The organism is Streptomyces albus subsp. chlorinus (assembly GCF_013302895.1).
Classification (GTDB): Bacteria; Actinomycetota; Actinomycetes; order Streptomycetales; family Streptomycetaceae; genus Streptomyces; species Streptomyces chlorinus.
This window is the reverse complement of record NZ_VJOK01000001.1, coordinates 5188557-5246227: the sequence shown is the minus strand read 5'-3', so window position 1 is coordinate 5246227 and position 57671 is coordinate 5188557. Positions and strand designations below refer to the sequence as shown.

At 72.1% G+C, this 57671-nt stretch carries 44 protein-coding genes, 1 tRNA gene and 2 pseudogenes (1 of these 47 only partly in view); 23 read left to right on the top strand and 24 right to left on the bottom strand.

Annotation, left to right across the window (positions count from 1 at the left end; all coding sequences use genetic code 11):
- The 14 genes from FM076_RS23045 to FM076_RS22980 form a co-directional block, all read right to left on the bottom strand.
- Nucleotides 1–1301 carry the 5' portion of an undecaprenyl/decaprenyl-phosphate alpha-N-acetylglucosaminyl 1-phosphate transferase gene (locus tag FM076_RS23045; RefSeq protein ID WP_173872857.1) on the bottom strand. The gene continues 52 nt to the left of window position 1, outside the view, so only the first 1301 of its 1353 coding nucleotides appear in the window; its start codon is at nt 1299–1301; the stop codon falls past the left edge of the window.
- A 242-nt stretch (nt 1302–1543) separates the two neighbouring features.
- Nucleotides 1544–2236 (bottom strand): protein-tyrosine-phosphatase, encoded by a 693-nt coding sequence (locus FM076_RS23040; protein WP_428814979.1) that lies wholly within the window; start codon nt 2234–2236, stop codon nt 1544–1546.
- A complete protein-coding gene (locus FM076_RS23035) occupies nt 2236–2883 on the bottom strand; it encodes an L-threonylcarbamoyladenylate synthase (RefSeq protein ID WP_173874945.1) in 648 nt (215 codons plus the stop codon). The genes FM076_RS23040 and FM076_RS23035 overlap by 1 nt, the downstream gene beginning before the upstream one ends.
- On the bottom strand, nt 2883–3728 hold the full coding sequence (gene prmC / locus FM076_RS23030; RefSeq protein WP_173872856.1) for a peptide chain release factor N(5)-glutamine methyltransferase: 846 nt from the start codon (nt 3726–3728) through the stop codon (nt 2883–2885). The genes FM076_RS23035 and prmC overlap by 1 nt, the downstream gene beginning before the upstream one ends.
- 69 nt (nt 3729–3797) lie before the next feature.
- A complete protein-coding gene (gene prfA / locus FM076_RS23025; RefSeq protein ID WP_173874944.1) occupies nt 3798–4868 on the bottom strand; it encodes a peptide chain release factor 1 in 1071 nt (356 codons plus the stop codon).
- Nucleotides 4869–5026: 158 nt separating this feature from the next.
- On the bottom strand, nt 5027–5251 hold the full coding sequence (rpmE, locus tag FM076_RS23020) for a 50S ribosomal protein L31 (RefSeq protein WP_173872855.1): 225 nt from the start codon (nt 5249–5251) through the stop codon (nt 5027–5029).
- A 158-nt stretch (nt 5252–5409) separates the two neighbouring features.
- The gene (locus FM076_RS23015) at nt 5410–6588 is read right to left on the bottom strand and encodes an LCP family protein (protein ID WP_173872854.1); all 1179 of its coding nucleotides are present in this window, start codon (nt 6586–6588) and stop codon (nt 5410–5412) included.
- Nucleotides 6589–6932: 344 nt separating this feature from the next.
- Nucleotides 6933–9074 carry a transcription termination factor Rho gene (gene rho / locus FM076_RS23010; protein WP_173872853.1) on the bottom strand — a complete coding sequence of 714 codons (2142 nt, stop codon included), beginning with the start codon at nt 9072–9074 and terminating at the stop codon, nt 6933–6935.
- Between the two features lie 403 nt (nt 9075–9477).
- Complete coding sequence (gene thrB, locus FM076_RS23005; RefSeq protein WP_173872852.1) at nt 9478–10473, bottom strand: homoserine kinase; 996 nt, start codon at nt 10471–10473, stop codon at nt 9478–9480.
- A 987-nt stretch (nt 10474–11460) separates the two neighbouring features.
- On the bottom strand, nt 11461–12567 hold the full coding sequence (thrC, locus tag FM076_RS23000) for a threonine synthase (protein ID WP_243274610.1): 1107 nt from the start codon (nt 12565–12567) through the stop codon (nt 11461–11463).
- A 118-nt stretch (nt 12568–12685) separates the two neighbouring features.
- Nucleotides 12686–13984, bottom strand: coding sequence for a homoserine dehydrogenase (locus FM076_RS22995; protein WP_173874942.1), 1299 nt, complete (start codon nt 13982–13984; stop codon nt 12686–12688).
- Nucleotides 13985–14091: 107 nt separating this feature from the next.
- The gene (lysA, locus tag FM076_RS22990; RefSeq protein WP_173872851.1) at nt 14092–15483 is read right to left on the bottom strand and encodes a diaminopimelate decarboxylase; all 1392 of its coding nucleotides are present in this window, start codon (nt 15481–15483) and stop codon (nt 14092–14094) included.
- 41 nt (nt 15484–15524) lie between these two features.
- The gene (locus FM076_RS22985; RefSeq protein ID WP_345945174.1) at nt 15525–16340 is read right to left on the bottom strand and encodes a DALR anticodon-binding domain-containing protein; all 816 of its coding nucleotides are present in this window, start codon (nt 16338–16340) and stop codon (nt 15525–15527) included.
- 199 nt (nt 16341–16539) lie between these two features.
- Nucleotides 16540–17013 (bottom strand): response regulator, encoded by a 474-nt coding sequence (locus tag FM076_RS22980; RefSeq protein ID WP_173874940.1) that lies wholly within the window; start codon nt 17011–17013, stop codon nt 16540–16542.
- A gap of 151 nt (nt 17014–17164) precedes the next feature.
- Between FM076_RS22980 and FM076_RS22975 the strand changes: the two genes are divergently transcribed.
- Nucleotides 17165–17236: transfer RNA gene (locus tag FM076_RS22975), tRNA-Arg, on the top strand.
- 326 nt (nt 17237–17562) lie between these two features.
- Entirely contained in the window at nt 17563–18036 is a 474-nt protein-coding gene (locus FM076_RS22970; RefSeq protein ID WP_173872850.1) for a DUF3574 domain-containing protein, read from the top strand.
- A gap of 389 nt (nt 18037–18425) precedes the next feature.
- Here FM076_RS22970 and FM076_RS22965 read toward each other — a convergent pair whose 3' ends face one another.
- A complete protein-coding gene (locus FM076_RS22965) occupies nt 18426–19421 on the bottom strand; it encodes a universal stress protein (protein ID WP_173872849.1) in 996 nt (331 codons plus the stop codon).
- 365 nt (nt 19422–19786) lie between these two features.
- On the opposite strand from FM076_RS22965, the gene FM076_RS22960 reads away from it, so the two are divergent.
- From FM076_RS22960 to FM076_RS22940, 5 genes are all read left to right on the top strand, one after another.
- The gene (locus FM076_RS22960; RefSeq protein ID WP_173872848.1) at nt 19787–20188 is read left to right on the top strand and encodes a rodlin; all 402 of its coding nucleotides are present in this window, start codon (nt 19787–19789) and stop codon (nt 20186–20188) included.
- Between the two features lie 329 nt (nt 20189–20517).
- Complete coding sequence (locus tag FM076_RS22955) at nt 20518–20754, top strand: chaplin family protein (RefSeq protein WP_173872847.1); 237 nt, start codon at nt 20518–20520, stop codon at nt 20752–20754.
- 153 nt (nt 20755–20907) lie between these two features.
- Entirely contained in the window at nt 20908–21534 is a 627-nt protein-coding gene (locus tag FM076_RS22950; protein ID WP_173872846.1) for a chaplin, read from the top strand.
- A gap of 277 nt (nt 21535–21811) precedes the next feature.
- On the top strand, nt 21812–22093 hold the full coding sequence (locus FM076_RS22945; RefSeq protein WP_173872845.1) for a hypothetical protein: 282 nt from the start codon (nt 21812–21814) through the stop codon (nt 22091–22093).
- A 138-nt stretch (nt 22094–22231) separates the two neighbouring features.
- Nucleotides 22232–22639, top strand: a complete 408-nt coding sequence (locus FM076_RS22940; RefSeq protein WP_173874939.1) for a rodlin — start codon at nt 22232–22234, stop codon at nt 22637–22639.
- Between the two features lie 126 nt (nt 22640–22765).
- On the opposite strand, the gene FM076_RS22935 is transcribed toward FM076_RS22940, so the two are convergent.
- Nucleotides 22766–23221 (bottom strand): hypothetical protein, encoded by a 456-nt coding sequence (locus FM076_RS22935; RefSeq protein ID WP_173872844.1) that lies wholly within the window; start codon nt 23219–23221, stop codon nt 22766–22768.
- Nucleotides 23222–23495: 274 nt separating this feature from the next.
- Between FM076_RS22935 and FM076_RS22930 the strand changes: the two genes are divergently transcribed.
- Entirely contained in the window at nt 23496–23999 is a 504-nt protein-coding gene (locus FM076_RS22930) for a DUF5949 family protein (RefSeq protein WP_173872843.1), read from the top strand.
- A 22-nt stretch (nt 24000–24021) separates the two neighbouring features.
- Here FM076_RS22930 and FM076_RS22925 read toward each other — a convergent pair whose 3' ends face one another.
- Complete coding sequence (locus FM076_RS22925) at nt 24022–24567, bottom strand: carboxymuconolactone decarboxylase family protein (protein ID WP_173872842.1); 546 nt, start codon at nt 24565–24567, stop codon at nt 24022–24024.
- An 80-nt stretch (nt 24568–24647) separates the two neighbouring features.
- On the opposite strand from FM076_RS22925, the gene FM076_RS22920 reads away from it, so the two are divergent.
- Entirely contained in the window at nt 24648–25199 is a 552-nt protein-coding gene (locus FM076_RS22920; protein ID WP_428814978.1) for a MarR family winged helix-turn-helix transcriptional regulator, read from the top strand.
- 274 nt (nt 25200–25473) lie between these two features.
- Here FM076_RS22920 and dnaK read toward each other — a convergent pair whose 3' ends face one another.
- On the bottom strand, nt 25474–27459 hold the full coding sequence (gene dnaK, locus FM076_RS22915) for a molecular chaperone DnaK (protein ID WP_243274609.1): 1986 nt from the start codon (nt 27457–27459) through the stop codon (nt 25474–25476).
- Nucleotides 27460–27506: 47 nt separating this feature from the next.
- On the bottom strand, nt 27507–28622 hold the full coding sequence (locus FM076_RS22910; protein ID WP_173872841.1) for a ferritin-like domain-containing protein: 1116 nt from the start codon (nt 28620–28622) through the stop codon (nt 27507–27509).
- A 193-nt stretch (nt 28623–28815) separates the two neighbouring features.
- Between FM076_RS22910 and FM076_RS22905 the strand changes: the two genes are divergently transcribed.
- The 6 genes and pseudogenes from FM076_RS22905 (at nt 28816) to FM076_RS22880 (ending at nt 35486) form a co-directional block, all read left to right on the top strand.
- Nucleotides 28816–29763 (top strand): AurF N-oxygenase family protein, encoded by a 948-nt coding sequence (locus FM076_RS22905; RefSeq protein ID WP_173872840.1) that lies wholly within the window; start codon nt 28816–28818, stop codon nt 29761–29763.
- Nucleotides 29764–30104: 341 nt separating this feature from the next.
- Nucleotides 30105–30842, top strand: coding sequence for a TetR/AcrR family transcriptional regulator (locus tag FM076_RS22900; RefSeq protein ID WP_173872839.1), 738 nt, complete (start codon nt 30105–30107; stop codon nt 30840–30842).
- A gap of 286 nt (nt 30843–31128) precedes the next feature.
- Nucleotides 31129–31581, top strand: a pseudogene (gene soxR, locus FM076_RS22895) (redox-sensitive transcriptional activator SoxR); the annotation flags it as partial.
- Between the two features lie 312 nt (nt 31582–31893).
- Entirely contained in the window at nt 31894–32169 is a 276-nt protein-coding gene (locus FM076_RS22890) for a hypothetical protein (RefSeq protein WP_173872838.1), read from the top strand.
- Nucleotides 32170–32568: 399 nt separating this feature from the next.
- Entirely contained in the window at nt 32569–33480 is a 912-nt protein-coding gene (locus FM076_RS22885; RefSeq protein ID WP_173872837.1) for a protein kinase domain-containing protein, read from the top strand.
- A 1058-nt stretch (nt 33481–34538) separates the two neighbouring features.
- Nucleotides 34539–35486: a C40 family peptidase gene (locus tag FM076_RS22880; RefSeq protein ID WP_345945172.1), complete on the top strand. Its 948-nt coding sequence runs from the start codon at nt 34539–34541 to the stop codon at nt 35484–35486.
- A gap of 83 nt (nt 35487–35569) precedes the next feature.
- Here the strand turns inward: FM076_RS22880 and FM076_RS22875 are convergent, their stop codons facing one another.
- Nucleotides 35570–36397, bottom strand: coding sequence for a protein phosphatase 2C domain-containing protein (locus FM076_RS22875; RefSeq protein WP_173872835.1), 828 nt, complete (start codon nt 36395–36397; stop codon nt 35570–35572).
- Between the two features lie 669 nt (nt 36398–37066).
- On the opposite strand from FM076_RS22875, the gene FM076_RS22870 reads away from it, so the two are divergent.
- Both FM076_RS22870 and FM076_RS22860 read left to right on the top strand, forming a co-directional pair.
- Nucleotides 37067–40126, top strand: a complete 3060-nt coding sequence (locus FM076_RS22870) for a nitrate- and nitrite sensing domain-containing protein (RefSeq protein WP_173872834.1) — start codon at nt 37067–37069, stop codon at nt 40124–40126.
- Between the two features lie 620 nt (nt 40127–40746).
- Nucleotides 40747–41073: pseudogene (locus tag FM076_RS22860) on the top strand (roadblock/LC7 domain-containing protein); the annotation flags it as partial.
- A gap of 75 nt (nt 41074–41148) precedes the next feature.
- On the opposite strand, the gene FM076_RS22855 reads toward FM076_RS22860, so the two are convergent.
- A complete protein-coding gene (locus FM076_RS22855) occupies nt 41149–41688 on the bottom strand; it encodes a MarR family winged helix-turn-helix transcriptional regulator (protein ID WP_173872833.1) in 540 nt (179 codons plus the stop codon).
- A 241-nt stretch (nt 41689–41929) separates the two neighbouring features.
- Between FM076_RS22855 and FM076_RS22850 the strand changes: the two genes are divergently transcribed.
- Nucleotides 41930–42856 carry a lysozyme gene (locus FM076_RS22850; RefSeq protein WP_173872832.1) on the top strand — a complete coding sequence of 309 codons (927 nt, stop codon included), beginning with the start codon at nt 41930–41932 and terminating at the stop codon, nt 42854–42856.
- A gap of 302 nt (nt 42857–43158) precedes the next feature.
- Here FM076_RS22850 and lon read toward each other — a convergent pair whose 3' ends face one another.
- Complete coding sequence (gene lon, locus FM076_RS22845; protein WP_173872831.1) at nt 43159–45624, bottom strand: endopeptidase La; 2466 nt, start codon at nt 45622–45624, stop codon at nt 43159–43161.
- A gap of 457 nt (nt 45625–46081) precedes the next feature.
- On the opposite strand from lon, the gene FM076_RS22840 reads away from it, so the two are divergent.
- The 5 genes from FM076_RS22840 to FM076_RS22820 all read left to right on the top strand — a co-directional run bounded on the left by FM076_RS22840 (nt 46082) and on the right by FM076_RS22820 (nt 53587).
- Nucleotides 46082–46618 carry a GNAT family N-acetyltransferase gene (locus FM076_RS22840; RefSeq protein ID WP_173872830.1) on the top strand — a complete coding sequence of 179 codons (537 nt, stop codon included), beginning with the start codon at nt 46082–46084 and terminating at the stop codon, nt 46616–46618.
- A gap of 103 nt (nt 46619–46721) precedes the next feature.
- Complete coding sequence (locus tag FM076_RS22835) at nt 46722–47423, top strand: spermidine synthase (protein WP_173872829.1); 702 nt, start codon at nt 46722–46724, stop codon at nt 47421–47423.
- A gap of 70 nt (nt 47424–47493) precedes the next feature.
- Nucleotides 47494–48288 carry a response regulator transcription factor gene (locus FM076_RS22830; protein ID WP_173872828.1) on the top strand — a complete coding sequence of 265 codons (795 nt, stop codon included), beginning with the start codon at nt 47494–47496 and terminating at the stop codon, nt 48286–48288.
- An 85-nt stretch (nt 48289–48373) separates the two neighbouring features.
- The gene (locus FM076_RS22825; protein WP_173872827.1) at nt 48374–49507 is read left to right on the top strand and encodes an ATP-binding protein; all 1134 of its coding nucleotides are present in this window, start codon (nt 48374–48376) and stop codon (nt 49505–49507) included.
- Nucleotides 49508–49732: 225 nt separating this feature from the next.
- Nucleotides 49733–53587: a multifunctional oxoglutarate decarboxylase/oxoglutarate dehydrogenase thiamine pyrophosphate-binding subunit/dihydrolipoyllysine-residue succinyltransferase subunit gene (locus FM076_RS22820; RefSeq protein ID WP_173872826.1), complete on the top strand. Its 3855-nt coding sequence runs from the start codon at nt 49733–49735 to the stop codon at nt 53585–53587.
- Nucleotides 53588–53675: 88 nt separating this feature from the next.
- Here the strand turns inward: FM076_RS22820 and fxsT are convergent, their stop codons facing one another.
- Together fxsT and FM076_RS22810 are read right to left on the bottom strand one after the other, a co-directional pair.
- On the bottom strand, nt 53676–56696 hold the full coding sequence (gene fxsT, locus FM076_RS22815; protein WP_173872825.1) for an FxSxx-COOH system tetratricopeptide repeat protein: 3021 nt from the start codon (nt 56694–56696) through the stop codon (nt 53676–53678).
- 63 nt (nt 56697–56759) lie between these two features.
- The coding region (locus FM076_RS22810) for an aKG-HExxH-type peptide beta-hydroxylase (RefSeq protein ID WP_173872824.1) at nt 56760–57671 on the bottom strand (912 nt) is incomplete at its 5' end.

The following is a 57671-nucleotide window of genomic DNA, read 5'->3' as shown; positions in this document are numbered from 1 at the left end:
ATCGCCGTCGCGCCCTCCAGTCCGGCCAGCGCCGGCTCGCGCTCCGCCCGCTCGGCGTCCTCCCCCGCGGGCACCGGGTCCTCCCCCGGCCCGGGCGGCGTCGGGTCGACGAAGGCCGCCCCCCGCTCGTGCTGGGCGCGCCGGTAGCGGGGCGGCAGCACCCGCTGGGCCCAGGCGGGCACCCGCGGGGTGTAGCGCGGCAGCAGCAGGACCACCAGCCCCACCGCGCTCAGCAGCACGATCGCCAGCACGATCGCGAGACTGGAGGAGCGCACCGAGAAGGCCACGGCGCCGAAGGCGATCAGGGCGGCCCAGAAGTACATGATCAGCACGGCCCGGCTGTGCGAGTGCCCGATCTCCAGCAGCCGGTGGTGCAGGTGCCCCCGGTCCGCGGCGAACGGCGAGCGCCCGTTCCAGGTGCGCCGCACGATCGCCATCACCAGGTCGGCGACGGGGATGGCGATGATGCTCAGCGGCAGCAGCAGCGGCATGTACAGCGGCACCATCGTGTGCACCGCGGACTTGACCGAACCGGTGTGCTCCACCATCAGGTCCGGGTCCACCTGGCCGGTGATCGAGACCGCGCCGGCGGCCAGCACCAGGCCGATCAGCATCGAGCCCGAGTCGCCCATGAAGATCCGCGCCGGGTGCATGTTGTGCGGCAGGAAGCCCAGGCACATGCCCATGAGCACCGCCGCGAAGAGCGTCGCGGGCGCCGCCGCCTCGATGCCGTAGCCGTACCAGATGCGGTACGCGTACATGAAGAACGCCAGCGAGGCGATGCAGACCATGCCCGCGGCCAGTCCGTCGAGGCCGTCGACGAAGTTCACCGCGTTGATCGTGATCACCACGAGGGCGACCGTCAGCAGGGTGCCCTGCAGGGGTGTCAGCGCGACATTGCCCACGCCCGGGACCGGCAGCCACAGGATGGTGAGCCCCTGGAGGACCATCACACCGGCGGCGATCATCTGGCCGCCGAGCTTCACCAGCGCGTCCACGCCCCATTTGTCGTCCAGGACGCCGATCAGCCAGATCAGTCCGGCCCCGGACAGCAGGGCCCTGGGTTCGTCGGAAAGGGTGAACAGCTCACCGATGTTGGTCAGTTGCGAGGCCACCAGCAGGCCCGCGCACAGGCCGCCGAACATCGCGATACCGCCGAGCCGTGGCGTCGGCTCCCGGTGCACGTCCCGCGCCCGCACCGGGGGCATCGCCCCCGCCGCGATGGCGAACTTCCGCACCGGACCGGTCAGCAGATAGGTGACCGCCGCCGTGACGCACAGCGTCAGCAGATACTCACGCACGGACTCCCCAGAGGTCTCACGGGCTGCTCGGACCCACACCATAGGACAACGTCACCGAGCCGGCCGCCCCACGGGGCACGCTGGGATCAGCGGCGCCCGGCGCCGGACCCGGGGCTCCGGGGGGTGGCCCCCGGAGGACAGCGGCACGCCACCGGCGCCCGGCCAGGGCGCCGTGACCTGCTCGGCACCAGCCTATGACACATGGTGACGGCTTCGAACAGTCCGCGGCGGGCCGCTCGGGCTCAGCGGCCGGCCGGACCGCGCCCGGCCCCCTCCGGGGCGGCGGGGACGCCCGTCAGCGCGGTGAGGACCGGGTCCAGCGCCCGGCTGATCTCCTCGCCGACGGAGCGGAAGTAGGGGATCGGCGCCCCGTACGGGTCGTGGATCTCGTCGGCCTCCGGGCTGGGCGCCAGCAGCCAGCCGCGCAGCGCGGCCGCCGCCTGGACCAGCGCGTGCGCCCGCTCCACCACGCCCTCGGGGCCGCGCGCCTCGGGCAGCGTCGCCGGGTCTATCGCCCGCACCAGCCGGGTGAACTCCTTGAGCGTGAAGGTGCGCAGGCCCGCCGAGTGCCCCATGGAGATCACCTGCGCCCGGTGGTCGCGGGTGGCCGTCAGCACCAGGTCCGCCCGGATCACGTGTTCGTCCAGCAGCTCGCGGCCGGTGAACCCTTCGGCGTCCGCACCGTGTTCGAGGAGCACGGCCACCGCGTTCTCCTCCATCGGCGCGCCCTCGTGCCCCCAGGTGCCCGCGCTCTCGACCACGAGGCCGCCGGTGCGGCTGTCCCCCAGCCGTTCGGCCAGGGCGTGCCGGGTGAGCCGCTCGGTGATCGGCGAGCGGCACACGTTGCCTGTGGAGACGTGGAGGATGCGGAACGCGCGCTCGGCGCCGTTTATGCCGCCGGACTCGGCCGCACCACGCCCGGGAGGGGCGGTCACTACCCGGCCACCTCCAGGTCCGGTACGACCTCGCGCAGCTCGTCGGCGTCGATGGCGCCGGCCCGCAGCAGTACGGGCACCGGCCCGGTGACGTCCACGATGGAGGAGGGGACGCTGTCCTGCGTGGGGCCGCCGTCCAGGTAGACGGAGACCGACTCGCCCAGCATCTCCTGCGCGGCGTCGCAGTCCATCGGCGCCGGGTGCCCGCTCAGGTTCGCCGAGGAGACGGCCATGGGGCCGAACTCGCTCAGCAGCTCGATGGCGACCGGGTGCAGCGGCATCCGCACGGCCACCGTGCCGTGGGTCTCGCCCAGGTCCCAGGTCAGCGACGGCTGGTGCCGCGCCACCAGGGTGAGCGCGCCGGGCCAGAAGGCGTCCACCAGTTCCCAGGCACTCTCGGAGAAGTCCGTGACCAGGCCGTGCAGCGTGTTGGGCGAGCCCACCAGGACCGGGGAGGGCATGCCGCGGCCGCGGCCCTTGGCCTCCAGGAGATCGCCGACGGCGTCGGAGCTGAACGCGTCGGCGCCGACGCCGTAGACGGTGTCCGTCGGCAGCACGACGAGTTCTCCGCGCCTCACGGCCGAGGCGGCCTCGCGCAGCCCGGTCGCGCGGTCGGTCGCGTCGGAGCAGTCGTAACGCCGTGCCATCACGGCACCTCCCTGCGTGCGGTGGCGAAACGGGGACGGTTGTTGAGATCGGGATGGTCCGCGGCGTCGGCCCAGCCCCGGTCCTCGGTGAAGATCCAGGGCACCTGGCCGCCCTGGGTGTCGGCGTGCTCGATCACCACGACCCCGCCGGGGCGCAGCAGCCGGTGCGCGGTGCGCTCCAGGCCGCGGATGACGTCCAGACCGTCCTCGCCGGAGAACAGCGCCATCTGCGGATCGTGGTCGCGCGCCTCGGGCGCCACGTACTCCCACTCGGTGAGCGGGATGTAGGGCGGATTGGAGATCACCAGGTCGACCTGGCCGTCGAGCTCGGGCAGTGCCGTGCGCGCGTCCCCGTGGTGCAGCACCACCCGCGAGCCCTCGACGTTCTTGCGGGCCCACTCCAGCGCGCCCTCGTCCAGTTCGACGGCGTGCACCCGCGAGCGGGGGACCTCCTGGGCGAGGGCGAGCGCGATGGCGCCCGAGCCGGTGCACAGGTCCACGATCAGCGGCTCGGCGACGTCCATGGCACGTACCGCGTCTATCGCCCAGCCGACCACGGACTCCGTCTCCGGCCTGGGCACGAAGACGCCGGCGCCCACGTGCAGCTCCAGATAGCGGAAGAAGGCGCGCCCGGTGATGTGCTGGAGCGGCTCGCGGGCCTCGCGGCGGGCCACGGCCTCCCAGTAGCGCGCGTCGAAGTCGGCGTCGGCGACCCGGTGCAGCTCGCCCCGTTTGACGCCGTGCACCCAGGCGGCCAGCTCCTCGGCGTCGAAACGCGGCGAGGGCACGCCCGCGTCGGCCAGCCGCTGGGTGGCCTGCGCCACCTCGGCGAGCAGCACGTTCACTCCGTTCCCCCTCCCGGGGCCTGCGGGATCTTCAGCGTCACAACAGCACTCACCAGGGCACCGGGCACGTCACTGGGCGGCGGCCAGCTTGGCCGCCGAGTCCGCGTCCGCGCACGCCTGGATGACCGGGTCCAGCTCGCCGTCCAGCACCTGGTCGAGGTTGTAGGCCTTGAAGCCGACGCGGTGGTCCGAGATGCGGTTCTCCGGGAAGTTGTAGGTGCGCACCCGCTCGGAGCGGTCCACGGTCCGCACCTGGCTGCGGCGCGCGTCCGAGGCCTCCTTCTCGGCCTCCTCCTGGGCGGCGGCCAGCAGCCGGGCCCGCAGGATGCGCAGGGCCTGCTCCTTGTTCTGGAGCTGGCTCTTCTCGTTCTGGCAGGAGACGACGATGCCGGTCGGCTCGTGGGTGATGCGCACGGCCGAGTCGGTGGTGTTGACGGACTGCCCGCCGGGTCCTGAGGAGCGGTAGACGTCGATGCGCAGATCGTTCGGGTTGATCTCCACGTCCACCTCCTCGGCCTCGGGCAGGACCAGGACACCGGCGGCGGAGGTGTGGATGCGGCCCTGGGACTCGGTGGCCGGCACCCGCTGGACGCGGTGCACCCCGCCCTCGTACTTCAGCCGCGCCCACACGCCCTGTCCGGGCTCGGCGGCGCCCTTGGACTTCACCGCCACCTGGACGTCCTTGTAGCCGCCCAGATCGGACTCGGTGGCGCCGATCAGTTCGGTCTTCCAGCCGTGGCGCTCGGCGTAGCGCAGATACATCCGCAGCAGGTCGCCAGCGAACAGCGCCGACTCGTCGCCGCCCTCGCCCGCCTTGATCTCCAGGATGACGTCCTTGTCGTCGCTGGGGTCCCGCGGGACGAGCAGCAGCCGCAGCCGCTCGGTCAGCTCCTCGCGGCGGCGCTCCAGCTCCTTGACCTCGGCGGCGAACTCGGGGTCCTCCGCGGCGAGTTCGCGGGCGGTGCCGATGTCGTCCCCGGTCCGCTTCCACTCGCCGTAGGCGTTGATGATCGGGGTCAGCTCGGCGTAGCGCTTGTTCAGCCGACGGGCCCCCGCCTGGTCGGCGTGGATCGCCGGATCGGCGAGCCGCCGCTCCAGGTCGGCGTGCTCGCCGACGAGTTCCTCGACCGCCTCGAACATCGTGGCCATCCCCTACTCAAGACCCTTGACGAAGAAGTGTGACGCCCCGTGCGGGGCCGGGCCCGCCGGGACACCTGGCCCCGGCGGGCGCTGAGCACCAAAAGAGCGCCGGGCCGCGCTGCCCGGCCAGGGCGGCGCGGTCCGGCGCTGCGGTGTCGCTACTTCTTGGCGCTGCCCGCGCTCTTGCCGAAGCGGGCCTCGAAGCGGGCCACGCGGCCACCGGTGTCGAGGATCTTCTGCTTTCCGGTGTAGAACGGGTGGCAGGCCGAGCAGATGTCGGCGCGGATCACGCCTTCCGGCATGGTGCTACGCGTGGTGAACGAGTTGCCACAGGTGCAGCTCACCTGGGTCTCGCGGTACTCGGGGTGGATGTCGCGCTTCAAGGTCACTCCTAGGTTCGGGAGGGCGCCGGGTCGGTGGACGGGTTGTCCCCCGTGAACCGGGGCCGACGGTCCAGTTTGCCACTGCTGGCCGCACCCCCCAAAACCGGGGGCCGTGCCGCCGTATTCCCCCGCCGCTCCCGACCGGGTCCCCCGGGCCCTCAGCGGTCGCCCGGCTCGTTCCCGGCGGCCCGGGCCGTCTTGTGCTGGTTGCGGACCACACCGCCTATGTCCGTCTTGTCGCCCGCCGAGCCCTTGGTGGCCGACCTCGGGACCGGCTTGTCGTGCTTGAGCGCCCACCAGACCTTCTCGGTCTTGGCGTCGATCTGCACCACGCGGTTCGGGTCGGCGGGGTCGTACTCCACCGGCAGCGTCGTCATCTGGATGTCGTCGGACTTGATGCCCTTGAGCGTCTTCGCCAGACCCGTCAGCTCGCCCACCGAGTCCAGCTCGGAGTCGGTGGTGATCGCCGAGGTCGCGGTGTCGGCCAGGTCGTAGAGCTTCTTGGGGCTGCTGAAGAGGCCGATGCTGTTGACCTGGTCGATGAGCGCCTTGACGAACGCCTGCTGGAGCTGGATGCGGCCCAGGTCGCTGCCGTCACCGACGCCGTGCCGGGTGCGCACCAGGCCGAGGGACTGCTCGCCGTCCAGCCGGTGGGTGCCGGCCCCCAGGTCGAGGTGGCTGTCCTTGTCGTGGATCGGCTTGGCGGTGGTCATCTCGACGCCGCCGAGGGTGTTGATCAGCTTCTTGAAGCCCGCGAAGTCGACCTCGAGGTAGTGGTCCATCCGCACGCCGGAGAGGGACTCGACGGTCTTGACGGCGCACGCGGGGCCGCCGACGTCGTAGGCGCTGTTGAACATCGCGCGCTGCGCGGGAACGTTTCTGTGGTGCTCCGAGGCGTCACCCTCGCAGCTCGGCCGCCGCACCAGGGTGTCGCGGGGTATCGAGACGACGCTGGCCTTGTCGTGCTTCTCGTTGATGTGCAGCACCATCGCCGTGTCCGAGCGGGCGCCGCCCTGGTCACGGCCGTACTTCGCGTTGTCCCCCGCGCGGGTGTCCGAGCCGAGCACCAGGATGTCCATGGAACCGTTCGGCACGTCCTGCGGCCGGTCGGTGCCCAGGGCCGCGTTGATGTCGACGCCGGAGACGTTGCCGTCCAGTTTGAAGTACACGAAGCCGAGGCTCGTACCGCCGAGCACGACGGCTCCCGCCACGGCCCAGGCGGCGGCACGCACGGCGCGCTGACGCCCGCTGCGCGGCCTGCGGCGACGTCCGGTGGCACATATGCCCCGGGAGCGGCCTCCCGCCGCCGTGTCGCCCTCGTAGCTGTCGCCCGCCATTGTCACTTCCCTCAGTCCTGCTCGTGGCGTGTGTGTCCTGTGTGGACGCTGGGTCTCGCCGGAAGGGTTGCACAACCGGTCACCACGCGCGCCGGGTGCTCGCGACGGGCCGGCGGCGCACGGACGGGGCCGCATCTCGGTACTGGTCCCGTTTTACCTGCGACGACGTACCCGCGCCTGCCGAGCCGACACCCGAACGCGGCGAGGCGGGCCTGTGGGCAAGCTCTCAGCAGCCAGAACAGACGGCGAGGGCCGCCCCACCGTGTGTGGTGGGACGGCCCTCGCCATGACCCGTCCGGGCGACACCCCGACGACACCTCCGGCCGACCGGGACCCGCCGGCCCTCAATCCTGCCCGTTGGGCGTCGGCGTCGTCTTCTGGATCTGGAGCAGGAACTCCGCGTTGGACTTCGTCTGCTTCATCTTGTCCAGCAGCAGCTCGATGGCCTGCTGCTGGTCCAGGGCGTGCAGCACGCGCCGCAGCTTCCAGACGATCTGGAGCTCCTCGTTCGCCATGAGGATCTCCTCCTTGCGGGTGCCGGACGCGTCCACGTCCACCGCGGGGAAGATCCGCTTCTCGGCGAGCTTCCGGTCGAGCTTCAGCTCCATGTTGCCGGTGCCCTTGAACTCCTCGAAGATGACCTCCTCCATCCGGGAGCCGGTCTCCACCAGCGCCGCGGCGAGGATCGTCAGGGAGCCGCCGTCCTCGATGTTGCGCGCCGCGCCGAAGAACTTCTTCGGCGGGTACAGCGCCGTCGAGTCCACACCACCGGAGAGGATGCGGCCCGAGGCGGGCGCCGCCAGGTTGTAGGCGCGCGCGAGGCGGGTGATGTTGTCCAGCAGGATCACCACGTCGTGGCCCAGCTCCACCAGCCGCTTCGCCCGCTCGATGGCCAGCTCGGCGATGGTGGTGTGGTCCTCGGCCGGGCGGTCGAAGGTCGAGGAGATGACCTCGCCCTTGACCGACCGCTGCATGTCGGTGACCTCTTCCGGACGCTCGTCCACCAGGACGACCATCAGGTGGCACTCGGGGTTGTTCCGGGTGATCGAGTTCGCGATCGACTGCAGCACCGTGGTCTTGCCCGCCTTCGGCGGGGCCACGATCAGACCGCGCTGCCCCTTGCCGACCGGCGAGACCAGGTCGATGATCCGCGAGGTCAGGTGATTGGGCTCCGTCTCCAGACGCAGCCGCTCCTGCGGGTAGAGGGGGGTGAGCTTGTTGAACTCCGAACGGCCCTTGCCGTCCTCGGGCGACATCCCGTTGACGGAGTCGAGGCGGACCAGCGCGTTGAACTTCTCGCGCCGCTCCCCCTCACGCGGCTGGCGCACCGCGCCGGTGACGTGGTCGCCCTTGCGCAGGCCGTTCTTGCGGACCTGCGCGAGCGAGACGTACACGTCGTTGGGACCCGGCAGGTAGCCGGAGGTGCGCACGAACGCGTAGTTGTCGAGGATGTCGAGGATGCCGGCGACCGGGATCAGGACGTCGTCCTCGGAGATCTGCGGCTCGAACTCGTCACGCCCGCCGCGCCGGCCCCTGCGGTCCCGGTAGCGGCCACGGCGACCGCGGCGGCCGCCGCCGCTCTCGTCGTCGAAGGCGTCCTCCCGGTTGTCACGGTCGCGGTTGTCGCGGCCGTCCCGGCGGCCACCGCCGCCGGACTGGTTCTGCTGGCCGCCGCCGTCGCTCTTGCCGCGGTCCCGGTTGCGGTCGCGGTCGCGCTGGCGCTCCCGCTTGGAGGGGCGGTCCTGCTGCTTGCCCTCGCCGCCCTTGCCGTCCCGCTCGGAACGGTCGGCCTTGGCGTCCTTGTCGGGGCGCTCGCCCCTGGCGTCCTTGCCGCTGCCGTCCTTGCCGTCCTTGTCCGCGGGCCTGCCGCCCTCGGCGGAGGACTTCGCGTCCGTACGGCCCTCCGCCGGCTCCGCGGCGTCCTCGGTGGAGGAGGCCCTGGTACGGCGCACCCGGCCGCCCTCCTGGGCCGCCTTGGCGTCGCCCTCGGTCTGTCCGGGGATGTCGATCTGCTGCTGGCCGCCCTGGGCCTCCTGCTGCGCGCCCTCCGGCTCACCGGTACGGGCCCGGGAGGTGGCGCGGCGCTTCGGCTTGGTCTCGGTGGCGCCGCCCTCGGCGGGCTGCGCCTCCTTGGCGGCCGGGGCCTCCCCCGCGTCCTTGGCGTCCTTGCCCGCCTTGCTGTCGGCGGCCTTGGCACCCTTGCCGGAGGTGGCCGCGGCGGACGAACTGCCGCCCGCCTGGTGCTCCTTGATGACCTCGATCAGCTGGCTCTTGCGCATCCGCGCGGTGCCCCTGATGCCGAGGCTGGAGGCGACCTGCTGGAGCTCGGCCAGAACCATGCCCTCGAGCCCCGTGCCGGAGCGCCGACGCCTGGGTGCGGCAGCACCGGAGGCCGCAGGCGCGGCGGATGCGTCCGTAGCGGGCGCCGCGGCACCGTCGGCTGCGGTATCGGCGTTCACGCCCATCAGATCGGTGGTGTCGCTCACGAAGGGTCCTTCCCTGGAGCGGACGTCGGCCAGTCTGGCTCGGCGACCGGTTGTGCTGTCCGGCTGGAGTCCTGCGTTGGGGGACTGAGCCGGGGCGGTGGTCCCGCCTGGATATACGGCGGGGAGATCAGTACGTGGGTTCGGCGTGAAGCCTCGACATGGATGACCTTCACGTCGGCTCCGGAGCGTGTTCGCCCCTGCGCGGCAGTGTTCCGTGCAGTGTGGGAGGCTCCTGGAAGAAGAGGTGGTCCCTGCTGGGCCTGCCAGGGGAACACGCAAGCACCGCACTCCTCGAACCCTCACACTTACCTGCGCGGGGTCCACGAGACTGCGAGTGCAGACTTGAGGTTAACACTACCGGATCCAACAAACATTCCCCCTCTCGAAGATCCGCAACCCGCTGTCACCGGGGCCCGCTGCCCGCGCCTCCCGGTGCGTTCCCGGTCCCGGAACCACTGTGGCCCGCGTCGCTCCCGGAGCCCGTGGCCAGGGGCAGCACACAGGCGCCCGCCAGGTCCAGGGCCAGCCGGTTCGCGGTCCAGCCGTCTCCCGCCAGCCGGGAGACCTTGTCCGCCTCGCCGTCGTTCGCCGCCAGGGCCAGCACCGTCGGACCGGCTCCCGAGATGACCGCGGGGACGGCCTCGGCACGCAGCCGGCCCACCAGATCCGCACTCTCCGTCATCGCCGGGGCCCGGTACTCCTGGTGCAGCCGGTCCTCGGTGGCGGCCAGCAGCAACTCGGGCCGCCGGGTCAGCGCCTCGACGAGCAGCGCGGCGCGCCCCGCGTTGAAGGCCGCGTCCACGTGCGGCACCGTGCGCGGCAGCAGCCCCCGGGCGGTCTGGGTGAGCAGGGGTTTCGCGGGGACGAAGACCACCGGGACGAGGGAGGCGGCGGGCTCCATCCGCACCGCGCGGGCCGCGCCGCCGTCCGTCCAGGCCAGGGTGAAGCCGCCGAGCAGACAGGCGGCCACGTTGTCGGGGTGGCCCTCGATCTCGGTGGCCAGCTCCAGCAGCGCGGTGTCGTCCAGCCTCGCCTCACCGCCCGTGGTCACGGCACGGGCGGCCATGACGCCCGCGCAGATGGCGGCGGAGGAGGAGCCGAGGCCGCGGCCGTGCGGGATGCGGTTGGCGCACACGATCTCCAGACCGCGCGGCTGGCCGCCCAAGGCGTCGAAGGCGGTGCGCAGGGAGCGGACGAGCAGGTGGTTCTCGTCGCGCGGCAGGGACTCGGCGCCCTCGCCGGCGATGTCGATGTGCAGGCCGGAATCGGCGACACGGACGACCACGTCGTCGTAGATCCCCAGGGCGAGGCCCAGGGCGTCGAAGCCGGGGCCGAGGTTGGCGCTGGTGGCGGGGACGCGCACCCGGACGGCGGCGGCGCGGAACGCGGGACCGGCCATCTGACGATGACACTCCTTGGTTCGGTTTGCGGAGCACCCCGTCAAGGCCACGGCTGCGCCGGACCGGCCACACCGCTCGGCACAGGGCCCGAGGCGGGGACGTCAGGAGTCGGGGTGAATCTCAGCCTATCGAAGGTGGGTTCAGTGGCGACATAGGGCGCACGGGAGGCGCACGATGCGTGTCGTGAGCCTCCCCGTGCTTCTGTCCGGTGTGCCCGTCTGGAGCACACCTACGGGCCCGCACCCTGGGCTCTTCCGGTCGGCGGAAGAGCCCAGGGCCGGCCCCGGCGCGGCCGAGCCTCCCGGCAGGACCTGCCGGCCCCGTGGGCCATGGGCCCATGGCCCACGCCCCACGGGGCCCTGCGGGCGACCGTGCCCGGCCCGTCCCGGACGCGGGGCGAGCCGACCGCCTGGCGGCCCCTCGGGTCCCGCCCGTGCGGAACCTCGCGTCCTGTCCGGGCGGCGCCCAGGTTCCGGCGGACAGGGCCAGGAGCCGCGCAAGCGAGGCCCGGGAGCCGCCCAGCCGGCATGCCGAGGATTCCTCCGGCGCGGCCCGGGCCCCGGGGCGGGACCCGTGAGTCCTAGGGCACGGCCCGAGAGCCCCTCGGACGAGCCCCGGAAGCCCCAGGCCGCCTCAGGGACCGGACCGCGCGGAGACACCCGAGAGCCCCGCGCACAGGGGCGGAGGCCGAACGACACCCGAAATCCCAGGCCGAGCCCGAGCCCTTTCGAACGGACCCCGGAAGCCCCAGGCCGGCCCCGAGGACCACGCGGACGACACCCGAGAGCCCCCACACGCGGCGCGAGGGCCGGGCGGGCGGGGTCCGGAAGCCCCACCGCCGGGCGCGGGAGTTCCTCGGGCGAGGGCCGGGAGTCCTCACAATGGTGTGCGGGGCCGCTCGGGCGGGGTTCGAGGTCCTCTCGGGCCGGACGCGGGAGCCTTCGCGAGGTTCCAGGGCCGGCCCGGGAGAGGTGGCGGAAGGGGTGTCAGGCGAGGCCGAGGCGCTCGGCTGCGGCGTCCGCGTCCACGGGCACGACGAGGGGCTGCGGCGCGCCCGCCACGGCCCAGTCGGGGTCCTTGAGGCCGTTGCCGGTGACGGTGCACACGATGCGCTGCCCCGCTTCCACCTTGCCCTCCTCGGCGGCCTGGATCAGCCCGGCGACCGACGCCGCCGACGCGGGTTCGACGAAGACGCCCTCCTGCGCGGCCAACAGCCGGTAGGCCCGGAGGATCTGACGGTCGGTCACCATGTCGATGAACCCGCCCGACTCGTCGCGGGCCTGTTCGGCCAGCGTCCAGGAGGCCGGGTTGCCGATGCGGATGGCGGTGGCGATGGTGCTGGGCTCCTTGACGGCCTCACCGCGCACGAGGGGAGCGGCGCCCGACGCCTGGTAGCCCCACATGCGCGGGGTACGGGTGGCGGGGCCGTCCTCGTGGTACTCGCGGTAGCCCTTCCAATACGCGGTGATGTTGCCCGCGTTGCCGACCGGGAGGACGTGGATGTCGGGGGCGTCCCCGAGCATGTCCACGATCTCGAAGGCCGCCGTCTTCTGGCCCTCGATCCGCACCGGGTTGACCGAATTGACCAGCGAGACCGGGTACTTGTCCGACAGCCCGCGGGCCAGCTCCAGGCAGTCGTCGAAGTTGCCGTCCACCTGGAGGATCTTGGCGCCGTGCACCAGCGCCTGCCCCATCTTGCCCAGGGCGATCTTGCCCTGCGGCACCAGCACGGCGCACACCATGCCGGCCCGCACGGCGTAGGCGGCGGCCGAGGCCGAGGTGTTGCCGGTGGAGGCGCAGATGACGGCCTGGGCGCCCTCCTCCTTGGCGCGGGTGATGGCCATCGTCATCCCGCGGTCCTTGAAGGAGCCGGTGGGGTTGGCGCCCTCCACCTTGAGGTGGACGTCGCAGCCGGTCAGCTCGGAGAGCACTCGCGCGGGGACCAGCGGGGTGCCGCCCTCACGGAGTGTGACGGCGGTGGTGTCGGCGGCGACCGGGAGGCGGTCGCGGTACTCCTCGATGATGCCGCGCCACTGCGGGCGTCCCGCGGCACGCGCTGCGGGCGCGGACGCCCCCTGGGGCATCTGAGACATCTCAGGCTCCATGACGGTCACTGTTCCTCGGCTCCCTTACTGACCATTGTCCGGCGCTGCCCGCCGCGCCGGGCTTGCCGTGCCGCACCCCGCCGCCTCACGGCGGCGGTGCGCACGCTCACTCACCCTCGACCCGCATGATGCTGGCGACGCCGCGCACGGTGTCGAGGCCGCGCAGCGCCTCGACCGTCGCGCTGAGGGCGGCGTCCGGGGCACGGTGGGTGACGACGACGAGCCAGGCTCCGTCGTGCGGGCCTTCCTTGCCCTTCTGCCGCACGGTGTCGATGGAGACGCCGTGCTGGGCGAAGACGGTTGCCACCTGGGCCAGGACACCGGGCTTGTCGGCGACGTCCAGGCTGATGTGGTACCGGGTGACCACCTCGCCCATGGGGGAAACCGGCAGCTGCGCGTACGCCGACTCGCCAGGGCCGCGGCCGCCGGACAGCTTGTTGCGGCAGGCGGCCACCAGGTCGCCGAGGACGGCGGAGGCGGTGGGCGCGCCACCCGCGCCGGGACCGTAGAACATCAGCTGCCCGGCCGCCTCCGACTCGACGAAGACCGCGTTGTACGCCTCGCGCACCGAGGCGAGCGGGTGGCTGAGCGGGATCATGGCCGGGTGCACCCGGGCGGTGACCGAGCGGCCGTCGGCGGCGCGCTCGCAGATGGCCAGGAGCTTGACGGTGCAGCCCATGCGTTTCGCGGAGGCGATGTCGGCGGCCGTCACGTCGGTCAGGCCCTCGCGGTGCACGTCGTCGAGGCGTACGCGGGTGTGGAAGGCGATGCCCGCCAGGATGGCCGCCTTCGCGGCGGCGTCGAAGCCCTCGACATCGGCGGTCGGGTCGGCTTCCGCGTAGCCGAGCGCGGTGGCCTCGTCCAGCGCCTCGCTGTAGCCGGCGCCCGTGGACTCCATGCGGTCGAGGATGAAGTTGGTGGTGCCGTTGACGATGCCCAGGACGCGGTTGACGGTGTCGCCCGCCAGGGACTCGCGCAGGGGCCGCACCAGGGGGATCGCGGCGGCGACGGCGGCCTCGTAGTACAGGTCGACGCCGTGCTTCTCGGCGGCCTCGTGGAGGGTGCCGCCGTCCTCGGCGAGCAGCGCCTTGTTGGCGGTCACGACGCTGGCACCGTGTTCGAACGCCGAGGTGATCAGGGAGCGGGCGGGCTCGATGCCGCCGATGACCTCCACGGCCACGTCGATGTCGTCGCGGGCGGCGAGCGCGGCGGCGTCGGTGGTCACCAGGTGCGGGTCGACGCCCGCGCGGACGCGGTCGGGACGCCGGACGGCGACCCCCGCCAGTTCGACGGGGGCGCCGATGCGCTGGGCGAGGTCCTCGGCGTGCGTCGTCATGATGCGTGCCACCTCTGAGCCGACGACCCCACAGCCCAGCAGCGCCACTTTCAGCGGACGCGTACGCATCATTCGACCTCTTTTTCCGTCTGTCCCGTTACAGGTACTGGTGGTCAAGTCTCACTTACCGGAACGGAGATTCCACGCCAGGTCCAGTATGTGGGACGTATATCTCGCTAACCGACATCGAGACGCAGAAGATCTTCCTCCGTCTCGCGCCGCACGATGGTCCGCGCCTGCCCGTCCCGTACGGCGACGACCGGCGGGCGCAGCGCATGGTTGTAGTTGCTCGCCATCGACCGGCAGTAGGCACCGGTCGCCGGCACGGCCAGCAGATCGCCGGGCGCCAGGTCGGAGGGCAGGAACGCGTCCCGTACGACGATGTCACCGCTCTCGCAGTGCTTGCCCACCACCCGGCTGAGCATCGGCTCCGCCTCGGAGGAGCGGGAGACGAGCGCGACGCTGTACTCGGCGTCGTAGAGGGCGGTGCGGATGTTGTCGGACATCCCGCCGTCCACGCTCACGTACGTGCGCAGCCCCTCCAGCTCCTTGAGGGTGCCGACCTCGTAGAGCGTGAAGGCCGTCGGCCCGACGATGGCGCGGCCCGGCTCCACCGAAAGCCGCGGCACGGCCAGCCCCGCCGCCTCGCACTCGCGGGTGACGATGTCCCCCAGCGACTTGGCGATCTCGTGCGGCTCCCGCGGGTCGTCCTCGGGGGTGTACGCGATGCCCAGGCCGCCCCCCAGGTCGATCTCCGGCAGCTCGATGCCGTGCTCGTCGCGGATCTGCGTCAGCAGGCCGACCACACGGCGTGCCGAGACCTCGAAGCCGGCCATGTCGAAGATCTGCGAGCCGATGTGCGAGTGGATGCCCGTCAGCTCCAGGCTGTCCAGCATCAGCACCCGGCGCACGGCCTCGGCCGCCTGCCCTCCCGCGAGAGCGAGGCCGAACTTCTGGTCCTCGTGCGCCGTCGCGATGAACTCGTGCGTGTGCGCCTCGACACCGACCGTGACCCGGATCTGCACGGGCTGCCGCCGCCCGAGCCGCTGGGCGATGTGCGCGACGCGGGCGATCTCCTGGAACGAGTCGAGGACGATGCGCCCCACGCCCGCCTCGACGGCCCGGGTGATCTCGTCGGCGGACTTGTTGTTGCCGTGCAGCGCGATGCGCTCGGCGGGCATCCCGGCGGCCAGCGCGGTCGCCAGTTCGCCGCCGGAGCACACGTCGAGGTTCAGCCCCTCCTCGCACAGCCAGCGCACCACGGCGCGCGAGAGGAAGGCCTTCCCCGCGTAGAAGACGTCGGCGTCCGGCCCGAACGCGTCCCGCCAGGCGCGGCAGCGGGCGCGGAAGTCGGCCTCGTCCATCACGTACGCGGGCGTGCCGAACTCCGCGGCGATCTCGCGGACGTCGAGCCCGCCGACAGCGACGGAGCCCTCGGCGGTGCGCTCGACGGTGTGCGCCCACACGCGCGGGTCGAGCGAGTTCAGATCGGTCGGCGGCGGCGTGTAGTGGCCCTCCGGGAGGACGTCACCGTGGCGGGGGCCTGCGGGGTGTGCGGAACGGCTCATGATCGTGGAGTCCCTGTGTCCCAGTCCTGAGAAGTGCGGTCTTAAAGATGTGCGGGTGCGGTCACGCCGAGCTGGGACAGGCCGCCTGCCAGCACCGCCTGGGTGGCCTCGGCGAGGGCCAGCCGGCCGCGGTGGGCGGCCCCGGGTTTCTCCTCACCGCGCGGCAGCGGCTCACAGGACTCGCGGAACGCGGCGAAGGCGCCCGCGACCGCGTCGAGGTGCCGCGCCAGCGGGCCGGGCGACGTGATCCGCGCCCGGTCGGCCAGCAGGGCCAGCAGCCGGGCGCCGGCGGGCGCGAGCGGTTCGGCGCACTCGGCGGCGGGCCCGATCCCGAGCCGCCGCCCGTTGCGCAGCAGGGCGCACGCGCGCGCGTGCGCGTACTGCACCCGGAAGAGAGAGCCGGCGCGTTCGCTGCGGACGGCGAGGTCCCGGGGGCTCTCGCCGGTGAGCGCGGCCCACCGCGGGATGTCACGGGCGGGCACGTCGCCGGGTTCGGGTCCCGGCTCGGCTGCCGGGTCCGGCATACCGGCCGGCCGGTCCGCTGTGAGAGACCTCACCAGTCCGGCCCGCGCCCGGGGCGTCAGCGTCACATTGATGAAGCCGCCGCCGACCACCCTGGCGTCCGCGATCCCGTCCGCCTCGGCCAGGAGCCGCGCGCACAGCGAGGCCGCGACCTCGCCCGGGGCACGCCCGCTCGCCGCCGCGACACGGAAGGCGATCCCGGTCGCGTAGTCCCCCTCCCCCCGCCGGGGCGGGGACTCGACGACGACACGCGTGGCGGACAGGTCGCCGGAGGAGTCGGGGAGCCCACGGCACAGCAGGTGCCGGATGGTGCGCGAGAGCTGGGCGGGGGTCACAGAGCAAGCGTATGGGAGGCGGGGTGGGGAAGCGCGAGCCGGTTTCGCGACCTGGACGCCTCGCCGGCCGCGCGCGGACCGCACCCGCTCACGCAGCGCGCCGGACGCGACACCCACAGCACACGCGGGCCGCCCCGAGCCATGGCGCGCGCCGCCTCGCGGCTCCACCACTGCCGCCCTACAGCCCCACCACTGCCGCCTACGGCTCCACCACTTCGGACACGGCGGCCCCGAAGGACCCGGGCGCGGCACCGAGGTCCTGCCCCGGCACACCGCCCTCCGCCTCCGGTCCGGCACCAGGTCTGCCGTGCGTCAGCCTGCGCACCATCCGCACCAGATCGACGGGCTCGAAGGGCTTGGCGAGAAAGGCGTCCACCCCTCTCTCGGCCCCCACCACACCGTCGCCCTCCAACTCGGTGCACGCGCTGACGAGCGCGAGCGGCAGGTGCCGCGTACGCGGGTCGGCCCGCAACCGCTCCGCCGTACGCACACCGTCCAGACGTGGCATCACCGCGTCGAGCGTCACGACGTCGGGCCGGACACGATGCACCACATCCAGGCACTCGGCACCGTCGACGGCGGTCACCACCTCGAAGCCCTCCAGCTCGAGGTTGACCCTGATCAACTGCCGGATGACGCTGCTGTCGTCGACAACAAGCACCCGGCCGGACATACCTGGCACACCCAGAAGCCTAGGCGGGCCCCTCCACCCGCGTCCGGCTTTTGTCCATTTCCCTCCCACCCCGCCCCTGCCCCCACCGAACCCGTTCCACCCCACCCCTGATGACCTGGTAGTGTTCTACCTGTCGCCGCCCAGACGGCACGCCCCCGTAGCTCAGGGGATAGAGCAACGGCCTCCGGAGCCGTGTGCGCAGGTTCGAATCCTGCCGGGGGTACTTCCACTGAAGTACTGAAACGCCCTGTGACCAGGTTGGATGCTGGTTGCGGGGCGTTTGTCATTGTGCGGCGGGATGCGATCGGGTGCGGACGCAGGCCGATGTCGGTGAGCACGTGATGAGCGACATGATGATCCCGGGCCGCGCCGTCCGCAGGCTGGAACCCTCTCGGCCCCGCACCACCGAAGGCGAACGCGGCAGTCCCCGGGCCGGGCCGTTTCCCGGAAGCGGCTGACAAACCGGCAGGGTCCGCAGAAGGGTCGTACCCGACAGGACTCCACCGCCCCTCTCCCGAGTGGACACAGCTCGAAGGGACCGTTGCCATCGTGCTCTCCAGGAAGACGCGCTCACGCATCGTCGCCTCATCGGCCGCTCTCGCAATCGTCACGGGAACCCCGCAGGCATACGCGGCACTGGACCGGCAGCCGGCGCCAGGCCACCAGGCCGAGTCCGCGACCGTTGCCCGAGGCAAGCCGTACATCAACACGCGCCTCTACTTCGGCACCGGCCGGCCGGACGGCAAGCCACCGGTCTCCAACAGGCAGTTCCTCGCGTTCGTGGACAAACACGTGACCCCGAAGTTCCCTTCAGGGCTGACCATCCAGCGGGGCCGCGGACAATGGCGCGACCAGAACGGACACATCGGCCGTGAGGGCTCGTACGAACTCAGCGTCCTCTACCCCGCTTCGGAGGCCCGCGACCACGACGCCGATCTCGAGAAGATCCGCAGCGCCTACAAGCGCCTCTACGACCAGGAGTCCGTTCTCCGCACGGACGACCACGAGCGGGCCGACTTCTGACTGTGCGAACCCACGGAGTCCCGCATTACTCCGGGGCTCCGTTAGACCAGCGCGGTCATGGATCACTCGTCCTCCCCGCGTCCCCCCCTCTCTCCCCGTCCTCTCACACTCTGGTGATGACCGGTCCGGCCCCTCGTGGGCTTGGCGCAGGCGCGGTGGAGGAGCTGTTCAGGCAGCGGGCTCTTCTCTCGGGCATGCGGGGAAGCACGAAAACGCCCTGTGACCGACATCCACATCGGTCACAGGGCGTTGGTGTGCGCCGAGGGCGGCGGGAGAATCAACGGGCGGGCCGGGACGGCGTGTTGACCGGCCGGAGGGCGTCCCGCCTCTCGCGTGGCTCACGGCCGCCGGTGCCGTGTCGGGCCATACGGCCGCCGCCCGGGCGGCGCTCAGTCGTCCGGAGCGCCGTCGGCCCGGTGACCATGCCACGGGCGGCGCGGCACCCCGTGCCCATGGCCGGGCCCATGCCCATGGCCGGGCCGCCCATGCCCGTGGTCGCGTCCGTGGTCGCGGTGCGTCCGTACGACCGCCACCGGGCAGTGCGCGTGATGCAGCACGGCCTGGCTGACGGAACCGAGCAGCAGCCCGGCGAAGCCGCCCCGGCCGCGTGCGCCGACGACGAGCAGCTGGGACTCCTCGCTGGCCGCGATGAGGGCCTGCCGGGTGTACTCCTGGACGAGGCGCGGGGTCACCGTGACGTCCGGGTACCTTTCGCGCCACCCGGCGATGGCCGTCGCCAGTTCGCGCTCGGCCTCCGTCCGGAACAGGTCGACGTCGTAGTAGGTGGGCAGCTGGACGCCGGAGCCGGCGCTGACGGGGCCCGTCCAGTTGTTCCAGTTGTGCATCGCCACCAGTTCGGTGCCGCGCAACGACGCCTCCGCGAAGGCCCAGCCGACGGCCGCGTCACCCACCTCGGAACCGTCCACGCCCAGCAGCACCGGCCCGGCCGGGTTGCTCCTGCCGCGGGTGACGAGGACGGGGCAGTCGGCGTGCGCGGCGAGGTACACGGCCACGGAGCCGACGAGCAGCCCGGTGAACCCGCCGAGACCGCGGGTGCCCACGACGACGAGGGCGGCGCCGGCGGACTCGGCGGTGAGCACGGACAGCGGGTCCCCGCTGATCACCGCGGAGGTGACCTCGAGGCCCGGCTCCGAGGTCCTGGCGCGGGCAACGGCCTCCTCCACGGTCTTCTCCGCGAGCTTGCGCACACCGCCCTCGGGCGGGCCCATCACGGACGGACCGAGGGGCACCTTCGCCGTCGGCCACACCAGGGCGTGGACGATCCGCAGCACGCCCGCGCGGAGCCTGGCCTCGCGTGCGGCCACGTCCACGGCGGCCAGGCTCGACGCGGAACCGTCCACGCCCACCACAACGGTCACGGTCACGCGGGTGCTCCCTTCCGGGACCGCGAACGCGGCGGCGGGGCCTTGGCGCGTCCCACTTCCAGGGATACCGTCCGGCGCCCCGGACGGCAGGAGAGGGTGGCCCGATCGGGCGGGCCGCTGGGGCAGGCCGGTCGGGCGGGCCCGGTCGCCGGGGCCGACACGCCGGGCGCGGAGAGGAACACACGAGCGGCTTCCCGCCGCCCGGCCCACCACCTGGGCCATGCGGACGCGGCCCGGTCCCCCGGAATGATGAACCGACCTTCGACTCCGTCCCTCGTCGTCCGGGTGAAACTGCGCAACCAACCCCATGCGGCCCAGTTGTCCAGTGCGCTCCGCGTCCGAGTTCCACATCAGGAGGACAACCCATGATCAAGAACGCGTTGGCCACGGCCGCCGCTGCCACCGCGGTCGTCGGCGTGGCCGCCCCGCAGGCCGCGGCCATCGGCGACGACCACGGCGCCACCACCGTGAACGGCAACGGCGCGGACCAGATGTACGGCAACTCCGCCACCTACGGGAACTGGAGCCCCCAGTTCGCGCTGATCCAGGGCTCGTTGAACAAGCCGTGCATCGCGCTGCCGGGCAAGCTCAACCTGGGCTCGCTGGTCGGTCTGGTGCCCATCACCGTGCAGGACATCAACATCCTGTCCAGCCCGCAGACACAGACCTGTGTCGAGAACTCCTCCCAGATCAAGGGCGACGAGCCGCTCTCGCACCTCCTCGACGACATCCCCATCCTCTCCGGCAACGGCACCGGCAACCGCTGAGGCGGCGCAGGCCGCGGCCGGATCGGAACGCGGGCAACGGGCCCGGGGCGCACGCGTCCCGGGTCTTCCGTTTTTCTCCGCGGCCACGCACACCGCATTCCACCCGCGCGCTTCCACCGCGGTGACACCCCACACACCTCATCGAGTGACGTGACCCCGGTTTTCATTAGGCCACTTGAGGGATGAAGCAGGGAATTCGGCATAACTCGTGTCGTACGGAACGCGACATCGTTACGAATGGCGACAGCGGAGTTGCGGGCGATCAGCCAGCACTCGTGGACATACGAAATCCGTGGTCCAGGGAAACCCGCTTGAGAAAGGACTCCCACGTGAAGTACACGAAGGTCGCGACTGTCGCCGCAGGCACGCTGATGGCCCTGGGCACCGCCGCCGCTCCGGCTCTCGCCGACTCTGGTGCCCAGGGTGGCGCCGCGAACTCCCCCGGTGTCATCTCGGGCAATGTCGTCCAGGTCCCGATCCACGTGCCGATCAACGTCTGCGGCAACACGATCGACATCATCGGTCTGCTCAACCCGGCGTTCGGCAACACCTGCGTCAACGACTGACGCCCCCGCCCTCTGTGCGGGAATCAGCTCGGACCGGCTCCGGTGCGTGCGCCGTGGCGCCCACGCACCGGAGCCGTCCGGTTTCCTGAGACGCGGAAGCGGAATCGCGAGGATTCCGTGCCTTCCGCACCAGACTGAGAGCAGGAAGAGACCATGCGAAAGGTCTTGAGCAAGAGCCTCCTGACCGCGGTGGCCACAACGGGAGCGCTCGCCGGCGCGGCCGGCTACGCCCAGGCCGACGCGGGAGCCGGTGGCAGCGCCGCCGGATCACCCGGCGTCGGGTCGGGCAACGTGGTCCAGGCTCCGGTGCACGTACCGGCCAACGTCTGCGGCAACACGATCGACGTCATCGCGCTGCTCAACCCGGCGTTCGGCAACACCTGCGTCAACGACGCGCCCTCGCCCAAGCAGCCTCACCACCCGCAGAAGCCGAAGGAGGAGCCGAAGAAGCCTCCGCAGCGGACCGAGCAGCGGACCGAGGAGAAGTCGGCGGCGAGCGCCCCGGAGCGTCCGGACGAGCCTGCTGAGAAGAAGCTCGCCGACCCGAAGGAGAAGCCCGCCGAGACCCGCGTCCATGAGGGCGGGAAGGCGATGACTCCCGTCGACCCGGCCGGTGAGGCGGCTCCGCCTGCTCCGCGGGCGGCCGAGCACGGGTCCGCGGCCGCCGATGTGCTCGCACAGACCGGCGGAAGCGGTGCCTGGGGCACGGCGGCGCTCGGCGTGGGCACGCTGCTGGGCGGCGTGGTGCTCTATCGCCGCGCGACCCGGCGTCACGTCTGACCGTGCCCCTGTGACCGCGTTCGTGTGATCGCGGTCTCTCCGACCACGTCCCACCGGTCACGTTCCCGGGGCATCCGGTTCGTCCACGGGAACACCCGCGCATCGCGGCGCCGCCTAGCCCGCTGTTCCGCGATGCGCGATCCACGCCGTCGCGACGCGCGGTCCGCACCGTGGCGCGCGAAGGCGATCCGGCACGGCTGCCGCTGTGCCGCGGCGTCGTCACCCCGACGGGTGAGAAGTGGGACAGTCCCTCAGTTCCCGGGAGAAGACACACCCTATGAAGTACACGAGGACCGCCGCCGTCGTCGCGGGGTCGGTGATGGCTCTGGGAGCCGCGCAACCCGCCTTCGCGAACGAGACTCCGACCGGCCCGCGGCTGAGCCTGAACGGCGGTCTCGACTACGCCCTCGGAAGCGGTGAACTCCTCTCCTCCTCTCCCCCGCTGGGTGTGGAGGGTCCGGCGTTCGACGCCTTGGTGGAGGCCGTGAAGGAGCCCGGCAAGGACGGGCAGCTGATCGGCGGTCAGAACCTGCTGGGCGGACTTCCGCTGGTCGGGTGACACCCCGCGCCGTAACGGATTTCCGGGTCACGGCGTACTCACCATTCAGGTGAAAAGGAAAAACTCATGAGGCGGAAGACAGTTAGACCCGGCGTCCCAGACTTCCGCACCATTCCAGGAAGAACGGTAGAACCCATGATGAAGAAGGCCCTGTCCACCGCCACGGTGGCCCTTTCCCTCGTCGGCATCTCCGCCATGGCCGCCCCGCAGGCGCTGGCCACCGGCAACGACACCGGCGCCACCACGGTGAACGGCAACGGCGCCGACCGCGCCGAGAACAACGCCGCCACCTACGGCAACATGAGCCCGCAGAACATGCTCATCCAGGGCACCCTGAACGACCTGTGCGCGCTCAACTTCGACAAGCTCAACGTGGGCTCCGTGGTCGGCCTCATCCCGATCACGGTCCAGGACATCAACATCCTCTCCACCTGGCAGAAGCAGAACTGCGTGGAGAACTCGTCCCAGACGAAGGGCGACGAGCCGCTGTCGCACGTCGTGGACGACATCCCGCTGCTGTCCGCCAACGGCACCAACAACCGCTGAGCCAAGGGACCACAGGGTCCTGGCGGTACCGTACGAAGAAGCCACCGGCACCCAGCCGGTGGCTTCTTCGCGTGCTCCCCCTCTGTCGCCTTCCCCCCCCTTCGGCCGCCTCTCCGTCCCGGCGCTTCAGTGCGGCAGTACGCCGGTCGCCCGGGTGAGGACCGGGCCCACGACGGGAAGCTCGCCGAGGGAGGCCCCACTGGCGAGCGGGCCGGTGAGCGCAGCGGTGCTGATCGGGCGGAAGTCGGCGATCTGGGTGCCGACGGAGTTGTCCAGCGGGTCCGACCCGGTGTTGGCGAGCGGGTCGAGCTGGATGTCGCTGACCGTCTTCAGCGTGTGGCCGAGTGCCACGCCGGCACCCCTGGCCGTTTCCTGGACGGGCTTCTCCAGGCCGCGCGTCAGCGCCGTGGCGGCCACGTCCTGGCCGGGCTTCCCCTCACCGCCCTGTTCGGCCGCTCCCGCCGCCGGTACGGCCGTTCCGAGGGCCGCACCGAGAGCCGCGGCCAGGACCCCGGCCCGGGCCAGGACGCGCGGGGCACACGAAGCGGGCGCTTTGTGACGGGCGGTTCCGGACTTGCGCATGTTCACCACCGTGTAGAGGTCGCCCAGAAAGAGGGCGACATGTTGTTACCGTGCAACTCCACAGAGTAGTCGTGCGACGGGGTGGCACTCCAGCGTCGCCGGGGAGCCGACGGGGCACGTTGCCGCGGGCGGCTCCCGGGTGACCTCCGTCAGCGGGGTGGCGACGCACACCAGAACGACCCGCCCCCCGGTGGCGTGTTCACGCGCCGAAGGTGGTCATTCAGGGTGATTCCGATGCCTGGTGGCCCCCTCCGCACCACTAAGGTGCCCCTCCATGACCTCCCTCCAGTCCGCCCAAGGCGGCATGCAGCAGCACCAGTTCGGCACTCTCAACGTGGTCGGCTGGGCCGGTGACTACGGAGACGGGAGGGACATGGCCTTCCTGCTCCTCTTCTCACTCGGCGACGGCCCGGCCACCCCGGAGGAGACGACCGCGGCGATGCGGCAGTTCGCCACGGACCTCGGCCTGAGCGTCGGGGGCGACATCGTGGACGCGACCGCGCCCGGGCGGCGGCAGTTCCCGGTGACCGCGCTCGTCGAGGGCGGCCAAGTGGCGCTGTCGCTGCCGGGGATGCGCGTCCAGTACGCGACACCCCCCGAGTGGGTCACCGCGGCGCACGACCGCGGGCACCTCTACTTCCTGCTCGCGACCCGGCCCTGGTCGCAGGGGAACCCCGGCGGGAAGATCGAGCCGGAGGCACTCCGGGCGTTCGTGAGCGACGAGACGCTGGCGACCTCGGCGCACTGCCTGCTGCCCGTGATGCGGGTCGCGCGCTGATCCCGACAGCGGTCGGAGGGCGTCACGCGTACGGTTCCAGCTCGGGGTCGACGGGTGCGCCGGTGAGCCGGTTGGCCAGCGTGGAGAGGGTGTAGGCGCCGACGCCGAGGACGACTTCGAGGGCCTGCCGCGGCGTGTGGCCGTGGGCCAGGAAGGTGTCGAGCACCCGCTGGTCCACGCCGCCCGCACGAGCGAGAACCTCGACGGTAAAGACACGTACGGCCTCCAGCCGGGCGTCGGGAAGCCGGCCGCCCTCGCGCAGTGCCTGGATCAGTTCCTCGTCCGCCTGGAGAGCGCGCAGCTTGCGGGTGTGCATGGCGACGCAGACATGGCACTCGTTGCGCGTCGCGACGGTGAGGATGACGGTCTCCCGCGCGAGCGGTTCGAGGGTGGTGGCCTCGAAGGCGGCACTGATGCGGGCGAACGCCTCCAGGGTGTGCGGCGAAGCGGCCAGCCGGGCCATCGCGGACGGGAGGAAGCCGAGCTTCTGTTCGGTCGCCTCCATCAGGCGGCGGGAGTTCGCGGGGGCGGTATGGACGGTGAGTTCCCGGAAGGCCGTCTCAGACATGGTCGTTCCCTCTCCACAGGTGCGTCGTTCGCGTCGTCACGGATGCCGCCTTCGCGGGTCCGTCTTCTAAAATCGTCAATGTGGTTGTCGAAAAAAAGGTAAACCAGGTTGTCGATTCTGTCGAGGATGATCCGGGTGACGAGCGGAACCGGGACGATTCCCAAGCGCGCCCCGGGCGGTGGGGGTTCGAGCTTCCGCTGCTGCTGTTCGCCGGCTTCCGCTCGCTCATCGACCAGCTGCACGAGGAGCTGGCAGACCACGGGCACCCCGAACTGCGCCCGGCACACGGATTCGCGATGCAGGCCATCGGGCCGGACGGGGTGACCGCGAGCGAACTGGGGCGTCGGCTGGGCGTCTCCAAGCAGGCGGCCGGCAAGACCGTCGACCGGCTCGCCGCCCTGGGCTACGCACAGCGGGTGGCCGACCCCGGTGACGCCCGGCGCAAGCGCGTCCGGCTCACCCCGCGCGGGCAGGACGCGCTGGTGCTGTCAGGAGCCGTCTTCGAGGAGCTGCGCGGACGCTGGGCCGATCAGGTGGGCGAGCGGCGGCTGGCGGAGCTGGAGGACGCGCTGGAGACCGTGGCGGGCCCGGCGGCGTTCCGGCTGGACGCGGCCGGCTGGTTCGGGGACTGAGCGGCCGGCGGTCACGACCGCCGGGCTCGCCGGCGCCGCCGCCCGTACCGCATGGTTCCCCGCCGGGGGCGGCACTTCCGCCGTCACCCGGACCCGCGGTCCTTCACACGGGGCGGTGCCGACCGGGCCGCCGTCGCTCTGTCCGGGCCGTCTTCGCCGGTGCCGTGCGCGGGCTGCCGGCGCCCGGACTGGTGCCGTTGGGATCGGTACTGTCCGGACCGGTGCCGTTGGGGCCGGTGCCGTTGGGGCCGGTCGCGTCCGGGGCCTGCGGGGATCACGTTCCGTCGGGCCTGCCCGGTCCCTGGTCGCCGCCCGGTCCCTCGTTCCCGCGTGACTGCCCCCGGCCCCCGGGCGGCTGCCCGCTCCCGTCCGTCTCGTCGTCGACGATCTCCGCGTCGACCACGTCGTCCTCCCCCGGGGCGCCGCTCTGCCGCCGGCCCTCGTCGGCCGGCCGAGGTCCCTCGGCACCCTCCTGGCGCTCCTTGGCCCTGGCGTACATCGCGGTGCCGATCTGCTGGGCGGCGGCCGTCGTACGGTCGGCGGCCTGGCGCAGAGCGGTGGTGTGCTCGGCGGCCCGTGCCGGGTCGTCCGGGGTCTCGGCCAGCTTCGCCTTGAGGTCGGCGAGCGCGGCCTCGGTCTCGGTGCGGGTCTCGGCGGGGATCGCACCGCTGTCGGTGTCGGCCAGCAGACGTTCGGTCTGGTAGACGAGCTGTTCCGCGTGGTTGCGGGTCTCGGCGGCCTCACGGCGCCGCGTGTCCTCCTCGGCGTACTGCTCGGCCTCGCGCACCATCCGGTCGATGTCCTCCTTGGGGAGGCTGGAGCCGCCGGTGACCTGCATCTTCTGTTCCTTGCCCGTCCCCAGGTCCTTCGCAAAGACGTGCATGATGCCGTTGGCGTCGATGTCGAAGGTGACCTCGATCTGCGGCACCCCGCGCGGGGCCGGCGGCAGACCGGTCAGCTCGAACATGCCCAGCTTCTTGTTGTACGCCGCGATCTCCCGCTCGCCCTGGAAGACCTGGATCTGCACCGAGGGCTGGTTGTCCTCCGCCGTGGTGAAGGTCTCCGAGCGCTTGGTCGGGATCGTGGTGTTGCGCTCGATCAGCTTGGTCATGATGCCGCCCTTGGTCTCGATACCGAGCGACAGCGGCGTCACGTCCAGCAGCAGGACGTCCTTGACCTCACCCTTGAGCACACCCGCCTGCAGGCTGGCACCGATCGCCACGACCTCGTCCGGGTTCACACCCTTGTGCGGGTCGCGTCCGGTCAGCTCGCGGACCAGTTCGGTGACGGCCGGCATGCGGGTGGAGCCGCCCACCATGATCACGTGATGGAGGTCGGAGAGGCGGACGCCCGCGTCCTCGACCGCCTGGTGGAAGGGTCCCTTGCAGCGCTCCAGAAGGTCCTGCGTGAGCTGCTGGAACTGCGCCCGGGTCAGCTTCTCCTCCAGGTGCAGCGGGCCCTCGGCGGACGCCGTGATGTAGGGCAGGTTGATCGTCGTCTCGGTCGACGAGGACAGCTCGATCTTCGCCTTCTCCGCCGCCTCGCGCAGCCGCTGCACGGCCATCTTGTCCTTGGACAGATCGACGCCGTGCCCGTCCCGGAACAGTTTCACCAGGTGGTCGACCACGCGCTGGTCCCAGTCGTCACCGCCCAGACCGGTGTCGCCCGCGGTGGCCTTGACCTCCAGGACGCCCTCACCGATCTCCAGCAGCGAGACGTCGAAGGTACCGCCGCCCAGGTCGAAGACCAGGACGATCTGGTCCTCCTCCTTGTCGAGGCCGTAGGCCAGGGCGGCGGCGGTCGGCTCGTTGATGATCCGCAGGACCTTCAGGCCCGCGATCTCGCCGGCCTCCTTGGTGGCCTGGCGCTCCGCGTCGTTGAAGTACGCCGGAACGGTGATCACCGCGTCGGTGACGTCCTGCCCCAGATAGGTCTCCGCGTCCCGCTTCAGCTTCTGCAGGACACGCGCCGAGATCTCCTGGGGTGTGAAGGACTTGCCGTCGATGGTGCCGGAGGACGGGAAGCGCCAGGTGGCCTCCCCCATGTGGCGCTTGACGGAGCGGACGGTGCGCTCGACGTTGGTGACCGCCTGCCGCTTGGCGACCTCACCCGTGAGCACCTCACCGCCCTTGGCGAACGCCACCACCGACGGTGTCGTCCTGGCTCCCTCGGCGTTGGGGACGACCGCGGGGTCGCCGCCTTCCAGGACGCTGACGACCGAGTTGGTCGTCCCCAGGTCGATCCCGACAGCGCGTGCCATGGCCGTCCTCCTCAGGAGTGCCTTGAGTGCCTTGTGGGCTGCACCGGCTACTGAAGAGTCTTGCCCTCCTCGATGGCTTCGGCCACCTCTGCGGTCCGTTCGGCCTCCTCCGCAGCGAAGCGCTCGGCGTCCAGCTTCTCGGCCACCTCCTCGTCCTGTGCCATCAGGAGGTCGAGGTTCTGGTCGCCCATCTCGAAGACGCCCATGTCCACATAGGCGCGCTGGAGACGCTCCCCCCACAGGCCGATGTCGCGCACACAGGGGACGATGCGGCTGAAGAGGAGCTTGCGGAACAGCTGGAGGTATTCGGACTGCTCGCTGAAGGCGTCGGCCTCGGCGCGCGGGATGCCGAAGTTCTCCAGCACCTCGGCACCCTTGAGACGGTCGCGCATCAGATGGCAGCCCTCAATGACGAACTCCTCACGCTCGCGCAACTCGGCGTCCGACAGATGCTTGTAGTAGTCGCGCAGTGCCATCCGGCCGAAGGCGACATGGCGGGCCTCGTCCTGCATGACGTAGGCGAGGATCTGTTTGGGCAGCGGCTTGTCGGTGGTGTCGCGGATCATCCCGAAGGCGGCCAGTGCCAGCCCCTCGATCAGCACCTGCATGCCCAGGTACGGCATGTCCCAACGGGAGTCGCGCAAGGTGTCGCCCAGGAGCGACTGGAGGTTGTCGTTGATCGGGTAGAGCATGCCGACCTTCTCGTGGAGAAAGCGGCCGTAGATCTCGGCGTGCCGGGCCTCGTCCATGGTCTGGGTGGCCGAGTAGAACTTCGCGTCCATGTCGGGCACGGACTCCACTATGCGAGCGGCGCAGACCATGGCGCCCTGTTCGCCGTGGAGGAACTGGCTGAACTGCCAGGAGGCGTAGTGCCGGCGCAGTTCGCCGCGCTCCGCCTCGCTCATCTTGCCCCAGTAGGGCGTGCCGTAGAGCGTCAGGGCCTCGTCGGGGGTGCCCAGCGGGTCGTACGGATCGACTTCCAGGTCCCAGTCGATACGGCGCTGTCCGTCCCACTGTTTGTCCTTGCCCTTCTGGTAGAGGGCGAGGAGACGGTCACGGCCGTCGTCGTACTCCCAGGAGAAGCGGGCGCTGCCAAAGGCGGGCACCTGCCAGTGGGGGGCGTCGGTTGCGCGCGCGTAGAGAGCGTGTGTGGACACGGACATCTCCTTCGGTCACGGACCGCCCTGCGTGGACGGGCACTTGGCAGGCTCACACGCGTGTTACCGGTCGGTCAACGAGTTGTGCGCGAGGGATTGACGTCCTTACTGACAAGCAGTCTCATAAGAAGGACAGCGGATGTGACCGCCGGTAACCCCCTCGTGGACCGGCACCCCCGAACGAAGAGGTGCCCCAGCAATGACAACAGCGCCTGACATCGCCGACAGGGAACGCGAGGTGCTCAGGGACGCCCTCGGTCTGCTCAAGGACCGTGAGCAGGTCGCGGAGCGCCTCCTGGAGTCCTCCCGGAAGCACTCCTTCGACCCGGACACCGAACTCGACTGGGACGCACCGCTCGCGGACGACAAGTGGTTCTGGCCGCCGGAGCTGGTGTCGCTCTACGACACGCCCCTGTGGCGCCGCATGTCCGAGGAGCAGCGCAGGGAACTGGCCCGGCACGAGGCGGCCTCACTCGCCTCGCTGGGCATCTGGTTCGAGGTCATCCTGATGCAGCTGCTGGTGCGGCACATCTACGACAAGCCGCTCACCAGCAACCATGTGCGGTACGCGCTGACCGAGATCGCGGACGAGTGCCGCCACTCCATGATGTTCGCCCGCATGATCAAGCGGGGCGGCGCACCCGCCTACCCCGTCTCGCGGCTGCACCACAACCTGGCGCGCATCCTCAAGACCGTCTCCACCACGCCCGGTTCGTTCACCTGCACACTGCTGGGTGAGGAGATCCTCGACTGGATGCAGCGGCTGACCTTCCCGGACGAGCGCATCCAGCCACTGGTGCGCGGCGTGACGCGGATCCACGTCATCGAGGAGGCGCGCCATGTGCGCTACGCGCGCGAGGAGCTGCGCCGCCAGATGGTCAGCTGCCCCCGCTGGGAGGCCGAGCTGACCCGGCTCAGCTCCGGCGAGGCGGCCCGCGTCTTCTCCATCTCCTTCGTCAACCCGCAGGTGTACGAGAACGTCGGCCTGGACAAGCGGGAGGCTGTCGCCCAGGTGAAGGCCAGCGGACACCGCCGCGACATCATGCAGACCGGCGCAAAGCGGCTGACCGACTTCCTCGACGAGATCGGCGTACTGCGCGGCGTCGGCCGCAGGCTGTGGGTGAGTTCGGGCCTGCTGGCCAAGTGAGGATCCGATCGCGTGAGGGAGGACCCGGTCGCGTGAGGGAGGACCCGGTCGCGGTGAGGCCGGGTACCCGTGCGAGTCCCGTACGGAACGAGGCGGGTTCCGTACGGAACGAGGCGGGGCGTCTCTCGCGGGGCCTCGCATCTGCGCGACCGGTACACCGAGGCTGCGTCCCGTCCGGCCATCGAAGGGTGTGTCCTGTCCGACGCGGGGAGGGCTGCGTGGGGTGCGCGGGGTGCGAGGTGTCCGGCGGGGCGGCCGTGAACCCCCTGTGAAGCCCTCGTGAGGAAGTACGGAGGAGCCAGGGAACACCTCTGCGCACCGCAGCGGTTACGCTGCCCTGCATGAGCAGCAGCGGCACCGCACCGGCGTATCGCAGGCTGAGCGTGGACGAGCGGCGCAGCCAACTGCTCAGCCACGCACTCGACCTGTTCGCGCACCGCCTGCCGGAGGACGTCTCTCTGGACGATGTTGCGGCCTCCGCGGGCGTCTCGCGTCCCCTCGTCTACCGGTACTTCCCCGGCGGCAAGCAGCAGCTCTACGAGGCGGCACTGCGCAGCGCCGCCGACCGGCTCGAACAGTGCTTCGCCGAGCCGCACACCGGTCCGCTCACCACACGGCTGGCCCGGGCGCTCGACCGCTACCTGGCGTTCGTCGACGAGCACGACGCCGGCTTCATGGCGCTCCTCCAGGGCGGCAGCGTGGTGGAGACCTCCCGCACCAGTGCCATCGTCGACGAGGTGCGCAGGGATGCGGCCGGCCAGATCCTGGCCCACCTGGAAGCCGCGGCAGGCCCCGGATCGGCACGGCTGCGGATGGCCGTACGCACCTGGATCGCGGCCGTCGAGGCGGCCTCCCTCATCTGGCTGGACGAGGGCAAACAGCCACCCATTTCCGAGCTGCGGGACTGGCTGGTGCACCATTTCGTCGCCGTGCTGGTGGCCACCGCCGCCTCGGACCCCGTGACCGCCGAAGCCGCCAGAAGGGCCCTCGCCATGGAGGAGCCCGAGGGCCCCGTGGCGGAGCTGGTGCGCCGGGTGCTGCCGGTGGTGGCCGACTCGGAACACCTGCTGGGACAGTGACGAGGCGGGGGCGGCCGGCCGAGAGCCGCCCGGCCGGGGTCGCTGCGCCCGGGCGTGTGTGGTCGTCCGGGGTCGGGTGCGATCGCCCGGGGGTGGTCGTCTGGGGCGCGTGGTCGCCCGGGTCCGTGGTCGCCGGGGTGTGGACGCGGGGGTTGTGGACGCCGGGGAGGTGTCGTCCGGGAGGAGCGCAGACGCGAGAGGCCGACCTCCCGGAGGAGCGCAGGTCTGAGAGGCCGGCCCAAGACGCAGACTTAAAGAACACTTGAAGCCGGGCTAGGCTGTGGCCATGGCGACTCATCTGTCCTGGAAGGCCAAGGAAGCCACCGTCGGAGAACTGGCGGAGCGCGCCGGTGTGGCGACATCCGCACTGCGCTTCTACGAGCGCGAAGGGCTGATCCGCAGCCGGCGTACCTCGGGCAACCAGCGCCGCTACAGCCGCGACACGCTGCGCCGGGTCGCCTTCATCCGTGCCTCCCAGCGGCTCGGCATCCCCCTCGCCTCCATCCGCGCGGCGCTCTCCGTGCTGCCGGAGGAGCGTACGCCCACCCGCGACGACTGGGCGGCCGTCTCCGAGTGCTGGCGTGAGGACCTCAACCAACGGATCGCCCTGCTGGAGCAGCTCCGCGACCACCTCACCGACTGCATCGGCTGCGGCTGCCTGTCACTGACGGCCTGCGCCCTGGTCAACCCGAAGGACCGGCTCGGACAGGAGGGCCCGGGTGCCCGCCAGCTCGCCCAGCCGTGCGATCCCGACCCGGCACGCGTGGACGGCGGCGTGGGCGGGGGCACCGCCTCAGACGGGGGCACCGCCTCAGACGGGAGCGCCGCCTCGGATGGGGCCACCTCCAACAGGGGCCGCTCCGTGTACGCGGGCGGCTCCGTACGGGGGGACCGCTCCGTGCGGGAGCGCGGTTCCACACAGGGGAACGGCTCCGCGCGAGGGGACGGCTCCGTGCAGAGGGACGGCTCCGTACAGGGAGACGGCTTCTCCACGTCCTGTGCGTCCGAGTGTGCACCCGAGCGTGAATCCGCCGCCGAGGCGGTCTGAGGCGTGCGCAGCGAGGAGACGACTTTCCGCGGCGGCCCGTTGGACGGCCGCACCCTGTCCGTACCGCTCGGGCCGACGGGCAGACCACCGCGCACCTACGAGATACCGGTTCCGGCTCCGGACGGCGGCCCGGCGACGGTGCACGTCTACCGGCTGGAGCCTGCCGCGTTGAACCGGCTGGGGCTGCCGCGTGGCTGGGCGTACGTATACGAACCGGACGGCCGCCCCGAGAAGGGGCCACTGGCGCGACTGCCGTGGCGGGGGACGCGACGCCGCTGACAGCGCGTCGTGGCGCACCGCAGACAGCTGGCCGTGGCGCCGCGCGGGCGGCAGAGCCGCAGCACCGCGGACAGCAGAACCGTGGTGTCGCGGACAGCGCGAGCGCGGCGCCGGTGACAGCGGGGCGCACGCCACTGACAGTGGTCCAGTCCACTTTGCGCAGGCCCGACGTCCGGGGCTTCCGAGCGGAGGGGTCTGCTCGCACCGTGCGGCAACAGGGCCGGTGGGACCGCCTGCCGTGGCGACAGCCGGTGAGCGGTGGGGACGGGACGGTTCCGGTGCCCACGGGGAGCGGGCGCCGCCGGGGCGCGCTCGAGGCGTGCGCTGGACGTCTTCGCGCCATCCGTTCTGGCGCTCCTCGACCTGGACAGGCCATTGGCGAGGCTGTTTTCTGCTTCCGTGCTCGGAGGAATCGCGCGGCTGCCCGAGACCGGCCCACAGCGGCTCGGTCCCTTCCGGCTGTACGGCGTCCTCGGACGGGGCGGGACCGGCACGGTCTACCTCGGCAGGGGTGCCCCACGCCGGGGCGTGCGCAAGCGGACAGCGGCTGTGCGCGCCGTCCGGCCCGAACTGCTGCGTGACCGTCAGATGCGGGCGCGGCTGCGCCAGGAGACGAGTCGTATCGCGGAGACGGTCGAGAGCCCCTTCGTCGCCGACGCACTCGCCTGCGAGCTGGACAGCGATCACCCCTGGATCGCACAGGCCTTCGCGCCGGGCCTGCCCCTGGCGGCGCTGGTGGCGTCGTACGGGCCCCTGCCGGAGATGTCGGTCCGGGCACTCGGGGGAGCCCTGGCCCGTGCTCTGACAGCCCTGCACACGGCGGGCACGGCACACCGGGACCTGCGGGCAGAGAACGTGCTGCTGACCGCCGAGCGGCCGCAAGTGGTGGAACACGGCATCGCGCTGGGTCAGCCGTCCGCGCTCCCGGGCCGCGCGGGTGCCGACCTCGGGGAGACGGTCGGTCACGGACTGCCCGCTCGCCGCGCGGACGACGTCTTCTCCCTGGGAGCGGTACTGGTGCTGGCGGCGACCGCACAGCAGCCCTTCGCCGCCGGCGCCCTGCCCGCCACCCGCGGCGAGATCCCCGACCTGACCGGGGTTCCCGACGCGCTGCGCGCCCCGTTGCTGGCCTGCCTCCACAAGACACCCGAGGCACGCCCCGACCCGGAGTCCCTCGCCCGCACCCTGGACCCGTCGGGCTCGGCCGACCGCCCGGCCCGCGAGTGGCTCCCGGAACCGTACGTCCACGAGATTCGCCACCGCACCGACGAGGCCCGCTCGCTGACGGGGCGGAGGCTGTGGGGCCGCTGAGCGGGGGCGGGAGCGGGATGGATCACGAACGGGGTGAATCGCGGGGTGGGGTGGGGCGCGGGGCGTACGGGACGGGGTGGGGCGCGAGACGGGGTGGAGCTAGCGGGTGGGGAGGCGCGGGACGGGAGGGGGCGCTGGCCGGGGTGTGGAGCCTAGCGCGAGGGGGCCGGAGCGGGGAGTCGGTGGTGTGGAGCCGGTGGCCCGGAAAGCCGGGGGGTGAAAGGGCGGGGGCTCGCGGGCAGGCCGGGGACGGCGAGCCGGGGCGAGAAGCGGGGAACGTCGGTCCGAAGGCGCTCGGTGAGGAGCGGAGCAGCCTTGACGAGGCGCGCTCCCGGACAAGGACGGGGATCACCGGCGAGGGCAGCACCGGCGGCGGACGCTGAAGCGCCCGAGGCCGGGCGAGCGAGGAGGCTTCGGCGGAGTCTTCACACGTACGGGTGATGAGGGGCCGAACCCGGGGTGCTGGACCTCGGAGCTGAGAAGCGCTATGGGAGCACGTATTCGGGTCCCGGAACGGTGTGCTCCGGGCTTCTTACCATCTTGGAGCTGCCGCGATGGCGCCGGGGCGGGAGTCGGTGCCGGCTCCGTCCCCCGCGGGTCTCCTCCGATGCGGGGCGGCCACGACCGCCGGATGCGGCGGGGGCGGGATCTCGATCGGGTGAGAGACGTGCGCCCGCCCGCTCAGCTCGCCCTGAGCCGGGGCCTTGCCGCGTGCCACGATCGCGGCAGAGCGGCCGGATACGGGGAGACGCCGCTCGGAAGCGAGGTGTGCGGTGTGTCGCGTGTTGGGTGTGTCGCGGGTGTCGAGGATGTGGAGGGCCCGGGCGCTGGGCAGGGGCAAGGCCGGGAGCCGGCGCGGGGTCGTGGTGGTGAGCGCCGTCGTGCTGCCGGTGGTGGCCACGATGGGTCTTGCCGCGCCACCGGTGCTCGGGGCGCCGTCGGCCTCCTCACCACGAGCCGGGGCTCTGGTGCCCGGCGCTCCGGATCCGGGGCCGGGGCCGCTGCCAGGACTGGCGCCGAGGCCGATGCCGGGGCCACCGGACGCGGGACGCAAATCGGTGAGCGAGCTGCTGGGCGAGCTGAGCCGGCTCTACCAGCGCACCGAGGAGGCGTCGGAGGCGTTCAACGGCACGGAGGAGAAGCTGAAGAGGCAGCGCGCTGCCGCACGCCGGGCGCACAAGCGTCTCACCCGGGCCAGGGCCTCGCTGGCCACCGAGCGGGCGCGGGCCGGCGAGCTGGCACGGCAGCAGTACCGCCGGGACAGCGCCGGGCTGCCGCCCGCGGTGCAGTTGCTGCTCACGCCCGAACCCGGCCGTCTGCTGGAGCACGGGCACTTCCTGCAACGCGCGGCGGGGGATCAGGCCGAGACAGTACGTCGGCTGACAGGCGGGGAGCGGCGGCATGCCGCCGCCGCCAAGAAGGCGCGGGCGGCGGTCACCCGTCAGGAACGGCTCACCGCACGCAAGAAGAAGCAGCGGGACAAGGTGCGGGGGCGACTGAGGAAGGTGGAGGAACTGCTCTCCTCCTTGACCGGTGACCAACTGGCACGCCTGCACGAGCTGGAGCGGGACCGCACCGACGCGGCGCAGCAGCGGCTGGTGGCCGGCGGTGCGCTCGATCCGAGCGGCGCCGTGAGCCGGCCGTCCGCACGGGGGCGGAAGGCCCTCGACTGGGCCCTCGGCCAGGTCGGGAAGCCGTATGTGTGGGGAGCGGAGGGCCCCGAGGGTTTCGACTGTTCCGGACTCACCTCGCAGGCATGGCGTCACGCGGGCCGGACGATCCCGCGCACCAGTCAGGAGCAGTGGCGGCGACTGCCCCGGGTGCCTCTGGACGAGTTGCGCCCCGGCGACCTGGTCATCTACTTCCCCGGCGCCACCCACGTGGGGCTCTACGCGGGATCCGGGCGCGTGGTGCAGGCCCCTCGGCCTGGCGCGACGGTGAAGCTCACCCCGCTGGCCACGGACCCGCCCCTGGGAGCGGTACGCCCGGACAAGCCCAGGGATTGAGGCAAGGCGGGAAGGGGGGGCAGATGCGGGAACAAGGAACCGTACGCATGGCCGAGCCGCCGGGGTGCGGCGAGGGAAGCGCCTCAGTCCAGTTCGGCCAGGAGCACCGTCGCGTCGTCGTGCTGCTTTCCCCGCGCGGGGGCCGACTCCGCCTCGGCGGTGCGGACCCGCGCGATGAGGGCACGAGGGCCCTCCTTGCGGACGAGCGCGAAGAGGCCGGCCCAGTCACCGAGACGGAAGGTCTCGGTCCAGCGAGTCGCGCCGTCCGTGAGAGCGAGGAGGGACCGTACCTCGGCACGGGAGTGAGTACCTGTCACCGCCCTGACCGCGACATCCGGGTCGGCCGCCGCTGTGTAGAAGCCGCTGCCGTCGGCGGCGTTGCGCAGCCCTTCGACGGCGCGCACGTAGGCCGCCCGGTCGCTCTGCGCACCGGTGCGCCGCACTCGGTCGCGCAGCTCCCGGACGGCGGGCGGCAGTTCGGCGAGGCGGCGGTCGAGCACGGGACGCACCGTGCCGTCGGCGGTCTCGATGAGGAGCGCGGAGTCGGAGAGGACCAGGTGCTCCACCCGCTCCTCGTCCCACCGGGCCATGACCACGGTTGCCTGAGGTGTACGGGGGTGAAAAAGATCACACGTTTCGCGGTGCGTGTCCGCCGTCCGGGCCACGGCGGCGGCCAGACACGCGGCCAGTGTCATGTCCCGACGGGATCCCGCCAGTTCGAGCAGCGCACCACCGAGGCGGGAGACGAACCACGGCACCCCGTGGTGACAGCCGACCTCACCGGCGGGTGGGGTGACGCCGTCCAGCACCACGAGCGCACCCCCGGCCCCCGCGGCGGGAAGGGCGGCGGACGCGTAGTCCTCGTTGGGACGTTGGGGATCGCCGGGCTCGGTGACCATGTCGATGCGCATGGCAGAAGTCTGCAGGAGGGGCCGCATCGGGACGGTGCGGGGCGGACGCGGGGGCCCGCCAGGTCGGTACCGCGCGGTCCGCGACGCCGCGGGCGGGCGGCGCGTATCGGCGGGTGGCTCCTGGGGTGCGCGGCGCTGTCGAGAAGGGGAACGGGCTGGCGCCGGCCTCCGCGAAAGAGGGAGTCCGGCATCCTGCCAGGAGGCCGGACGGATTTCCAACCAGAGTCCGCACGGCGGACGCTGCCCGGCTCGGGCCGAGTTGTTCCGCCGCGAAGGAGTGATGTTCACTCCTTCAGGTGGCCCAGCTGGGGAATCTCGCCCGCCTCAAGAGCGCACTGCCATGGTCGGTCGTCGAGTCGGAGCGCCTCCTGGGTGCGCCGTCCAGCAGGAAGCCGGAATCCGGCTGAGGAAGGACGGTCGCGGGGGGTGCCGGAGCGGGTCGGGGCCACCCCTCTTGCCACACACGTTGGACTGGTGCCGCCCGGGCCCTCCGGGAGAGGCGGGACGAGATTGCGAGTGCGGGTGCGGAAGAAGCAACGTCGGACAGCGGACGTTCCCCAAACCACGGCGACCGGTGACGGTGCCGCTGCCCCCGCGGCGGCGCAGCCGGCCACGCCCGCCCCGCGGCGGAGGGCACGCGTACGCAACCGGCTGCTCGTGTCGGTGACGGTGAGCGCACTCGCCGTTGCCGGAGCCGGGGCGCCCACTCTCGTGGCGGGGTCGAGCGACACCGCCGCGGCCCAGGAACTCGTCGACCTCGCCCGGCTCGACCAGCAGGCCATCGCCCTCTCGCACTCCCTCGCCGACGAGCGTGACGGCATGGTGGAGTACATCGCGGCGGGCCGGGGCGGCACAGGTGTCGGCAAGGCCCTGCGGTCCCGGGTGGACCGGCAGGCGCGCGAGCTGCGGACGGCCGCGGCCTCCGCGCCCACGGGTCCCACGGCGCTCTCCGACCCCGCTGCCCTCGTCAAGGCCCTCAAGAAGCTGCCTTCCGTCCGCAAGCGGGCCATGACCGGCAGGGGCGGGCCGATGGAGTCGTACGAGGACTACTCCCACGTCATCCGGACGCTCCGTCAGCTCACCAACGACGTGGCCGCGGGGCTGCCGGCCCGGGCCAAGGACCGCACGGCGTCCGCGCTGCCCGATCTGGCCCGTGCCATCGACCAGGCGTCGGCCACCCGCGGTCTGCTGGAGGCGGCACTCGCGGGCCAGGGCACCCAGCGGTCACTGGTGAAGGAGGCGGGGCAGGCCCGTGTCAGGGAAGCCGCGGCCCTCGCCGACTTCGAGGAGAACGCCGACGCGAAGGCGCGCGACAGGTACAGCACGACCGTGAACGGCACGGATGTGTCGGTCGCGGAGCGCTATCTCGACCACCTGACCACGCGGCAGTACCTCCCCCCCGGTGGGCGTGCCCTCGACAAGGAGCGGTTCGACGCCTCGGTCTCGGCGCGGATCGCCCACATGCGCGGCGTGCAGTCGTCGTTCGCGGCCGCCGAGATCAAGCGACTGGAGGGGCTGCGGGACGACGATGTGACGGCGTTGCAGGTGCGGGCCGGTCTGGTGGGTTTCTGCCTGCTGCTGGCCGTCGCCCTCAGCGTGGCCACCGCCCGCTCCCTCACCCGCCCCCTGGCGGTGCTCCGGCACGGTTCGAAGCGGCTGGCCAACGACCCGGCCGGCGAGGAGCCGATCACCTTCCACGGGCGTAACGACGAGTTCGCCGATGTCGTGCGCTCCCTCAACACGCTGCGCGCCACCGCTGCCGAGCTGCGGCGCCGGTCGTCCTGCGCGGAGCGCGAGCAGGACCAGTTGGCGGTCGAGAAGGCGCAGCTGACCGAGCAGCACCAGCTGCTGGCCGAGGACTTCGCCAAGCTGCGGGCCGAGCTGGCCCAGGCCCGCGACCAGCTGGCCGGTGCGGCACCCGGTGCCCTCGCGGCGGAGGTGGCGGGCGGTTCGGGGAGTGACGCCGCTCCGGCGGAGGCCGGGTACGGCGCGTTCGCGGATCTGGCGACGCGCTCGCTTCACCTGGTCGACCGGCAGCTCGGCATCATCGAGGGCCTGGAGGAGAAGGAGGCCGACCCCGCCCGTCTCGACACCCTTTTCAAACTGGACCACCTCGCGACGCGCGTGCGGCGGCACAGCGAGAACCTGCTGCTCCTGGCTGGTGCGGAACGTTTCGAACGGGACGGTCTCCCCGAGGAGGTCCCGGCCCCGCTGCTGGACGTCATGCGGGCCGCTGTCAGCGAGATAGCGCAGTACGAGCGGGTCGAGCTGGTTCCCCTGCCGCAGGAGGTGCGGGTCAGCGGTTCAGCGGCCGACGACCTGAGCCACCTGGTCGCCGAACTCCTCGACAACGCCGCCGCCTTCTCACCCGCGGAGAGCAGGGTGCGCCTCATCGCCCGCACCCTGGAGGACGGCGCGGTCACGGTGTCCGTGGAGGACGAGGGTACGGGCATGAGCGGGGAGGCCCGCGCGGAGCTGAACGCGCGGCTGGCCGAGCCGGAGACGGCGGACGCGTCCGGTCCCTGGGGGCTGGGGCTGTACGTGGTCTCCCGGCTGTCGGCACGGCACGGGGTGCGGGTGCGGTTGCGCAGCCGCGAAGAGGGCGGCATCGCGGCGGATGTGACGGTGCCGCACACCCTGCTGCTGCCCGCCGCTCCCGACGCCTTCGACGGTGCCGCAAGTACGGGAGGTCCCGGCCCCCTCGCCGGCGCCGGAACTCAGGGCGGGGCCGACGACGGCGAGCACAGGATCGGTGACACGTACGGCGGCGCCTACGGTGCCGCCGTCGCACCGGGCCCGGCCCAGGACCAAGGGCACGCCCTGGACCAGGACGGGCGGGGCAGCCCGGCTCTCCCCGGGGTGCGCACGTTCGACCGGGGGAACGAGCACGCCCGGGCCGCTGACCAGGCACCCGGCCTGCCCGGCCGGAACGACCCGAGTACCGGGCCCTTCGGCCCCGCTCAGTCCGCCGGGTCCGTGCAGCCCACTCAGCCCACTCAGCCCACTCAGCTCGCGCAGACCGAGTCGCCGCAGCCGCTGTTCCCTGAAGGCCAGTCGTCCGAGGGGCAGTCGTCCGAGGGTCAGTCTCCTGTTGGCCAGTCGTCCGAGGGCGTGTCCGGTGAGGGCCGGTCGCCTCGGTCTCATCTCCCTCAGGGGCGGTCGTCTGCGACGCGGTCGGCGGAGTCCGCCCCGTCGGCGGCACCTGCCGCACCGGCCCCGTACGCCTCGGGCACACCAGGCACACCAGGCATATCGGGCAGCACCACGGATGCGTCTGGTGCGTCGGCGGGTGCCCGGGGAGGCGGCGCGGCTGATGACGCGGCCGGTGCGTCATCCTCGTCCGGCCGGGCCGGGGGCTCCCCCGAGGCGGGTGGGTCCTCCGTAACAGGTGGACCCGTCACGCACACCGGGCTGCCCAAGCGGGTTCGCGGGGCGGCCTCCCCCGAGGCGGGGGCGCCCGGCGAGACTTCCGCGCCGCGCCCGCGCAAGGGCGGTGCCGACCCGGAGGAGCTGCGGCGCCGGCTCGACGGGTTCCAGCAGGGTGCCCGGCGGGGCCTGCGGGACGCGGCGGCCCAGACGGCGGCCGGAAGCACCGGGTGCGGCACCGGTGCTCAGGACGGTACGGAGGGCGGAGCCGAGAGCCCCGGCACCTCCGAGGGTGATGAGGAGTCGGCTCCGGCCAACAGGACCCAGGCCAATGGTGGTACCTCCGAGGAGGCCCGCAAGTGAACGTGCCCATCACGGGTGCCTCCGGCAGTGCGGAGGCCCGTAATCTGCGCTGGCTGCTGGACAGTCTGATCGCGGAGGTGCCGGGGATCCGTTCGGTGGCCGTGGTCTCGTCCGACGGTCTGCTGCTGCTCGCCTCGGACCCCGCGCTGGGTCCCGAGCACGGGCAGCACCTCGGAGGGGCCGCAGGCGCCACCGCCGGAGACGGGACCGGGCACAGCGCCCCCGGAGCCGTCACCAGCGGCAGCACTGGACACAGCATCGCAAACACCGCCCGGCCCACCGGTGCTCAGCCGACAGGTGCTCAGCCGACGGGTCCTCAGCCGTCCGGTCCTCAACCGACCGGTTCCCACCCCTCCGAGGTCCAGCCCGCCGGCGCCCCGTCCACCGCGCCCCCGCCCGTCACCACCGGGTCCACCGCTGCCCAGCCCCTCATCACGCAGCCCACCGCACCGCACACCGCCGGCCCGCACACCGTTGCCGGACCTCACGGCGAGGAGCCTCACGGCGATGGGGGCCACGGCGATGGGGGGCACGGGAACGGGCCTCACGGCGGCGGGCCCGCCTCGCCGGGCTCGCCCCTCCCGCCGCTGAGGAAGCGGAGACGGGGCAGTGCCGGTTCCCGTGGTCCGCGGGGCACCAGTGGCGATCTGGCCACGCTCGTCTCCGGGGTGGCCTCGCTGACGACCGCCGCCGCGCGGCTGACCGACGGAGGCGCGGTGAGGCAGACCATGGTGGCCATGGACGAGGGCGCACTGCTCGTGATGGCCATCGGCGAGGGGTCGCTGCTGGGTGTGTACGCGGCGGCGGACTGCGACATGGGCGCCGTCGGCTACCAGATGGGGCTCTTCGTGGGACGCGCCGGGCATGTGCTCACTCCCGAACTGCGCAGTGAGCTGCGGAAGGAGTGGCGCGAGTCGATGGGCGCCGCCCAAGGAGCGCCCCAGTAGCCAGGAGCGCCCCGGTGGCCGGAGGGCCCCGCTGTCCGGGGCGCCCGGTAGCCGGGGGCGCCCCGGGGCGCGCCCTCACTCCTCCTGGTCGGCCAGGGAGTTGAGGCGGTGGAGGAGGCGTGCCAGCTCGGCGATCTCCGTGCGGTCCCAAGCGGCCAGTTTCCGGGCGTAGGAGAGGCGGCGGGCGTCCCGTACGCGGGTGAACCGCGCGCGGCCCTCTTCCGTGAGCCGCACGAGGGAGGCGCGGCGGTCGCCCGGGTCGGGACGGCGTTCGACGAGGCCGAGTGCCTCCAGGGCGTGCAGCTGGCGGCTTATGGTGGCCTTGCCGACCCCGAAGTATGCGGCGAGTTCCGTGGCCCGCTGCTCGCCCGCGTCCTCCAGCCGTACGAGGAGGCCGTAGGCGGCGGGTTCCAGGTCCGGGTGCACCTGCCGGGCCATCTCTCCCGAGGAGGCGCGGGCGCGGCGCAGGAAGACCGCCAACTCCCGCTCCACGTCCAGGCATTCGGGGCCGAACGGGTCGACGGGGCTCCCGTCGGCGGGGCTCCCAGGGGCTTCGGGGTGCCCGGCAGGCTTCCGCACGCCAGTGGCGTCTTGGGTGTCTCCGGCGTTTTCCATGAAGAAACTTATCTCCAGCGAGCGCGATAGTCCCAGCTCCGCCAGTATTTCTCAGGAGTAGACCAACGGCAGAGGGCGGGGCGTCTTCCGCCTGACCGGTCTACGCGCGTACTTTTCAAATATGACATGCCCACACCAGTGGCATGCCCCCCCTTGCGCGCGTCGCACCACAAAACCCCCCACATCGGTAAATACTACGTACGTACCAGACACCCCCACCACAGAGGCTCCGGAGGCAGCGATGCCCAGCTTCAGATCCGGTACGACCCGTCGCAGACGCGGACTCGCGGCTGCCCTCGGGATGTTCGTCTCCCTTCTCGCGCTCGTCCTCGCCCTTCCGGGCGCGGCGTCGGCGGTCCCTGACGACGAGGGAGCGAGCAAGAAGGCGGCCACGGCCGCGAAGGACACCGCGGGCCTGCGCGGCAACCCCCAGGCGCCCGCCAAGCGCGGCGAGGCATGGATGGGCTCGGGCGTCCAGCAGCACGAGCACGACGGGACCGACGGGACCCCGCCCGACCGGAACCGCGCGGGCCTGGCCGCGACGGTCCACGGCGTGGACGTCAGCAGCCACCAGGGCAACGTGGCCTGGTCGACCCTGTGGAACAGCGGGGTCCGTTTCGCCTATGTGAAGGCGACCGAGTCCACCAACTACAAGAACCCGTACTTCACACAGCAGTACAACGGTTCGTACAACGTGGGCATGATCCGGGGCGCGTACCACTTCGCGACGCCCAACACCTCCAGCGGCGCCACGCAGGCCAACTACTTCGCCGGCAACGGCGGCGGCTGGAGCAAGGACGGAAAGACGCTGCCGGGCGTGCTCGACATCGAGTACAACCCCTACGGCGCGACCTGCTACGGGCTCAGCCAGAGCGCGATGGTCAACTGGATCCGGGACTTCGTCAGCACGTACAAGGCCAGGACCGGGCGCGACGCCGTCATCTACACCACCACCAACTGGTGGACCCAGTGCACCGGCAACAGCAGCGCCTTCGGCAACAGCAACCCGCTGTGGATCGCCCGGTACGCCTCCTCGCCGGGCACCCTCCCGGCCGGCTGGGGCTTCTACACCTTCTGGCAGTACACCTCCAGCGGCCCGACCGTGGGCGACCACAACTACTTCAACGGCTCGATGGACCGCTTGAAGGTTCTGGCCAACGGCGGCTGAGGCAGCCACACCCCCGGCCGGGGGCGTGGAGGTCGCCCCCCACACGGCACAGCAACGGCTCGATGGACCGCTTGAAGGTCCTGGCCAACGGCGGCTGAGGCAGTCCCAGGCCATGGCCAACGGCGGCTGAGGCGCCGACACCGCGGCGGTCACGTCCGCGGGCCCGCCCGCCGACCTCCTGTCCGCGCGGGTGCCCGTCCCAGGGGGCGAGGCCGCCGGACGCGTCGTGCTCATGCTCACTCGCGCTCATGCGAGAGTGGCCCCCGCCCGGGCGGGGGCCACTCCCTTGCCGGCCGCGTCCGTCACGCCGCGACCGGCGCCTCACGGGCCGGCGTCTGCGCGGGTGTCAGGGCCAGCTCCAGCACCTGGCGGACGTCCGAGACCGGGTGCACGTCGAGGCGGTCGAGCACCTCCTCGGGCACGTCGTCCAGGTCGGGTTCGTTCCGCTTGGGGATGATCACCGTGGTGACCCCTGCGCGGTGCGCCGCCAGGAGCTTCTGCTTGACGCCGCCGATGGGCAGCACCCGCCCCGTCAGGGAGACCTCGCCGGTCATCGCCACCTCGGGCCGCACCTGGCGTCCGCTCAGCAGCGAGGCCAGGGCGGTGGTCATGGTGATGCCGGCGCTGGGCCCGTCCTTGGGCACGGCACCCGCGGGGACGTGCAGGTGGATGCCGCGCTCCTTCAGGTCGCCGACCGGAAGTTCCAGCTCCGCGCCGCGCGAGCGCAGGTAGGACAGGGCGATGTGCGCGGACTCCTTCATCACGTCGCCCAGCTGGCCGGTCAGGGTGAGCCCGGAGGCGCCCGTCTCGGGGTCGGCCAGGGACGCCTCGACGAAGAGCACGTCGCCGCCCGCGCCGGTGACGGCCAGCCCGGTGGCGACGCCCGGCACGGCGGTGCGGCGCTCGGCCGGGTCCTGGGCGGCCTCCGGGGTGTGCCGGGGGCGGCCGATCAGGTCGCGCAACTGGTCCACCCCTACGGTGGCGGGCAGTTCCGTCTCGCCCAGCTGCTGCTTGGCCGCGATCTTGCGCAGCACCCGCTGGACGGAGCGCTCCAGGGAGCGCACGCCGGCCTCGCGCGTGTACTCGGCGGCGAGCTTGCGCAGTGCCGCCTCGTCGAAGACGACCTCTCCGCTCTCCAGCCCGGCGCGCTCCAGCTGCCGGGGCAGCAGGTGGTCGCGGGCGATGGTGACCTTCTCGTCCTCGGTGTAGCCGTCGAGTTCGACGACCTCCATCCGGTCCAGCAGCGGCTGCGGGACGGCCTCCAGGACGTTGGCGGTGGCCAGGAAGACGACGTCGGAGAGGTCCAGCTCGACCTCCAGGTAGTGGTCCCGGAAGGTGTGGTTCTGCGCCGGGTCCAGGACCTCCAGCAGGGCGGCGGCCGGGTCGCCGCGGAAGTCGGAGCCGACCTTGTCGATCTCGTCCAGGAGCACGACCGGGTTCATCGAGCCGGCTTCCTTGACGGCCCGGACGATGCGGCCGGGCTGGGCGCCGACGTAGGTGCGGCGGTGGCCGCGGATCTCGGCCTCGTCCCGTACGCCGCCGAGCGCGACGCGGACGAACTTCCGCCCCATCGCGCGGGCCACGGACTCGCCCAGCGAGGTCTTGCCGACGCCGGGCGGGCCGGTCAGCGCCAGCACCGCTCCCCCGCGCCGTCCGCCGACGACCCCGAGACCGCGCTCGGCGCGCCGCTTGCGCACGGCCAGGTACTCGGTGATGCGCTCCTTGACGTCCTCCAGGCCGGCGTGGTCGGCGTCCAGCACGGCCCGCGCGCCGGTGATGTCGTACGCGTCCTCCGTACGGGTGTTCCACGGCATCTCCAGCACCGTGTCCAGCCAGGTGCGGATCCAGCTGCCCTCGGGCGACTGGTCGCTGGAGCGCTCCAGCTTGTCGACCTCCTTGAGGGCGGCCTTCTTGACGTCGTCGGGCAGGTCGGCGGCCTCCACGCGGGCCCGGTAGTCCTCGCTCTCGTCCTCCGGGTCGCCGTTGAGTTCGGCCAGCTCCTTGCGGACGGCCTCCAGCTGGCGGCGCAGCAGGAACTCCCGCTGCTGCTTGTCCACGCCTTCCTGGACGTCCTTGGCGATGGCCTCGGCCACGTCCTGCTCGGCCAGGTGGTCGCGGAGCGCGTTGATGGCCAGCTTGAGGCGCTCCACGGGGTCGACGGTCCTGAGCAGCTGGAGCTTCTGCTCGGTGGACAGGAAGGGGGAGTAGCCGGCGTTGTCGGCCAGCTGGCTCACGTCGTCGATCTGCTGGACGCGGTCGACGACCTGCCAGGCGCCGCGCTTGCGCAGCCAGTCGGTGATGAGGGCCTTGTACTCCCTCATCTGCTCGGTGACCTGGCCGGGCAAGGGGTCGGGCACGCTCTCGTCGACCGGGGAGCCCTCCACCCACAGGGCGGCGCCCGGGCCGGTGGTGCCCGTGCCGACGCGGACCCGGCGCAGGCCGCGGATCAGCGCGCCGGGGTCGCCGTCGGCGAGCCGTCCGATCTGCTCCACCCGGCCCTCGACGCCGATCTCGGCGTAGGTGCCCTCCACGCGCGGGACCAGCAGCACCCGCGGCTTCTCCGGCGTCTTGTCCGGTGCCGCGGACCCCTGCGCGGAGCCGTCCGGCGCGTTGGAGGCCGCCGACTTCGCAGCGTCCACCGCCGCTCTCACATCGCTGTCCGAGAGGTCCAGCGGCACCACCATTCCCGGCAGGACGACGCCGTCCTCGGCGTCGATCGGCAGCACGGGCAGGGCGAGCGGGGCGGACCCGGTGGACTCAGCAGCCATGATCTCTCCCTAGGCAGGCAAGTTGAGTAGTACCCACTCAATGCTTTTGATGCTCTGTATGTTCCCCTGGCTCCGGGAGAGTTGTTCGCTGTGAGCGATCACAGGCCGCGCGGACGGGATGACCGGGCGAGGAGCCCCGCGAAGCACACAGCCGCCGGCGCCGCCGGACTGTTCCCGCCGACCGGCGCCGAGCACTCGCCGGGTGCGCAGGCGCCCTCCCGTCGCACACGGACAGTGACCATCGTGGGCCTGTCACGCGACGGCCGCTGCTACGATCACACCGCGCGGGACCGCGCCCGCGGTGCGACCAGGGAGGTTGATGAATATGGCCCGGCAGGCCCGACGTCAGCATGCCCGCATCCGAATCGCCCGAGCGCGGTAGAGCGCGCCCCCACGCAGCGCACGAAGCGGTCGGGGCGATCCGGTCCTCCACCACGGAATCGCCCTGGAGCACTCTGTGTCATCGTTCACCCCCAGCGGAACCGACCTGGTCACCGCCCGCCTCGTCCTGCGGTCCTGGACGCCCTCCGAACTGGCCGCCGTCGCCACCGCGGGCGACGCGGGCCAAGGCCCCTTCCGGCCCGCGCACTGGGCCGAGGACTTCCCGGCGGAGGGCGACATCGTCATCGCGCGCTTCCTGGCCGAGCACGCCGAGGGCGGGCGGAACGCGTTCGGCCACCGGCTCGTCATCGAGCGGGAGAGCGGACTGCTGGTCGGCTCGGCCGGGCTCTTCCGGTCCCCGGCCGAGGGCACCGCCGAGATCGGCTACGGGATCGTGCCCTCCCGGCGCGGCCGCGGCTACGCGTCCGAGGCGGCCCGCGCGCTCCTGGAGCACGCGCTTGCCTGGCCCCACGTGCACACCGTCAGCGCCGAGGTGGAGGTCGCCAACCCCGCCTCGGTCCGCGTCCTGGAGAAGGCGGGGCTGCGGCGCCGGAGCGTCAGCGAGGACGGCACCCGCGCCCACTACCGCACCAGCGGCCCGGAAGGCCGGTAGGACTCGCCGGGCAGCCCCACCAGGCTCCCCGCCGGACCCGCGGCCCCCTGGGCGGGGAGGAATTCCTCCCCGCCCAGGGGGCCGGCCGTCCTACCCTGCGTCCATGCCGAATCCCGTCACGTCAGCCGCCGACGGCACACCGGTCACGCTCGAGCGCCGTACGGGCCCCTACGGCGAGGTCGTGCTGCGGCGGCGCGGTCCGCACTTCGAGATCATCGCCAACGGCTGCTTCCTGATGGACACCTCCGACGGCCGCTCCGAGCGGCTGCTGGTCCGGGCGGCGCTGGCCGAACTGGGCACACGGGAGCGGCCTCGGCTGCTGGTCGGCGGCCTCGGGGCCGGCTTCTCGCTGGCCGAGGCCGCCGCCGAGCGGCGCTGGGGGCGTATCACCGTGGTCGAGCGCGAGCCGGCGATCCTCGACTGGCACCGGGAGGGACCGCTGTCCGCCATCACGCGGACGGCGCTGGCCGACGCGCGCACCGAGCTGGTGCGCGCCGACCTGGTGGAGTACGTACGCGAGGCGGCGGGCGCCGGGCCGCGCTTCGACGCGCTGTGCCTGGACATCGACAACGGCCCCGGCTGGACCGTCACCGACGGCAACTCCTCGCTCTACTCCCCCGCCGGTCTGGCCGCGTGCCGCGCGGCCCTGGCACCGGGCGGCGTGCTCGCCGTCTGGTCGGCGCAGCCGTCGCCCGCATTCGAACGATCACTGTGGAATGCGGGGTTCTGCCGCGTTCGGACGGATGAGATCCCGGTCGCCCGAGGCGTCCCCGACGTGGTCCACTTCGCAGCCCGACCGGCGTAGCCGAGGCGTCCGAGCGGCCCTTACGCTGCTGTCCCAAGAAAGCCGGAAGAGCCATCAGGGGCGGGGTCGCATGGACCAGAAGAACACCACTCAGACAGCTGGCGGAGCCGTCGCCGCGACCACCCCTGGCGCCCAGCGGCGCATCCTCGTCGTCGAGGACGACCCCACCATCGTCGACGCGATAGCGCGGCGGCTGCGCGCCGAGGGCTTCCAGGTGCAGACGGCGGGCGACGGCCCGGCGGCCGTGGACACCGCGGAGGCGTGGCAGCCCGACCTGCTGGTGCTCGATGTGATGCTGCCCGGGTTCGACGGGCTGGAGGTGTGCCGCCGGGTGCAGGCGCAGCGCCCGGTGCCGGTGCTCATGCTCACCGCGCGCGACGACGAGACGGACATGCTGGTCGGCCTCGGTGTGGGCGCCGACGACTACATGACCAAGCCGTTCTCCATGCGGGAGGTCGCCGCCCGGGTGCACGTGCTGCTGCGCCGGGTGGAGCGGGCCACGCAGGCCGCCAACACGCCGCGCAGCGGCATACTCAGGCTCGGCGAGCTGGAGATCGACCACGCGCAGCGGCGCGTCCGCGTCGGCGGCGAGGACGTGCACCTGACCCCCACCGAGTTCGACCTGCTGGTCTGCCTGGCGCACTCCCCCCGCGCGGTGCTCTCCCGTGAGCAGCTGCTGGCCGAGGTGTGGGACTGGGCCGACGCCTCGGGGACCCGCACCGTGGACAGCCACATCAAGGCCCTGCGCCGCAAGATCGGCGCCGAGCGCATCCGCACGGTGCACGGTGTCGGGTACGCGCTGGAGACCCCCGGCCCGGACGGCGCGCCCGCGCCGGTGACGGGCGCCGCCACGGAGAGTTCCTGACGGCCCGGGGGGACGGAGCGAGGTGTCCACCGCGGTGACCGACCCGTCCGGCTCTCCCGGCCGGTCCACTCCCCTGATCCGGTCCATGAACCGCTGGAAGCGGTCGGCGGTGCGGCTCGCCGCCCACTGGTGGGAACGCCTGTGGGAGGGGCTGCGCCCGCTCGACCCCTACCGGTCGGTCAAGGCGGCGCTGGGCGCGCTGGTGATCGTCTCGGTGGTGATCACCACCCTGCTGGCCCTGTTCGCCATGCAGTCCGCGACCGAGCTGCGGGTGATCACGATCATCTCGATCGTCGCCTCGCTGCTGATCACCCAGTTCGTGGCGCAGTCGCTGACGGCGCCGCTGGACGAGATGACGGACGCGGCCAAGGCGATGGCGGGGGGTGACTACTCCCGCCGGGTGCGTGGCGGGCGGCGGGACGAGTTCGGGGAGCTGGCGGAGAACTTCAACCGGATGGCCGCCGACCTCCAGGCCGTCGACGAGCACCGCAAGGAGCTGGTCGCCAACGTCTCGCACGAGCTGCGCACGCCGATCGCCGCGCTGCGGGCGGTGCTGGAGAACGTCGTGGACGGGGTCTCGGACGCCGACCCGGAGACCATGCGCACCGCGCTCCAGCAGACCGAGCGGCTCGGCCGCCTGGTGGACCACCTGCTGGACCTCTCCCGGCTGGACAACGGGGTGGTGCCGCTGCACTCGCGGCGCTTCGAGGTCTGGCCGTACCTGGCGGGGGTCCTCAAGGAGGCCAACATGAGCAAGGGCTCGGGACACGCCCGCAAGGACGTCCACCTGCACCTGGATGTCTCACCGCCCGAGCTGATGGCCTACGCGGACCCCGAACGGCTGCACCAGGTGGTCGCCAATCTGATCGACAACGCCGTCAAGCACAGCCCGCAGCACGGCCGGGTCACGGTCAGGGCCCGGCCGGGCGAGGCGGGCGGCGGCGGGGGTGAGGGCAGCTTGGAGGTGGAGGTGCTGGACGAGGGGCCGGGCATCCCGGTCTCGGAGCGGCAGCGGGTCTTCGACCGGTTCAACGGCACCCACAGCCACGAGACGGCCAAGGGCGGCCAGAGCGTCAGTCCGGGCGGCGGCACGGGGCTGGGGCTGGCCATCGCCCGCTGGGCGGTGGAGCTGCACGGCGGGACGATCCGGGTGGCCGAATCCCCGCGGGGTTGCCGGATACAGCTCACTCTTCCGGGGGCAAGGGGACCGCAGGGTTGACGTACCCTCGCGGGTGGGGACGCGTGGACGCGGAACAAGGGGTGTCCGGTTCCACTCCGGGGACGAAACCGTGAGTGATTCCCGCCAAATCTTGCCCCGAAACCGCCCCCGCGATGTGACGTACGTGACCAAGGGGCGGCCCGGACTCCACCTCGCGGCCGGAGAGGCGTAGCCTTTATTTCCGCTGTCCACCACCTAAGGAAGCGGAAGAGGGCGGTTGCCGCCGTGTCGTCACAGTCCCCCAACAGCTCATCGAGCACCTCTACGGAACGGAAGGACGGACAGGGCAAGGACCCTGCTCCGGCGTTCGGGCCGAACGAGTGGCTCGTCGACGAGATCTACCAGCAGTACCTCCAGGACCCGAACTCGGTAGACCGAGCCTGGTGGGACTTCTTCGCTGACTATCAGCCGGAGTCCGCCGACGGGGCCTCGGCGCCGGACGGCGCGGGAACCCCCCGGGACACCTCCCCGGCGCCCGCGAAGACGGCGCCGCAGGCAGCGAGCGCGCCCGCGCAGCCCGCGCAGGCCAGTGCCCCGGCTCCGGCCGCCGCGCCGGCCCGGCCGCAGGCCGAGCCCGCCCAGCCGCCGAAGGCCCAGCCGAAGCCGGCCGAGCCGAAGCCGGCCGCCAAGCAGCCCGCCCAGGCGGGCGGCGCGAAGGCCGCGGGCAAGGCGGACGAGGGCGCGCAGGCCGCCGAGGGCCCGGAGTACGTGGCGCTGCGCGGTCCGTCCGCGGCCGTCGCCAAGAACATGAACGCCTCGCTGGAGCTGCCCACGGCCACGTCCGTGCGCGCGGTCCCGGTGAAGCTGCTGTTCGACAACCGCATCGTCATCAACAACCACCTCAAGCGCGCCCGGGGCGGGAAGGTCTCCTTCACCCACCTCATCGGCTACGCGATGGTGCAGGCGCTCAAGGCGATGCCGTCGATGAACTACTCCTACACGGAGAAGGACGGCAAGCCCACCCTGGTCAAGCCGGACCACGTCAACCTGGGCCTGGCCATCGACCTGGTGAAGCCGAACGGCGAGCGCCAGCTGGTCGTCGCCGGCATCAAGAAGGCCGAGACGCTGACCTTCTTCGAGTTCTGGCAGGCGTACGAGGACATCGTGCGCCGCGCGAGGAACAACAAGCTGACGATGGAGGACTTCACCGGCGTCACCTGCTCGCTGACCAACCCCGGCGGCATCGGCACCGTCCACTCGGTGCCGCGTCTGATGCCCGGCCAGGGTCTGATCATGGGCGTCGGCGCGATGGAGTACCCGGCGGAGTTCCAGGGCACCTCGCAGGACACCCTCAACCGGCTCGGCGTCTCCAAGGTGATGACGCTGACCAGCACCTACGACCACCGCGTCATCCAGGGCGCGGCCTCGGGCGAGTTCCTGCGCAAGGTCTCGCAGCTGCTGCTGGGCGAGGACAACTTCTACGACGAGATCTTCCGCGCCCTGCGCATCCCGTACGAGCCCGTGCGCTGGATGCAGGACATCGACGCCTCGCACGACGACGACGTCACCAAGGCTGCCCGGGTCTTCGACCTGATCCACTCCTACCGGGTGCGCGGCCACATCATGGCCGACACCGACCCGCTGGAGTACAAGCAGCGCAAGCACCCCGACCTGGACATCACCGAGCACGGCCTCACCCTGTGGGACCTGGAGCGGGAGTTCGCGGTCGGCGGCTTCGCCGGCAAGTCCATGATGAAGCTGCGCGACATCCTGGGCGTGCTGCGTGACTCGTACTGCCGCACCACCGGCATCGAGTACATGCACATCCAGGACCCCAAGCAGCGCAAGTGGATCCAGGACCGGGTCGAGCGCCAGCACTCCAAGCCGGAGCGCGACGAGCAGCTGCGCATCCTGCGCCGGCTCAACGCGGCCGAGGCGTTCGAGACGTTCCTGCAGACCAAGTACGTGGGGCAGAAGCGCTTCTCGCTGGAGGGCGGCGAGTCCGTCATCCCGCTGCTGGACGCGGTCATCGACGCCGCCGCCGAGTCGCGGCTGGACGAGGCCGTCATCGGCATGGCCCACCGCGGCCGGCTCAACGTGCTGGCGAACATCGTGGGCAAGCCGTACGCGCAGATCTTCCGGGAGTTCGAGGGCAACCTCGACCCGAAGTCGATGCACGGCTCCGGCGACGTGAAGTACCACCTGGGTGCCGAGGGCGTCTTCACCGGCCTGGACGGCGAGCAGATCAAGGTCTCGCTCACCGCCAACCCCTCCCACCTGGAGGCCGTCGACCCGGTCGTGGAGGGCGTGGCACGCGCCAAGCAGGACATCATCGGCAAGGGCGGCACGGACTTCACCGTCCTGCCGATCGCGCTGCACGGCGACGCGGCCTTCGCGGGCCAGGGCGTGGTGGCCGAGACGCTGAACATGTCCCAGCTGCGCGGCTACCGCACCGGCGGGACGATCCACATCGTCATCAACAACCAGGTCGGCTACACCGCGCCGCCCGAGTCGGCACGCTCGTCGATGTACTCCACGGACGTGGCCCGGATGATCGAGGCCCCGATCCTGCACGTCAACGGCGACGACCCGGAGGCCGTGGTGCGCGCGGGCCGGCTGGCCTTCGAGTACCGGCAGGCGTTCAACAAGGACGTCGTCATCGACCTGATCTGCTACCGCCGGCGCGGGCACAACGAGACGGACAACCCCTCGTTCACCCAGCCGCTGATGTACCACCTGATCGACAAGAAGCGCTCGGTGCGCAAGCTGTACACCGAGTCGCTGATCGGGCGCGGCGACATCACCCTGGAGGAGGCGGAGCAGGCGCTCCAGGACTTCCAGGGCCAGCTGGAGAAGGTCTTCACCGAGGTCCGCGACGCGACGGCGCAGCCCGCCGCCGCCGAGGTCCCGGTGCCGCAGGCGGAGTTCCCGGTCTCCCTGGACACCGCGATCTCCCAGGAGGTCGTCAAGCGGATCGCCGAGTCGCAGGTCAACATCCCCGAGCGGATCACCGTCCACCCGCGTCTGCTGCCGCAGCTCCAGCGGCGCGCGCAGATGGTCGAGGACGACACGATCGACTGGGCGATGGGCGAGACCCTGGCCATCGGCTCGCTGCTGATGGAGGGCACGCCGGTGCGGCTGTCCGGCCAGGACTCGAGGCGCGGCACGTTCGGCCAGCGGCACGCGGTGCTGCTGGACCAGAACACCGGTGAGGACTACACCCCGCTGCTGTACCTCTCGGAGGACCAGGCCCGCTTCAACGTCTACGACTCGCTGCTGAGCGAGTACGCGGCGATGGGCTTCGAGTACGGCTACTCGCTGGCCCGGCCCGAGGCGCTGGTGATGTGGGAGGCGCAGTTCGGCGACTTCGCCAACGGCGCGCAGACGGTCATCGACGAGTTCATCTCCTCGGCCGAGCAGAAGTGGGCCCAGACCTCCGGTGTCACCCTGCTCCTGCCGCACGGCTACGAGGGCCAGGGCCCGGACCACTCCTCGGCCCGCATCGAGCGGTTCCTCCAGCTGTGCGCGCAGAACAGCATGACCGTGGCCATGCCGTCGCTGCCGTCGAACTACTTCCACCTGCTGCGCTGGCAGGTCCACAACCCGCACCACAAGCCGCTGGTCGTCTTCACCCCGAAGTCGATGCTGCGGATGAAGGCGGCGGCCTCCAGGACGGAGGAGTTCACCACCGGCGGCTTCCGCCCGGTCATCGGCGACACGCTCGTCGACAGCGGCCAGGTGGACCCGGCCGGCGTCCGCAAGGTCGTCTTCTGCTCCGGCAAGGTCTACTACGACCTGGACGCCGAGCGGACCAAGCGGGGCGCCAAGGACACCGCGATCATCCGGCTGGAGCGGCTCTACCCGCTGCCCGGCAAGGAGATCCAGGCCGAGATGGCGCGCTTCACCAACGCCGAGAAGTACGTCTGGGCGCAGGAGGAGCCGGCGAACCAGGGTGCGTGGCCGTTCATCGCGCTCAACCTGGTCGACCACCTCGACCTGATCATCGGGTCGGAGCCCGTCCCGAACGCGGACCGGCTGCGCCGCGTCTCCCGGCCGTCCTCGTCCTCGCCCGCCGTGGGCTCGGGCAAGCGGCACGCGGAGGAGCAGGCCAAGCTCATCCAGGACGTCTTCGAGATCTGAGGCGTCCGCCGCACAGCACACCGAGGGCCCCCGCCGCGACCGCGGCGGGGGCCCTCGCCCGTGTCCGGGCCGGCCCGGGTACGCGTCCTCAGCCCAGGTAGGGCTCGTAGTCCCAGTAGGGGCGGGTGCGCTGGCGGGCGGAGAGCGTGTGGTGGTGCTGGGCGCCCAGCGAGCGGGTGAGCCGCTCCAGCGCCTCGCTCTCCACCGCGCGGGCGTCCTCACGGCGGCGCATGGCCCGCAGGTCGATGGCGTGGGCGACCATGCAGGACAGCGTCAGCGGATGGTCCTCGCCCAGCACCCGGCGGCAGCGCTCCAGGGTGTCGCGGCTCAGCTCGAAGGCGTCCTCCAGCGCTTCGCCGAGGTGCCGTCCGCCGCTGGTGTTCAGCGCGCAGCCCAGGGTGGAGGGGTGGTCGGGGCCCAGCAGCGAGGTGAGCCCGGCCAGGGCCTGCTCGAACATGTTGAGGGCGCCGTCCCGCTCGCCCTCGGCCTGCAGGATGAGGCCCGCGTTGGACTGCATGGCGGTGGGGACCGGGTGCGCGGGGCCGAGCAGCCGCCGGAAGCCGTCCTCCGCCTCGGTCAGCAGCTCCCGGGCGAGGTCCAGATCGCCGTGCTCGCGCAGGAAGTTGCCGTAGTCGGTCATCAGCGCCAGGGTGGTGTAGTGGCCGCGGCTGTGCACCTGCTCCTGCTGTTCGAGCAGGACGGCCATGGCGGTGGCGATGTCCTGCCGCGGGGTGCCGGCCCGGCGCTGGCACAGCATCAGGTTGTGGCGGGCCAGCAGCGTCTGCGGGTGCTGGGCGCCCAGCACCTGGAGGTGCAGCCGCATGCCCAGCTCCTGGCGGGCCAGTGCCTCCTGGTAGCGGCCCATCAGCCGCAGGTCGCGGGCGCAGGCGTTGCCGGAGGCCAGCGTGTTGGGATGCCGGGCGCGCAGCACCTGCTCCCGCTTGCGGAGGGTGTCCAGGTCGGTGTCGTAGGCGTCCTCGTACCGGCCCAGCAGTCGCAGGCCGACGGCGAGATTGTGCTGGGCCAGCAGGCTCGTCCACTCCTCCGGCCCGTACAGCCGGCGGGCGACCTCGACGACCTGCTCCTGGAGCTGGAGCGCCTCGTCGTACTGGCCCAGCAGCCGCAGGTCGGAGGCCAGGCAGCTGGTGGCCTCCATGGCGGCCTCCTCGTAGGCGCCGTCCGCGTGCGGCATCGCGCGCAGCCGCTCCAGCCGCGCCGCGTCCAGGGCCTGGGCCTCGCGGAAGCGGCCGCCCTCGCGCAGCAGGTTGCCCTGGAGCGTGGTGAGGGTGAGCAGCGGCCGCGCCTCCGGGTTCAAGAACGCCTCCCAGTCGGCGCGGATGCTGGCGGCCAGCTCGGCACCCAGCGAGTACTCGCCGGAGGCGTAGCAGTACCGCAGGCAGTTGAGCAGCATCTCCTGGACGCGGCGCTCCTTGCTGGCGGGCGCGGAGGAGGCCAGCAGGTGCGGCACCAGCTCGGCGTAACGGCCCCACTGGCGGCTGTCGTTGGGGGCACTGGGGTCGGCCTCGACCAGCAGCCGGTGCACCACCTCGCGGACCACGTCGCTGTTGCGGCCCTGGGTGAGTTCGCTGATGACGCTGTGGACGACCTGGTGCATCTGCACCGAGTCGCTCTGGTCGGTGTCGCCGCCCTGCGGGGTACGGGCCTCACGGGTGATCACCGAGTAGTTGACCAGCGAGTCGAGGGCGCGGGCCCAGCCGGAGCGGTCGGTGGCGATCCAGCGCAGGTTCTCGGGGAGTTCGGCGGCCGGGATGCCACGGGCCAGCCCCAGCGGGATGCGGCCGGGCGCGAAGACGGCGCACAGGGAGAGCAGGTCCACCGCGCGGGGCTCGGACTTGCGCAGCTTGTTGAGCAGCATCGACCAGGAGGTCAGCGACGAGTACGGGTAGTCGTCCGGCATGGCCCCCGAGTCCAGCCGGGTCAGCCCCACGCCGCGCACCATCCGCAGGTACTCGGGGACCTCCATGCCCTCCTCGCCCAGCCAGGAGGCGGCCTGGGCGAGCTGCAGCGGCAGGTCCTGGAACTCGCCGGCCACCTGGTCGGCCTGCTCGGCGGTGATGTGCGGGGCCCGGCGCATCAGATAGCCGGTGGACTCGGCCCTGCGGAAGGCGGAGATCTGCTTGATGTCGGTGGTGGCGCGCCAGCTCTTGTTGCGGGAGGTGATCAGCACATGGCCGCTGCCGCCGTGCGGAAGGTAGGTGGCGGCCTCCTCGGGGTCCTCCCAGCCGTCGAAGACCAGCAGCCAGCGGCCGGACGGCTCGTTCTTGCGCAGCGCCTCCCGCACGGCACGGACCCGTTCGCCGATCTCGCCCGAGCGGTCGAGCCCGAGTTCGACGGCGAGCTGGCCGTAGGTGTCGCGCTGGGTGTTGCGCTGGTCGCAGCTGACCCACCAGACGATGTCGTAGTCGGGCGCGAAGCGGTGGGCGTACTCGGCGGCGATCTGCGTCTTGCCGATGCCCGCCATGCCGACGAGGGTGCACACGGCGGCCCCGTGCTCGGCGTCCGTCAGCCGCTGCTGGAGCTCGTTGAGGATCACGTCCCGGCCGGTGAAGCGGGAGTTGCGGCGGGGCACCTCGCCCCAGATGTCGGGCGGGTCGTTGGGGTAGCGGCTGGCGAAGCCGGGCTGCGGGACGGGGACGCGGCGCGGGCGCAGCCCCAGCCGGTTGAGCAGCCGCCGCTCGGCCTCCTCCTCGCCGATGCCCCACAGGTTGACCGGCTCCAGCACAGCCGTGGCCGGGAGGAGTTCGCGGTTGGTGAGGTTGACGGCGGCGAACCGCTCGGCGTGCGCGGCGACATAGCCGCGCAGCACGGCGTTCCAGTCCGCCTCGGTGCGCGGGCCCAGTTGCAGGAACACGTCGCTGAGTACCAGCAGCACCCGCCCCGAGGCCAACTGGAGGTCGCCCAGCGCCTCTTCCAGCGGCTGCTCGCGGTCCGGGTCCCAGCGCTGGAGCGTGGTGCGGTGCCCGTGGCTCTCCAGGCGGTGCGCGATCCAGTTGCCCCAGGCGCGGTGGTAGCCGGGAAAGACCACCACGAAGTGCTCGGACTCGCCCCGGGGCGGGGCGCCCCGAGCCGGTTCCCGCTGAGCGACCATGCCTGCGTTCTCCCTCGTCCAGCAGCCGTCGTCACCCCCGGGAGGGCGACCTGTACGGCGAGATTACCCAAAGTGACCTGGTGTGAGCGTGTCGGCGGGCTGCCGAGCGCCGTGGCGGGCGCTCCGCCCGCCCGACGGGCCCAGCCGCGCGTGCCGACGGCGCATCCCCTCCACGAACTCTGTGCCCTCGCGGGTCAGTTGGCCAGAGCCCAGAAGGAGGAAAAGGGCGTGGTCGACCTGGGTGGCGAAGTCCTCCGCTCGGCGCCGTGCGGCCGCACGCTCGGCGGGGGTGGCCGAGGCGCGGCGGGCGAGCCGGTCCCACAGGTCGGCGAGGGCCAGATGCGCGTAGGTGCCCTGCACTACGGCGCCCAGCGGCCTGGGGTCGCTGCGCCAGCCGACGCGGAAGACGGCGGCCTCCTGGCCGTCGGCCCCGTGGTCGAGGTGTACGACGCCGCCGAGCACGGCCAGTTTGCTGTGCTGCACCTCGTGGACGAGGACCTCCGCCATCTCCTCCGGAGTCTGCGGAAGCGTCGTCAGTACCGCCCAGGGTGCGGCCAGGCGGGTGGCGCTGGCACGCCCGTCCGGCTTCCACAGGACGGGCACGAGGGCCCGCACCAGGCCGGTGACCTCGGCGGCGCGCTCGGGATCGGCCTCCCGCAGCAGCGCCAGGGCACGCGTCCACAGCCCCTGCCACACCCTCGCCTCGCCGTCCGCGGTCAGGGTGGCCGGCCGCAGCCCGGCGAGACCCTCGCGGCCCTCCTCGTACGCCAGGTGCGGGTCGTGGTCGTCGAGCACGGCGGGGCCGCCGGGCAGGGTGCGCAGCGGTCGCCAGGAGCTGCCGGGGAGCGGTTCGTGCCCCAGCAGCGCGGCGCGCGGCACCACCGTCTCCCGGCCGCCCTCCGGGACGAGCAGCAGCCGGCCGCCCGCGGCCTCGACGCGCACCCGGGGCGCCGGGGTGGTCAGCGAGCCGAGGCC

Bases quoted from the DNA above. Each gene is read 5' to 3' on its own strand.
- FM076_RS23035 (WP_173874945.1), bottom strand. From the start codon at position 2,883: ATGGCACGGCGTTACGACTGCTCCGACGCGACCGACCGCGCGACCGGG.
- prfA (WP_173874944.1), bottom strand. From the start codon at position 4,868: ATGTTCGAGGCGGTCGAGGAACTCGTCGGCGAGCACGCCGACCTGGAG.
- FM076_RS23015 (WP_173872854.1), bottom strand. From the start codon at position 6,588: ATGGCGGGCGACAGCTACGAGGGCGACACGGCGGCGGGAGGCCGCTCC.
- thrB (WP_173872852.1), bottom strand. From the start codon at position 10,473: ATGGCCGGTCCCGCGTTCCGCGCCGCCGCCGTCCGGGTGCGCGTCCCC.
- thrC (WP_243274610.1), bottom strand. From the start codon at position 12,567: ATGTCTCAGATGCCCCAGGGGGCGTCCGCGCCCGCAGCGCGTGCCGCG.
- FM076_RS22995 (WP_173874942.1), bottom strand. From the start codon at position 13,984: ATGCGTACGCGTCCGCTGAAAGTGGCGCTGCTGGGCTGTGGGGTCGTC.
- lysA (WP_173872851.1), bottom strand. From the start codon at position 15,483: ATGAGCCGTTCCGCACACCCCGCAGGCCCCCGCCACGGTGACGTCCTC.
- FM076_RS22980 (WP_173874940.1), bottom strand. From the start codon at position 17,013: ATGTCCGGCCGGGTGCTTGTTGTCGACGACAGCAGCGTCATCCGGCAG.
- FM076_RS22960 (WP_173872848.1), top strand. From the start codon at position 19,787: ATGATCAAGAACGCGTTGGCCACGGCCGCCGCTGCCACCGCGGTCGTC.
- FM076_RS22950 (WP_173872846.1), top strand. From the start codon at position 20,908: ATGCGAAAGGTCTTGAGCAAGAGCCTCCTGACCGCGGTGGCCACAACG.
- FM076_RS22945 (WP_173872845.1), top strand. From the start codon at position 21,812: ATGAAGTACACGAGGACCGCCGCCGTCGTCGCGGGGTCGGTGATGGCT.
- FM076_RS22940 (WP_173874939.1), top strand. From the start codon at position 22,232: ATGAAGAAGGCCCTGTCCACCGCCACGGTGGCCCTTTCCCTCGTCGGC.
- FM076_RS22935 (WP_173872844.1), bottom strand. From the start codon at position 23,221: ATGCGCAAGTCCGGAACCGCCCGTCACAAAGCGCCCGCTTCGTGTGCC.
- FM076_RS22930 (WP_173872843.1), top strand. From the start codon at position 23,496: ATGACCTCCCTCCAGTCCGCCCAAGGCGGCATGCAGCAGCACCAGTTC.
- FM076_RS22925 (WP_173872842.1), bottom strand. From the start codon at position 24,567: ATGTCTGAGACGGCCTTCCGGGAACTCACCGTCCATACCGCCCCCGCG.
- dnaK (WP_243274609.1), bottom strand. From the start codon at position 27,459: ATGGCACGCGCTGTCGGGATCGACCTGGGGACGACCAACTCGGTCGTC.
- FM076_RS22910 (WP_173872841.1), bottom strand. From the start codon at position 28,622: ATGTCCGTGTCCACACACGCTCTCTACGCGCGCGCAACCGACGCCCCC.
- FM076_RS22905 (WP_173872840.1), top strand. From the start codon at position 28,816: ATGACAACAGCGCCTGACATCGCCGACAGGGAACGCGAGGTGCTCAGG.
- FM076_RS22900 (WP_173872839.1), top strand. From the start codon at position 30,105: ATGAGCAGCAGCGGCACCGCACCGGCGTATCGCAGGCTGAGCGTGGAC.
- FM076_RS22875 (WP_173872835.1), bottom strand. From the start codon at position 36,397: ATGCGCATCGACATGGTCACCGAGCCCGGCGATCCCCAACGTCCCAAC.
- FM076_RS22855 (WP_173872833.1), bottom strand. From the start codon at position 41,688: ATGGAAAACGCCGGAGACACCCAAGACGCCACTGGCGTGCGGAAGCCT.
- FM076_RS22850 (WP_173872832.1), top strand. From the start codon at position 41,930: ATGCCCAGCTTCAGATCCGGTACGACCCGTCGCAGACGCGGACTCGCG.
- lon (WP_173872831.1), bottom strand. From the start codon at position 45,624: ATGGCTGCTGAGTCCACCGGGTCCGCCCCGCTCGCCCTGCCCGTGCTG.
- FM076_RS22835 (WP_173872829.1), top strand. From the start codon at position 46,722: ATGCCGAATCCCGTCACGTCAGCCGCCGACGGCACACCGGTCACGCTC.
- FM076_RS22830 (WP_173872828.1), top strand. From the start codon at position 47,494: ATGGACCAGAAGAACACCACTCAGACAGCTGGCGGAGCCGTCGCCGCG.
- FM076_RS22825 (WP_173872827.1), top strand. From the start codon at position 48,374: ATGAACCGCTGGAAGCGGTCGGCGGTGCGGCTCGCCGCCCACTGGTGG.
- fxsT (WP_173872825.1), bottom strand. From the start codon at position 56,696: ATGGTCGCTCAGCGGGAACCGGCTCGGGGCGCCCCGCCCCGGGGCGAG.